The 57671-nt window shown below is 71.4% G+C and carries 45 protein-coding genes and 1 pseudogene (1 of these 46 only partly in view); 27 read left to right on the top strand and 19 right to left on the bottom strand.

The annotated features are described in order from the left end of the window. The 7 genes from ptsP to ACFVYA_RS08785 all read right to left on the bottom strand — a co-directional run. A protein-coding gene (gene ptsP, locus ACFVYA_RS08815; RefSeq protein ID WP_387043815.1) for a phosphoenolpyruvate--protein phosphotransferase crosses the window boundary here: on the bottom strand, positions 1-888 show its 5' portion. The gene continues 774 nt to the left of window position 1, outside the view; 888 of the gene's 1662 nt are visible here — the first part of the coding sequence; its start codon is at positions 886-888; its stop codon lies off the left edge, out of view. A gap of 175 nt (positions 889-1063) precedes the next feature. Continuing rightward, complete coding sequence (locus tag ACFVYA_RS08810; RefSeq protein WP_387043814.1) at positions 1064-1801, bottom strand: hypothetical protein; 738 nt, start codon at positions 1799-1801, stop codon at positions 1064-1066. A 28-nt stretch (positions 1802-1829) separates the two neighbouring features. After that, positions 1830-2699: a ribokinase gene (locus tag ACFVYA_RS08805; RefSeq protein ID WP_387043812.1), complete on the bottom strand. Its 870-nt coding sequence runs from the start codon at positions 2697-2699 to the stop codon at positions 1830-1832. 299 nt (positions 2700-2998) lie between these two features. Further along, on the bottom strand, positions 2999-4093 hold the full coding sequence (locus ACFVYA_RS08800) for a hypothetical protein (protein WP_387043811.1): 1095 nt from the start codon (positions 4091-4093) through the stop codon (positions 2999-3001). Continuing rightward, positions 4090-5244: a WXG100 family type VII secretion target gene (locus tag ACFVYA_RS08795; protein WP_387043809.1), complete on the bottom strand. Its 1155-nt coding sequence runs from the start codon at positions 5242-5244 to the stop codon at positions 4090-4092. Before ACFVYA_RS08795 ends, ACFVYA_RS08800 begins: the two co-directional genes overlap by 4 nt. Before the next feature lie 3 nt (positions 5245-5247). Then, positions 5248-5562 (bottom strand): hypothetical protein, encoded by a 315-nt coding sequence (locus ACFVYA_RS08790; RefSeq protein ID WP_387043807.1) that lies wholly within the window; start codon positions 5560-5562, stop codon positions 5248-5250. A gap of 22 nt (positions 5563-5584) precedes the next feature. Further along, complete coding sequence (locus tag ACFVYA_RS08785; RefSeq protein WP_387043805.1) at positions 5585-6097, bottom strand: YbaB/EbfC family nucleoid-associated protein; 513 nt, start codon at positions 6095-6097, stop codon at positions 5585-5587. A 149-nt stretch (positions 6098-6246) separates the two neighbouring features. Between ACFVYA_RS08785 and ACFVYA_RS08780 the strand changes: the two genes are divergently transcribed. The 6 genes from ACFVYA_RS08780 to ACFVYA_RS08755 all read left to right on the top strand — a co-directional run bounded on the left by ACFVYA_RS08780 (position 6247) and on the right by ACFVYA_RS08755 (position 10659). After that, complete coding sequence (locus tag ACFVYA_RS08780; RefSeq protein ID WP_285987466.1) at positions 6247-6627, top strand: hypothetical protein; 381 nt, start codon at positions 6247-6249, stop codon at positions 6625-6627. A gap of 60 nt (positions 6628-6687) precedes the next feature. Next, a complete protein-coding gene (locus ACFVYA_RS08775; RefSeq protein WP_387043803.1) occupies positions 6688-8094 on the top strand; it encodes a hypothetical protein in 1407 nt (468 codons plus the stop codon). Continuing rightward, on the top strand, positions 8091-8834 hold the full coding sequence (locus ACFVYA_RS08770; RefSeq protein ID WP_387043801.1) for an ESX secretion-associated protein EspG: 744 nt from the start codon (positions 8091-8093) through the stop codon (positions 8832-8834). The genes ACFVYA_RS08775 and ACFVYA_RS08770 overlap by 4 nt, the downstream gene beginning before the upstream one ends. Then, positions 8831-9232 carry a hypothetical protein gene (locus ACFVYA_RS08765; protein WP_387043799.1) on the top strand — a complete coding sequence of 134 codons (402 nt, stop codon included), beginning with the start codon at positions 8831-8833 and terminating at the stop codon, positions 9230-9232. Before ACFVYA_RS08770 ends, ACFVYA_RS08765 begins: the two co-directional genes overlap by 4 nt. A gap of 50 nt (positions 9233-9282) precedes the next feature. Continuing rightward, the gene (locus tag ACFVYA_RS08760) at positions 9283-9849 is read left to right on the top strand and encodes a DUF3558 domain-containing protein (protein ID WP_387043797.1); all 567 of its coding nucleotides are present in this window, start codon (positions 9283-9285) and stop codon (positions 9847-9849) included. Between the two features lie 72 nt (positions 9850-9921). Further along, positions 9922-10659 (top strand): TetR/AcrR family transcriptional regulator, encoded by a 738-nt coding sequence (locus ACFVYA_RS08755; protein WP_387043795.1) that lies wholly within the window; start codon positions 9922-9924, stop codon positions 10657-10659. Here ACFVYA_RS08755 and ACFVYA_RS08750 read toward each other — a convergent pair. From ACFVYA_RS08750 to ACFVYA_RS08740, 3 genes are all read right to left on the bottom strand, one after another. Then, complete coding sequence (locus ACFVYA_RS08750; protein WP_387043793.1) at positions 10656-11393, bottom strand: SDR family oxidoreductase; 738 nt, start codon at positions 11391-11393, stop codon at positions 10656-10658. The two genes, ACFVYA_RS08755 and ACFVYA_RS08750, sit on opposite strands and share 4 nt — an antisense overlap. Before the next feature lie 90 nt (positions 11394-11483). Then, a complete protein-coding gene (leuS, locus tag ACFVYA_RS08745) occupies positions 11484-14324 on the bottom strand; it encodes a leucine--tRNA ligase (protein WP_387043791.1) in 2841 nt (946 codons plus the stop codon). 153 nt (positions 14325-14477) lie between these two features. After that, complete coding sequence (locus ACFVYA_RS08740) at positions 14478-15638, bottom strand: esterase-like activity of phytase family protein (protein ID WP_387043789.1); 1161 nt, start codon at positions 15636-15638, stop codon at positions 14478-14480. A gap of 66 nt (positions 15639-15704) precedes the next feature. On the opposite strand from ACFVYA_RS08740, the gene ACFVYA_RS08735 reads away from it, so the two are divergent. Beyond that, positions 15705-16124, top strand: coding sequence for an SdpI family protein (locus ACFVYA_RS08735; protein ID WP_364578571.1), 420 nt, complete (start codon positions 15705-15707; stop codon positions 16122-16124). Here the strand turns inward: ACFVYA_RS08735 and ACFVYA_RS08730 are convergent. Continuing rightward, on the bottom strand, positions 16121-16702 hold the full coding sequence (locus tag ACFVYA_RS08730) for a YqgE/AlgH family protein (protein WP_387043786.1): 582 nt from the start codon (positions 16700-16702) through the stop codon (positions 16121-16123). The genes ACFVYA_RS08735 and ACFVYA_RS08730 overlap by 4 nt on opposite strands. 230 nt (positions 16703-16932) lie before the next feature. On the opposite strand from ACFVYA_RS08730, the gene ACFVYA_RS08725 reads away from it, so the two are divergent. The 9 genes from ACFVYA_RS08725 (at position 16933) to ACFVYA_RS08685 (ending at position 35949) form a co-directional block, all read left to right on the top strand. Further along, entirely contained in the window at positions 16933-18198 is a 1266-nt protein-coding gene (locus ACFVYA_RS08725; protein ID WP_387043851.1) for an MFS transporter, read from the top strand. Between the two features lie 142 nt (positions 18199-18340). Continuing rightward, positions 18341-18874 (top strand): YbaB/EbfC family nucleoid-associated protein, encoded by a 534-nt coding sequence (locus ACFVYA_RS08720; protein ID WP_387043784.1) that lies wholly within the window; start codon positions 18341-18343, stop codon positions 18872-18874. After that, positions 18874-19197: a WXG100 family type VII secretion target gene (locus ACFVYA_RS08715; protein ID WP_387043783.1), complete on the top strand. Its 324-nt coding sequence runs from the start codon at positions 18874-18876 to the stop codon at positions 19195-19197. Before ACFVYA_RS08720 ends, ACFVYA_RS08715 begins: the two co-directional genes overlap by 1 nt. 9 nt (positions 19198-19206) lie before the next feature. Next, the gene (locus ACFVYA_RS08710; protein WP_387043781.1) at positions 19207-26823 is read left to right on the top strand and encodes a toxin glutamine deamidase domain-containing protein; all 7617 of its coding nucleotides are present in this window, start codon (positions 19207-19209) and stop codon (positions 26821-26823) included. Further along, positions 26823-27272 carry a hypothetical protein gene (locus tag ACFVYA_RS08705; RefSeq protein WP_387043779.1) on the top strand — a complete coding sequence of 150 codons (450 nt, stop codon included), beginning with the start codon at positions 26823-26825 and terminating at the stop codon, positions 27270-27272. Before ACFVYA_RS08710 ends, ACFVYA_RS08705 begins: the two co-directional genes overlap by 1 nt. Then, positions 27269-28684, top strand: a complete 1416-nt coding sequence (locus ACFVYA_RS08700; protein ID WP_387043777.1) for a TNT domain-containing protein — start codon at positions 27269-27271, stop codon at positions 28682-28684. The genes ACFVYA_RS08705 and ACFVYA_RS08700 overlap by 4 nt, the downstream gene beginning before the upstream one ends. Further along, positions 28685-30928 carry an ADP-ribosylglycohydrolase family protein gene (locus tag ACFVYA_RS08695; RefSeq protein WP_285987483.1) on the top strand — a complete coding sequence of 748 codons (2244 nt, stop codon included), beginning with the start codon at positions 28685-28687 and terminating at the stop codon, positions 30926-30928. It abuts the gene before it with no gap. A 16-nt stretch (positions 30929-30944) separates the two neighbouring features. Beyond that, entirely contained in the window at positions 30945-34007 is a 3063-nt protein-coding gene (locus ACFVYA_RS08690) for an ADP-ribosylglycohydrolase family protein (RefSeq protein ID WP_387043775.1), read from the top strand. 34 nt (positions 34008-34041) lie between these two features. Further along, positions 34042-35949, top strand: a complete 1908-nt coding sequence (locus ACFVYA_RS08685; protein WP_387043773.1) for a TNT domain-containing protein — start codon at positions 34042-34044, stop codon at positions 35947-35949. On the opposite strand, the gene ACFVYA_RS08680 is transcribed toward ACFVYA_RS08685, so the two are convergent. Genes ACFVYA_RS08680 through ACFVYA_RS08670 form a run of 3 tightly spaced genes read right to left on the bottom strand, consistent with a single transcriptional unit; the run spans position 35936 to position 39547 of the window. Continuing rightward, a complete protein-coding gene (locus ACFVYA_RS08680; RefSeq protein ID WP_387043771.1) occupies positions 35936-36787 on the bottom strand; it encodes a class I SAM-dependent methyltransferase in 852 nt (283 codons plus the stop codon). The two genes, ACFVYA_RS08685 and ACFVYA_RS08680, sit on opposite strands and share 14 nt — an antisense overlap. 12 nt (positions 36788-36799) lie before the next feature. Further along, complete coding sequence (locus tag ACFVYA_RS08675; protein WP_387043769.1) at positions 36800-38107, bottom strand: sensor histidine kinase; 1308 nt, start codon at positions 38105-38107, stop codon at positions 36800-36802. 3 nt (positions 38108-38110) lie between these two features. Beyond that, a complete protein-coding gene (locus ACFVYA_RS08670; RefSeq protein WP_387043767.1) occupies positions 38111-39547 on the bottom strand; it encodes a CCA tRNA nucleotidyltransferase in 1437 nt (478 codons plus the stop codon). Positions 39548-39648: 101 nt separating this feature from the next. Between ACFVYA_RS08670 and ACFVYA_RS08665 the strand changes: the two genes are divergently transcribed. From ACFVYA_RS08665 to ACFVYA_RS08625, 9 genes are all read left to right on the top strand, one after another. Beyond that, a complete protein-coding gene (locus ACFVYA_RS08665; RefSeq protein WP_387043765.1) occupies positions 39649-40191 on the top strand; it encodes an NUDIX hydrolase in 543 nt (180 codons plus the stop codon). After that, positions 40188-42344 (top strand): DUF6049 family protein, encoded by a 2157-nt coding sequence (locus ACFVYA_RS08660; protein ID WP_387043763.1) that lies wholly within the window; start codon positions 40188-40190, stop codon positions 42342-42344. The genes ACFVYA_RS08665 and ACFVYA_RS08660 overlap by 4 nt, the downstream gene beginning before the upstream one ends. A gap of 889 nt (positions 42345-43233) precedes the next feature. Continuing rightward, positions 43234-45120 carry a murein biosynthesis integral membrane protein MurJ gene (murJ, locus tag ACFVYA_RS08655; RefSeq protein WP_387043849.1) on the top strand — a complete coding sequence of 629 codons (1887 nt, stop codon included), beginning with the start codon at positions 43234-43236 and terminating at the stop codon, positions 45118-45120. A 79-nt stretch (positions 45121-45199) separates the two neighbouring features. Beyond that, positions 45200-46792 (top strand): protein kinase family protein, encoded by a 1593-nt coding sequence (locus ACFVYA_RS08650; RefSeq protein WP_387043761.1) that lies wholly within the window; start codon positions 45200-45202, stop codon positions 46790-46792. Between the two features lie 31 nt (positions 46793-46823). Then, positions 46824-47447, top strand: a complete 624-nt coding sequence (sigM, locus tag ACFVYA_RS08645) for an RNA polymerase sigma factor SigM (protein ID WP_034284380.1) — start codon at positions 46824-46826, stop codon at positions 47445-47447. Then, positions 47444-48268 (top strand): hypothetical protein, encoded by an 825-nt coding sequence (locus ACFVYA_RS08640; RefSeq protein ID WP_387043759.1) that lies wholly within the window; start codon positions 47444-47446, stop codon positions 48266-48268. Before sigM ends, ACFVYA_RS08640 begins: the two co-directional genes overlap by 4 nt. A 79-nt stretch (positions 48269-48347) precedes the next feature. Beyond that, positions 48348-49340: a thioredoxin-disulfide reductase gene (trxB, locus tag ACFVYA_RS08635; RefSeq protein ID WP_285987494.1), complete on the top strand. Its 993-nt coding sequence runs from the start codon at positions 48348-48350 to the stop codon at positions 49338-49340. 35 nt (positions 49341-49375) lie between these two features. Beyond that, positions 49376-49699, top strand: a complete 324-nt coding sequence (gene trxA, locus ACFVYA_RS08630; protein WP_003082899.1) for a thioredoxin — start codon at positions 49376-49378, stop codon at positions 49697-49699. 281 nt (positions 49700-49980) lie between these two features. Continuing rightward, on the top strand, positions 49981-51129 hold the full coding sequence (locus ACFVYA_RS08625; protein ID WP_387043756.1) for an N-acetylmuramoyl-L-alanine amidase: 1149 nt from the start codon (positions 49981-49983) through the stop codon (positions 51127-51129). Between the two features lie 210 nt (positions 51130-51339). Here ACFVYA_RS08625 and ACFVYA_RS08620 read toward each other — a convergent pair whose 3' ends face one another. Further along, on the bottom strand, positions 51340-51984 hold the full coding sequence (locus ACFVYA_RS08620) for a GNAT family N-acetyltransferase (RefSeq protein ID WP_285987496.1): 645 nt from the start codon (positions 51982-51984) through the stop codon (positions 51340-51342). 212 nt (positions 51985-52196) lie between these two features. On the opposite strand from ACFVYA_RS08620, the gene ACFVYA_RS08615 reads away from it, so the two are divergent. Next, a complete protein-coding gene (locus tag ACFVYA_RS08615; RefSeq protein ID WP_387043754.1) occupies positions 52197-53516 on the top strand; it encodes a PLP-dependent aminotransferase family protein in 1320 nt (439 codons plus the stop codon). 26 nt (positions 53517-53542) lie between these two features. Next, on the top strand, positions 53543-54487 hold the full coding sequence (locus ACFVYA_RS08610; protein ID WP_285987498.1) for a D-alanine--D-alanine ligase: 945 nt from the start codon (positions 53543-53545) through the stop codon (positions 54485-54487). Positions 54488-54620: 133 nt separating this feature from the next. Here the strand turns inward: ACFVYA_RS08610 and ACFVYA_RS08605 are convergent, their stop codons facing one another. From ACFVYA_RS08605 to ACFVYA_RS08590, 4 genes and pseudogenes are all read right to left on the bottom strand, one after another. Continuing rightward, positions 54621-55619 (bottom strand): ParB/RepB/Spo0J family partition protein, encoded by a 999-nt coding sequence (locus tag ACFVYA_RS08605; RefSeq protein ID WP_285987499.1) that lies wholly within the window; start codon positions 55617-55619, stop codon positions 54621-54623. Then, a complete protein-coding gene (locus tag ACFVYA_RS08600) occupies positions 55616-56539 on the bottom strand; it encodes a ParA family protein (RefSeq protein ID WP_387043847.1) in 924 nt (307 codons plus the stop codon). The genes ACFVYA_RS08605 and ACFVYA_RS08600 overlap by 4 nt, the downstream gene beginning before the upstream one ends. A gap of 77 nt (positions 56540-56616) precedes the next feature. After that, positions 56617-57300, bottom strand: coding sequence for a 16S rRNA (guanine(527)-N(7))-methyltransferase RsmG (gene rsmG / locus ACFVYA_RS08595; protein WP_387043845.1), 684 nt, complete (start codon positions 57298-57300; stop codon positions 56617-56619). 168 nt (positions 57301-57468) lie between these two features. Beyond that, positions 57469-57558 (bottom strand): annotated as a pseudogene (locus ACFVYA_RS08590) (DUF6886 family protein); the annotation flags it as partial. Positions 57559-57671: the final 113 nt, after the last annotated feature.

Here is a 57671-nt window from a genome sequence, read left to right as displayed (position 1 = left end):
GCAGAACTCCGTGCGGAACAGGCCGACTCCTTCGGCGCCCGCGTCGGCCGCGGCCTGGGCGTCGGCCGGGGAGCCGACGTTGCCGTAGACCTTCACGCGGTGACCGTCGGCCGTTGCGCCCGTGCCGTTCCACTCGGCGAGCTGGGCCACCGTCGCCGTGACGACCGGGGCCGACGGGTCCGCGACCTCGACCGTGCCCGTGTCGCCGTCGACCGCAAGCGCTTGCGCGTCCAGTGCGAGCAGCCCGCGCACCGCGACGACGGCCGGGATGCCCAGTGCCCGCGCGAGGATCGCGGTGTGGCTGGTGGGGCCGCCTTCTTCGGTCACGAGGGCGAGGACCTTCGCCGGGTCGAGGCCGGCGGTGTCGGCCGGGGCGAGGTCACGGGCGACCAGGACGCTCGGCGACGCCAACTCAGGCACCCCCGGCGGCGCGATGCCGAGCAGCTCGGCGATCAGCCGGTCGCGCACGTCGCGGACGTCGCGGACGCGCTCAGTCATGTACCCACCGGCCGCGGCCAGGGCCTCGGCGAAGCCTTCGGCGGCCTGGTAGACGGCGCGGGCGGCGGGCAGGCCCTGCGTCTTGACCAGCGTTTCGGCCTGGGCCGTGAGCGCCGGGTCGGCCGCCATCGCCGCGGTGGTGATGAGGATGGTCGCGGCCTCGCCGGTGGCGGTCTCGGCCTGTTTCTCCAGCCGGCCGGCGACGGTCGCGGCCGCGGGAGCGATCCGGGCGGCCTCGGCCGCCGGGTCGGCCGACGCGGGAGTCGCGGCGGGCTCGCCGAGCGGCTCCGCGACACGGACAACGGGACCACTCGCGCGTCCGGGGCTGACGGCGACCCCGGTGAGGGCACCCGCCGACGCACTCTTTACCGCGGAGGCGGCGTCAGGCACTGCCGATGCACTCTTCTCCGCAGAGGCGGCATCGGGCACAGCCGACGCACTCTTCACCCCGGAGGCGGCATCGAACACGGCCGATGCGCTCTTCCCCGTAGAGGCGGCATCGGGCACAGCCGACGCACTCCTCCCCGCAGAGGCGGCATCGGGCTCGGCGGAGGCGGCATCAAACTCAGGCATGGTCTAGACCATAGCTCAGGTACGCCTGGATATCTCGTGGTGGCGGGCACAAACCACGGCGCCGTACCTGGTCGAGCACCGGCCGGACCTCCTCGCGCCACCAGGAGTCGGCCAATTCGTAGCGGCTGCGCACGGGCCGTCCGGCCAGCATACGGCGGAAACCCCAGGCCTCGGCCGAGTCGGCGAGCCGGAACCAGTCGGCCGGGTCGTCGAGCCACAGCCCGAGGCGGACGTCGTTCGGCAGCGGCACGCGCTCGAGGAACATGCGCTCGGCGGTCTTCGACGGCAGGTCCGCGAGCGTCAGGCAGCGCAGCGCACACGCGACCGTGCTGATCCAGCGGACCCGCGCGCGGATGGTCCGGACGCCGCGCGCCCGGGCGATGCCGACGCGGTGGTGGCCGTCTTCGACGAAGAACATGTCGGACAGCCGCACGAGCCGCACCGGGGGCAGGTCCGCCGACGTCCGCGTCAGGTGCTCCCAGCGGTCGCGCAGCGCGCGGTTGCGGGGGCGGAACTCGCGGTCGAAATCCCCGGCGCGGGCGACCGTGCCGACGACCCCCTCCAGCGGCACGTCATAGACGCCTTCGTCGAGTTCGGTCTGCTTGCCGAGCGCCTTGAGGGTTTCGTCGAGCGGCATGATCGCGAGCCGGTCGGGACGGCGCGCGTCCGCGATCGCCCGCAGCTGAGCCGCGTAGCCGCGCCACCAGGCCGAGTGGAACGAGTCACCCATGTGACCTGCAACACGGCGACGCGGGTGATCATTCCCCCAGGTCGGCGGCTGTGGGGTAGGACGGCTGCGCGCCATGCCGCGTCACGCTGAAGGCCGCGACGCGCACGGCTCGCTTCGCCGCGGAGACCAGGTCGGCACCGTCGGCGAGCGACGCGGCGAGCGCGCCGGCGAAGGCGTCCCCGGCTCCGGTGGTGTCCACGGCCTCGACCTTCGGCGAGTCCACCCGGCTCACCGACCCCGCTTCGACGACGACGGCGCCGGCCGCGCCGAGCGTGACGACGGCCGACCGCGGCCCGAGGTCGAGCAGCTTCCGGAAGTCCGCGCCGGGTCCGGCGAGCCAGGCGGCCTCGTGCTCGTTGACCAGCAGGACGTCGAGCCTGGCCAGCGTCTCCGGGGAGAGCTTCGCCGCCGGCGACAGGTTCAGCAGCACCCGCACGCCCTTTTCGGCGGCTCGCGCGACGGCGTGCTCGACGGTCGGCAGCGGCACCTCCAGCGAGGCGACCATGACCTCCACCCCGTCGAAGACGGCCTGGACGTCGGCGGGCTCCAGGCTCGAGTTGGCGCCGGGGGAGACGAGGATCGAGTTCTCGCCGTCCGGGGTGACGGTGATGTAGGCGATGCCGGTGGGACGCTCGCTGGTGCGCACGAGCCCGGTGTCGACGCCGGCGGCGCGGAGCGAATCGAGCAGCAGCCTGCCGTAGGGATCGTCGCCGACGGCGCCGAGCAGCGCGACGTCCGCGCCGAGCCGGCCCGCCGCGACCGCCGTGTTGGCGCCCTTGCCGCCCGGTGAGAGCACGGTGTCGCCGCCGAGCACCGTCTCCCCACCACCCGGCCGCCGATCCACCGCGACGACGAGGTCGGCGTTGGCGGATCCCACCACGAGGACGTCGGAGTTCATACCCGCACTGTGCCAGAAACCGGTCCGGACCGGGTCAGCACCGGCAAGCAAGGGGAAAGTGAAGGTTTTTGTAACTTATCCGGGGCTGAGTGCGACAATCATGCGAGCAGCGGAAGCCTGTCACTCGATCGGGGGATGTCCGTCCCCCGGCCGTCACTTCGTGGCCTCGGTCCCGCTCTCTGGTGCGTTATCGCGGAGACGTGATGACGTTGCCCCAACCGGCGCGAGCCGGGCAGGGCATCGGGTCGCCGGCGCCGATCACGTAGCCCCCCGAGTGATCGGCGTCGGCGGCGCCCCTGTCACCCCCGGCCGAGCGCCAGGGGCACGCCCGGCGGCAAGACGCTGCGGATGTGCGTTTCGAACTGCTTCACCGCCGTCTCGCTCAGTGTGCGTGGCATCCGGTACCAGCCGTCGCCCAGCCTCAGGTGGTCGAGGTCCGGCCGGTCGAGCGGGAAGTCGACGGCGGCGGGCCGGAACTCGAGGAGCCCGGACGGCATCCTCAGCTCGGCGATCTCCGGCCAGGAAACCGTTAACTTGCGGTAGTACGTCGTCCACCCGAGGCCGGCGGCCGACAGCTCCAGGAGGACCCGCGACTTCCGGGACCGGCTCTGTTGTTCGAGGACTGTCACCCAGGACATGCCGGCGAAGACGGCGATGAACACGACGAGGCACGCGGTGCGGACCCCGTTCCGCGGACCGAACTCGATGACGGCGCCGAGCCCCACCTCGATCATGAGGGCGAAGAGCCGCACCCAGCGCAACAGCACCCGGTTCCAGCCGTTGACGTGGATCGTCACGGAACCGGACGGCTCGACCGGCGGCGGTACCCACTCCGGCACCGCCGCCCGGACCGGTGGCGGCGGTGGCGCGGGAGCTCGGGTGTCGGGGACCCGTTCGGCCGTGACACCGACGTGCTTCGCCAGCAGCTCCCGCACGCGCGGGACTTCTGTCTCGTACAGCTCGAACCCGGCCACCAGGAAGCCGCCGTCGCCGATGCGGACGAGGCTCCGGCTGCGGCTTTCGAACCGGTCGTCCGCCGGGCTGAGCACGACCTGGTGACGGGCGCCTTTCTGAGTGCCCTTGACGACCGAAGCCGCCCGGAGCTCGTCCCATCGCAACGCCCACGCGACTCCGCCGATCACCCGGGAGATCCCGGCGGGCTCGATGACGAGCTCGTTCCGGACCGGCTTCTTCAGCGACCGGAAGACCACGTTCAGCCCCAGCAGTCCGAAGCTTCCGCCGAAGACCCACCCGGGCACGCGAGGACCCTGTGGCGTGGCCGCCAAAGCCATCCAGAGGAATCCGCCGGCCACGCACAGGAGCACGCCGGCGAGGATCCAGTGCGGCCCGTCGGTCCGCGAAACGACGAATCGATCGCCCTGCGGCCCGGTCACTCGATCGACCCCGAAATCCGCTGCGTGCCCGGCTGTTCGAAGACCGGAGGGCCGGTGGTCTCCTTCTTCGGCCCCTCGTCGTCGTCCCCGCTGGCCCAGTCGTCGAGCCCTTCGGCCTTCTTCTTCCGGGACTCCTTGCGCCATTCCTTCTTGGCGTCGTCCCAGACCTCCTTGCCGAAGTTCTCCCCGAACTTCTCGCCGAACTCCTTCCGGACGTCGCTGCGGAACTCCTTGCCGACGTTCTCGAGGTTCTCGCCGAGCGGCTTGTCCGACGAGACGATGTCCGTCCACTTCTTTCGATCAGGACGTTCGGCACGGACCTTGTCCAGGAACGTCCGGGTGTCGCGCGGTTCGTCCTTGATCAGCCCGCCGACCTTCTTGAGCGGGCCGGGCAGGCTTTCCGCGCCGCGCTTCAGAGCGCCCTTGACCCGCCGGAAGATGTCGCTGATGCGGTGGAACAGCTCCTGTGCCTTCTTGAAGGCCTTCAGCAGCTTCTTGATCCACTCCATGCACTTGCCGCCGGTCTTGACCGCCTCCGCGGTGCCCTCGGTGGCCATCCCCACCGGCAGCGCCGGCCCCGGGTACCGGCAGGCGATGCTGATCAGCTTGCCGACGCAATCGGAGATCAGGTCGCGCACGATCGAGCGCACGACACTCAGGATCGTCTTGCAGATGTCGACCAGCTTGGCGATCGCGTTGGCGCCGGTCGCGACGCCCGCGTACGTCGCCGCGCGATCTTCGGCGAACGCACGGTAGGTGTCCGCCGAGGCGCCTTCCCAGGCAGCGCTGTCCTTCTTGACGGTGTCCTGGAGGTCGGTGCTGATCTTCTCCAGTTCCTTGCCGACGTTCTCCCAGGTCCCGACCATGTTCTCCAGGGCGGTCTGGTCACCCGTGAGCCAGTCGAGCGGCTCGCGCAGCCAGGGGAAGAACTCCATCGCCCAGCCGACGGCCGCCGAAGCGAGTGTCCCGATCGGATCCGCCACGAGTTCCGCGATGTCACCGGCACCGAACGCGGCGTTCACCAGGCCTTCGGTCCAGTTGCCGTCGGCAACGGCGGCGCCCGCGTCCAGGAAGTCCTGGACGAGGCCGGCCCCTTCCCAAACCTTGCGGTCGTCCGCCGCGTCCGTCTTGATCAACGGGTTTTCGGCCACGGCTCAGTCCTCCACCTTGAAGACGTCCTTGAACTCCGCCTCGTCGGCTTCCTTCATCTGCTGCCACAGCTGGATGCGGGCCGAATGGTCGTAGGACGACGTCGACGCCGATTCGATCGCGATCTCCGCCACCTGCTGGGCGAGTGCGCAGATCGCCGCGAGCGGGATGCCGAGCAGGCCGAACGCCTCGGGGTGCTCGGTCGCGCGGGCGGCTTCCTTGCACTTGTCGAGCCGGTCGGTGATCGCCTCGATGTTCTCGCGGTGTTTCTTCAGCTCCTGCGGGTCGACCGCGAAGCCCGGGCCGCCTGGTCCGGCCATGGTTCCCCTCCCTCGCCGCGCTTCAGCGCAGGTAGTCGCCGTCGCTGAAGTAGTCGTCGTCGCGGCCGTCGTCGGACGACGGGCGCGGCGCGCGCGGCGGCTCCGGCGGTTTCGGCTCTGCGGGCAGCTGTCGCTCCTCTTCCGGCACGAACCGGTCACCTTCGTCGCGCGGCGGAGCGAACCCGTCCGGTTCGGGCGCCGGAAACGCCTGCTCGAGCCGGCTGACCAGCTGGTTCATCACTTCGGGCCCGACCGGGTCGGTGACCCCGGCCTGCATCGCTCCGGCGAGCTTGCTCTGGGCGGACTTGACGGTGCGGAGGATCTCTTCGGCGAGGTCCGGCTTGTCCCGCACGCTCAGGCCGATCTCCAGGCCGACGAGGTTGCCGGCGTGGTCGACCTTCACCCGGATCTGGCCGTCTTTGCTGCGCTCGGAAACCGAGACCACCTCGATCTCGCTGACCATCAGCTCAGCTTTCCGCTGGGACTCCGCCATCCGGGTTTCGAAGTCCGCGATCAGCTGCTCAGGGTTCGACACGCGAACCTCCCCTGTTCACGTCAGTAACCGTACGGCGACCGAGTGTGGCATACCGCCCCGACAGTTTCGGCGGAGTTCCGGTTTTCCCCACCCCTTCCGGGCGGTAAACCCCGTGTTCGCCCTGGTCAACGGCTCGTAGTGTGCTTTTCATGAGCATCTCCGACTGGAAACGGACGATCTACGCGGCCCTCGCGCTGCCCGCGTACCTGGCCGGCCCGAAAGCGCGGCGGCGGCTCGCGCGGCGGTGGCTCGGCGCCGAGCCGAAGCGAGGTGGCTTCGGCGCCGCCGTCGTGGCTTTTCCGGTCGCCCTGCTGGTCTGGTACCTCGTCGGGCGGATCGGGACCTTCGGGTTCTTCTGGACCGAGGCCGGGGCCGCCGGATCGTGGGGTGGGCCCTCGCTGATCGGGGCGTGGGTCGTGCACTTCTTCGCCGCGCTCGGCATGGCCGTCGTGTGCATGTGGGCGTTGCGGCCCCTGACGCGGTGGCAGGTGCGATCGCCTGACCTGGTCGATTCTTCGCACAGCCGGTAACCGGTGGGGTATCGTCCGTGACGCAAGAGGGGAGATCGAACGCGAGGGGAGCGCTGTTCGGTGGGGTTGTTCGGCGACATGCTCGACGCTGCCAAGCACGTCGGGTCGGAGATCGCGCACGCCGTCCAGTCGGGTGGCGAGCGGCTCGGCAACGTCTTGACCGGCGCGGGCGTCGGCCTGCTCGCGGGTGGGCTGCCCGGCGCGGTCGCGGGGGCGTACGTCGGCTCGCAGACCGGCACCGGGGCTGCGAACCCGCAGGCTTCCGGGCTGTCACCCGGCCAGCTGGTGCAGGCCGTGCTGACCGGTCCCGGCACCGAGTCGCTGCAGAAGGTGCACCAGGCGGGCGTCGACCAGTCGGCTTACCAGCGCCAGCTCGAGCAGGGCACGCGTGAACTGACCGCCGGTCTCGAATCCGCGTGGACCGGCGGCGCGTCGGACGCGGCCCGGGAGCGGCTCCAGCCGTTGACGGCCTCGGCGACGTCGGCGTCCACCACCCTGGACCGCAACTCGACGCTGGCCCAGGCGCAGATCGACCAGTTCCACCAGCTGAGGAACTCGCTGCACCCGGACGTCACCGACCAGCCGCCGACACGCAGCGCCTGGGACGTCGCGACACCGTGGGACACCGACACCGAAGACAAGATCAACCAGTACAACCAGAAGGCCCAGGAGAACGTCGAGCGGTACAACGCGTACTCGCAGCAGTCCAGCTCGAACACCGCGGCCCGCACGATCGACTACGGCCAGCTCCGCGAGTACACCGGCGGCGACTTCACGGTGCAGGACCCGAAGAAGCCGGTCGAGCCGCCGGCCCGCAAGCGCACGCAGACCGGTGGTGACGACGACCGGTCGATCGGAACCCAGGTGCAGCCGCCGCCGGCCGTTCACCCGCCGGCCGTTCACCCGCCGGTCGTCGAGCCACCGCCGCCGGGGCAGGTCACGCCGCCAGGGCACGTCACGCCGCCGGGATCGCACACCTCCGGCGTGGACGACAGCGTTCGCGCGCAGAGTTACGTGCCGCCGTCGACGCAGTACCCGCCGGGCTACCAGCCACCGGGCACGGGACCAGGCGGGTTCGGCCCCGGCTCGGGTCCCGGAGGCGGCTTCGGCCCCGGTTTCGGGCCGGGCTTCGGCCCGGGTGGCGGCTTCGGGCCGGGCTCGTCGTCCGGTGCGGGCAGCGGCAGCGGCGCAGGCAACGGTCCCGGATCGGGTGCCCGCGGCCCGGGCTCGGCGAGCGGAGCCGGCGTCCCCGGCGAAGGACGTCCCGGGGCCGCCGGCGGGATTCGCGGCGGCGCGACGGGCAAACCGGGCTCGCCCGGGATGGGCGGCATGGGCCCCGGCGCCAAGGGCGGTAAGGGTGAGGAGGACGCGGAGCACCAGCGCGCGTCGTACCTGGTGGAGGCGGATCCGGAGAGCATCTTCGGTGGCTCCGACGAGCGGACGGTGCCCCCGGTGATCGGGCTGTGATCTTCCTGCCCAAGGCCGCCCTGCTCACCGCGTGGGAGTGGGAACGGCACGGCACGCCGCCCGCGGTCCTGGGCGCCGACAACCTCTGGCTCGGCGGCGAGACCCGCAAGCGGCTCGACGAGCAGGTCCTCGACGTCCTGGCATCGCTCCGGCTCGCCACGGGCGGCACGTTGACGCGCGAATTCCGCGATGTCCTGCGCGTCCTGGCGAAGGGCGCCCACCAGTTCACGGCGTGGCTGGGCGACATCGAAGCGGACGAGTCGGGCGCGGTACTCGTGTCGGCAGCCGGCCCCGACGCGCTCCGGCTCATCCGGAAGGAAGACACGGTCCGGATCGACGCCGTGGAACCGTCGCGGCTCGCGGAGTCGCTGGTGGACGTGCTGCCGCCGGTCCCGCCCGCACGGATTTCGGCGGTCTCGATCCCGGAAGCGCGGTTCTCGGGCCGTGCGGTCGAGGATTCGTACGACCTCGACGACCCGACCGCCGACCGGGGACGGGACCCGTTGCCGTGGGCGCGCCGGCTGATGGCGGCACGGCGGACAGGGCTGCACCAGTGCTACGCCGTGAATCGGGGGACTCGCAGCGCCCCGATCACCGCGGTGGACGTCGCCGGGACCGGGCGGGTGTTGACGTACGTGTACCCGGAGCGCGAGCGGATGGTCAGCTTCCAGCCGGGGACCCGGGGTGCGCTGACCGATGTCCTGTACGCGACCCTGAACGGGTTAGGGGGAGGACGATGACGGGTTCGATGTTCAGCGGAATCAGCTTCTGGGCGACGGACATGCCGAGCGGCGGATCGCAGCCGGCCGGTGGGCAGGGCTTCGCGATGAGCTCGGCCGAAATGCGCGCGACGCTCGAGAAAGCCAAGACTCAACGTGAGGTACTCGCCGAGCAGTTGCGAAAGGCGCGGTACTTGATGCAGGCGAGACCGCCGGCAGAAGAACCTGTCAGCCAAGCGGCGGTGAACGGGCCGAACGGGATCAACGAGGCGGCCGCGTACTACGAAGGCCACCTGCACTACCAGTTCAACTACCTCACGGAGTTGATCCAGAAGTTGCAGCAAGCACTCGGCATCACCGAGGCCGCGGATCAGCAAGCAGCAGACTCGACCAAGACGATCAAGGGGTCGCTCGAATGAGGCGTCATGTTCTCCTGGCCGCCACAGCAGTCACTTTGGGAGCTGCTCTGTTGACGTCGTGCACCGGCAAGACCCCGACGAACGGCACGGCCAGCCCCGCGTCGACCACCGGCGCGGAACTGCCGAACAGCGGGGCACCGAAGGTGGGCAACCCGCTTCCCGCTGCCGCACTGGACGGCAGCCCCTGCGACTCGGCTCTGACGGCCGGACAACTCACGGGGTACCTGGGGCAACCGACCGCGCCGAAGGCGAGCGACACCGAACTGGGCCCCACGTGCGACTGGGCCAGCGCCGCGGGAACGGCAGCCGGAATCCTGGTCGGATACGACACCAAGTCCGGACAAGGACTGAGCCTCACCTACAAGAATGCGAAGCCGAAGGCGAAACGCTGGGTGGACGACCTGGAGCCGATCCAGGGGTATCCGGCGGTGGGTTACGTGGACGCCGGAACGACGGACAACCGTGCCTGCGTGATCGTCGTCGGCGTCGCGGACAACCTCGCGTACTCCGTCTCGCTGAGCATCGGTGACTCGGCGGTCCAGGCCGGCAAGGACGCCTGCCAGCTCGGGCGGGGGGTCGCCGACACCGTGCTGACGAACCTCAAGGCGCGGGCCTGAGCTGCACCTTTTCGTTACGGCGGACATCGCGTTAATGCAAAATCTGTCGTACCAACCACCTAGACTGTTCGGATGAGCCACCCCACCCGCAGGGGTCGCGCGCGTGCGGCTACCGAACAGGACATCCGGCGGACCGCCCGGAAACTGCTCGTCGAGCAGGGGCCGGAGGCGGTCACCCTGCGTGCCATCGCGCGGGAGCTGGGGATCACCGCGCCCGCGCTCTACCGGTACTACGAGTCGCGGGACGACCTCGTGGAAAACCTGCGGCTGGACGTGTGCGCCGACCTGGCCCACGACCTCGCCGAGGAGATCGCCGAACTGCCGGACGACGGGATGCTGCAGCTGTTCGCCATCTGCAAGGGCTTCCGGCGGTGGGCGCTCACCCACACGAAGGAGTTCACGCTGGTTTTCGCGTCGCCGACCGGCGGTGTCGGGTCGACGTCGGGGAGTGCGCTGAGCCGGGTCGACGAGCCGTTCGGGCGGATCTTCCTCGCCGCCGCCGGGCGGGTGCTCGCCCGGCACGACATCGTGCTGCCGTCGGCCAGTGGCGTGCCGGACGAGCTGCGGGACGACCTGAAGACCTTCCAGGAGTCGCTGGTCACCGTGCTCGTGGAGTCCGATCAGGGTGTGCCGGTGGAGAAGATCGACCTCGGCGTGACGTACCTGATGATCCAGTTCTGGGCCCGGCTCTACGGGCACGTCACGCTCGAGGTCTTCGGCAACTACCCGATCCCGATGTCCAAACCGGACGTCCTGTTCGAGGCGATGCTCGCCGACCTCGCGCGGGAGATCGGGCTCTACTCCGGTTAGGCCGCGTGGCCGCCGTCCACGGACAACACCGCCGCCGTCACGTACTCGGCGCCGGGTGAAGCGAGGTAAGCCACCGCCGCAGCCACCTCGGACGGCCTTCCATAGCGGTCGAACGCCGTCAGGGCGCGCTGGTCGGCCGCGAAAGGCCCGTCGGCCGGGTTCATGTCCGTGTCCGTCGGGCCCGGGTGGACCAGGTTGACCGTGATTCCGCGCGGGCCCAGCTCGCGGGCCAACGCCTTGGTCAGGCCGACCATCGCTGCTTTGCTCGTGGCGTACAGCGCCATGCCCGGGCCGGGCACGCGGTCGGTGACGCAGCTGCCGATCGTGATCACGCGGCCGCCGTCGGCCAGGACACCGACCGCCGCCTGGGTGGCCGCGAACACGCCGCGGACGTTCACCGCCAGCACGCGGTCGACGTCCTCCAAAGAAGTTTCGCCGAACGCGCCCACGAACCCGACGCCCGCGTTGTTCACCAGCACGTCCAGCCGGCCGAACTCCGCGACGGTCGCCGAAACCGCCGCCGACACCGCGGCGGCGTCGGCCGAATCCGCCTGGATCGCCAGCGCGCGGCGGCCGAGGTGCTTGATCTGCTCGACCACCTCGGCCGCCCGCGCGGCGTTGTGCACGTATGTCAGCGCGACGTCCGCGCCGTCCTCGGCGAGCCGCAGTGCGGTGGCCGCTCCGATGCCCCGGCTGCCGCCCGTCACCAGTGCCACCTTGCCGTCGAGGGTCATCCCCGGTTCTCCTTCGATCGAACGGTTTTCCTTGACCGTTCAATCAAATCGGGGATGACCGCCGACTACTGGCGTCTTTCCGCCCTCGCGTTAGAGGACGATGTTGACCAGCCGGCCGGGCACCACGATCACCTTGCGCGGCGAGCCGTCGCCGACCATCGCCGCGACCTTCTCGTCCGCCAGCGCCGCCGCCTGGACCTCGTCGGACGACGCGGAAGCCGGGACCGTCACCCGGGAGCGGACCTTGCCGTTGACCTGGATCGGGTACTCGACCGAGTCCTCGACCAGGTACTTCTCGTCCACCACCGGGAAGGGGCCCTGCACCAGCGAATCCACGTGCCCCAGCCGGCGCCACAGCTCCTCGGCCAGGTGCGGGGCCAGCGGCGCCAGCATCAGCACCAGCGGCTCGGCCAGCTCACGCGGCGTCGAAGCGGCCCCGCCGTACACCTTGGTGACGTGGTTGTTCAGCTCGATCAGCTTCGCGCCGGCGGTGTTGAACCGCATCTCCGCGTAGTCCTCGCGGACGCCCGCGATGGTCTTGTGCAGCACCTTGCGGTCCGCCTCCGAAGCGTCCTCAGTGGACACCCGCAGCTCGCCGGTCGTCTCGTCGACGACCAGGCGCCACAGCCGCTGCAGGAACCGGTGCGCGCCGACGACGTCCTTGGTCGCCCAGGGGCGGGACATGGCCAGCGGGCCCATCGCCATCTCGTAGAACCGGAACGTGTCGGCGCCGTAGTTCTCGGCCATCTCGTCCGGCGTGACGACGTTCTTCAGGCTCTTGCCCATCTTGCCGTACTCCTGGGTGACCTCTTCGCCGTCGAAGAAGTACTTCCCGTCGCGCTCCTCGACCTGCTCGGCCGGGACGTACACGCCGCGCGCGTCCGTGTATGCGTACGCCTCGATGTAGCCCTGGTTGAACAGCTTCCGGTACGGCTCCTTGGACGTCACGTGGCCCAGGTCGAACAGCACCTTGTGCCAGAACCGCGAGTACAGCAGGTGCAGCACCGCGTGCTCGACGCCGCCGACGTACAGGTCGACGCCGCCGGTGTCGTCCGCGCCGTACTCGCCCGGGCGCGGGCCCATCCAGTACTGCTCGTTCTCCGGTGCGCAGAACGTCTCCGAGTTCGTCGGGTCCACGTAGCGCAGCTGGTACCAGCACGAACCCGCCCAGTTCGGCATCGTGTTGATGTCGCGGCGGTAGGTCTTCGGGCCGTCGCCCAGGTCCAGCTCGACCTCGACCCAGTCGGTGGCGCGGGCCAGCGGCGACGACGGCATCGAGTCGCGGTCCTCGGGGTCGAACGTCACCGGCGAGTAGTCGGCGACCTCGGGCAGCTCGATCGGCAGCATCGACTCCGGAATGGCGTGGACTTCGCCGTCCTCGTCGTAGACCACCGGGAACGGCTCGCCCCAGTAGCGCTGGCGCGAGAACAGCCAGTCGCGCAGCTTGTACTGCACGGTCCCGGTGCCGGCGCCCTTCTCGGTCAGCCAGTCGATGATCGTCTTCTTGGCCTCGGCGACGTCCATGCCGTCCAGGAAGCTCGAGTTGATCGCCGGGCCGTCACCCGTGTACGCCTTGCCGTCGAAGCCTTCCGACGGCTGGACCGTCCGGATGATCTCCAGGCCGAACTTCTCGGCGAACTCCCAGTCGCGGACGTCCTGGCCGGGCACGGCCATGATCGCGCCGGTGCCGTAGCCCATCAGCACGTAGTCGGCGACGAAGATCGGGATCTGCTTGTCGTTGACCGGGTTCGTCGCGTACGCGCCGGTGAAGACGCCGGTCTTCTCCTTGTTCTCCTGCCGGTCCAGCTCGGACTTCCGCGACGCGGCGACGCGGTACTCCTTGATCGCCTCGGCGGGCGTCGCCGCACCACCGGTCCACCGGGAGTCGACGTCGGCGGGCCACTCGGCCGCGGTCAGCTTGTCGACCAGCGGGTGCTCCGGCGCCAGCACCATGTAGGTGGCGCCGAACAGGGTGTCCGGCCGGGTCGTGAAGACCTCGATGCCGTCGTCACCGGAGGAGAACGTGACGCGGGCGCCGTGCGAACGGCCGATCCAGTTCCGCTGCATGGACTTGACCTTCTCCGGCCAGTCCAGCAGGTCCAGGTCGTCGACCAGGCGATCGGCGTACGCGGTGATCCGCATCATCCACTGCCGCAGGTTGCGGCGGAAGACGGGGAAGTTGCCGCGCTCGCTGCGGCCGTCGGCGGTGACCTCTTCGTTCGACAGAACGGTGCCCAGGCCCGGGCACCAGTTGACCGGCGCTTCGGAGATGTACACCAGGCGGTGGTCGTCGATGATCGTCTTGCGCTCGGCCGCGCTCAGCGACGCCCAGTCCTGGCCGCCCGGGACCGGCCGCGATCCGTCGGCGAACGCGGCCTCCAGCTCGGCGATCGGGCGCGCCTTGCCCGCGTCGGTGTCGTACCAGCTGTTGAAGATCTGCAGGAAGATCCACTGAGTCCAGCGGTAGTACTCGGGGTCGATCGTGGAGATGCGACGGCGTTCGTCGTGGCCCAGGCCCAGGCGCCGGATCTGGCGCAGGTAGGTCCGGATGTTCTCCTCGGTCGTCTTGCGCGGGTGCTGCCCGGTCTGGACCGCGTACTGCTCGGCCGGCAGGCCGAACGCGTCGAAGCCCATCGTGTGCAGCACGTTCCGCCCGATCATCCGGTGGTACCGGGCGAAGACGTCGGTGCTGATGAAGCCCAGCGGGTGCCCGACGTGCAGGCCGGAGCCCGACGGGTACGGGAACATGTCCTGGACGAACAGCTTGTCGCTGGGCACCGGCTGCCCCTCGACGGCGAGCGGCCCGACGGGGTTGGGCGCGTGGAAGGTGCCCTGGTCGGCCCAGTGGTCCTGCCAGCGCTGCTCGATCTGACCCGCCAGCGCGGCCGTGTAGCGGTGCGCCGGGACGTCAGTCCCTGTCGCCTCAGTCATGCCGTCTTCCTTCGTCGGAGCTGGTCCAGAAACAACTCGACCCCTCAGCCACCAGGGCATGAGGGGTCGCCACGCCGGCCAGGCCGGGCCTGGTCAGCGCGGCAGGCTAAGGAGCAGCCGAGCCGCGTTCATACGTTCATCTTAACTTGCTGGTCAAAGCCGTTCCGCGGGGACCGCCAGTGCAACGAACTGGGTGACCTGGGTCGCGGAGAAGTTGTTGTCGCTGACCAAGATCAAGCTGCGCTCGCCGTTCGGCAGCTTCGGCCCCCAGGTCATGCCCTCGAGGTTGTCTACTGTGGACAGCCCGAGGGCGGCCGCGTCGAAGAGGAACCGCTTCTTCACCGGCTTGACGTGCTTCGCGTCGGCGAGGGATTTCACGTTCAGGACGTTCGTCGCGCCCGTCGTGTCGATCTCGTAGACGCGCACCTTGTTGCCGACGCCGGTGCTGAACGAACGCTCCATCATCAGGAACTTCGCCGGGTCGGCCTGGTCGACGGCCAGCATCGAGGAGACGCCGGTCGTGGCGAACGCCGTCGACGGCACGGGCGCGGCGAACAGCGGCTCCTGCGGGTAGGCGTACTGGGCGAGGACCGGCCCGAAGCGCGACTGCAGGGTGATCCGCGACAGCGCGCCGGTGGTCGTGGTCGGTTCGGGGCCGTCCTGCAGCAGCGGGCCCTCGACCTCGCTGGCCAGCAGCGAACCGAAACCGGTGAACGTGATGCCCTCGAGCACCAGATTCTGCCGCGGGCCCGCCGTCGGCGTCATCTTTTCGTTGGCGGGGATCGGCAGGTCGCGGACGTATTCGCCGTCACGGCGCGCCTCGCGGATCGACGGGTCGATCAGCGTCGTCGCCGTCCGCTCACCCTCCTGCGACCAGTAATAGTCGCCGGTCCACGGGTCGACGCGCAGTTCTTCGGGGTCGATCGTCTGCTCGTTCTGCGGCTTCGACGGGTCGTTCTGCGCGAGCGGCGGGTACGGCGTGCCATCCGGGCGCAGCAGCGGCTTCGTGCCGGTGAAGGTGACCGGGCCGACACCGTTCGCCGACACCGGGAACGTCGCCGTGTAGAACCGGGCGGGGTTGATTGCCGACCGGTCGTCGCAGATCAGCGCGTAGCCGCCGGTCCGCGGGTCGTAGTCGATGCTGGACAGGCCGCCGACCGTCGTGCCCTGGAACTGCAGGGCGTTGGGGACGATCTGTTCGCCGAGCAGCCGAATCGGCCGCTGGTGACTCTCGGTCGCCTCGGCCGGCGCCGCGGCGAGGATTCCCCCGATCAGGGCGGCGGTCAGGACGGTGGGCAGTACACGCGGTGACATGGCCTGTAGCACAGTCGATCAGGGTATCCGGCAGGTTGCCGGGACGTCACGCTTATCCTTGACCCCGTGTTCGCTATCGCGCTGGTTCCGGTCGTGCTGGGTCTGCTCGTCGGTTTTGGTGGGTTTCTCGGGTTCCGCGAGCGCTTGACGCGCGAGGGCGGCACCGGGGTGCGCACGGAAGCGGCGTTGCGCAGCGAAGAAGCCTTCAAGCTGGCCAACCGCGTCGCGGGCCTGCCGACCATGGCCGGAGGCGCGATCGCCGTGCTCACCGGGCTGGCCGGGCTGGCCATGCCGACGACCGGCGGCCTGATCTCCGCCGCGCTCGCGGGAGTGCTCGCGATGCTGGTGCTGGTCATGGGTGGTGGCGTGCTCGGCAACCGGGCCGCGCTGACCGTGCCCGCCCCGGCTCCGGCGGCGCCGGCCGGCTGCAGCGGCTGCGCGTGCGGCGCCGGCGGCTGCGGCGTCTTCAAGAAGGAAGAGGCCTAGTTCCGCTGGAGGTCGCCCGGATGGGTGGCCAGCAGCGCGAGCGGGATGCCCTGCCGACGCAGGACCTGGCTCCACAGGTCGCCGTCCGGTGAGGCCAGGATGTCGCTCGGCAACGCGGGCACGATGACCCAGTCGTCGCGCTCGATCTCGCCGGCCAGCTGCCCGGAGTCCCAGCCCGCGTAGCCGGCGAACACGCGCACACCGCGGACCTTCGGCACCAGCGCCTCGGGATCGGTGTCCAGGTCGACCAGCGCGACCGGCCCGCGGACCGCGATCACCCCCGGCACGCTCGCCGCCGTCTCGCCGGTACGCAGCGCGGCCAGGCACAACGCGGTCTTCTTCTCGACCGGGCCGCCGACGAACACCGCCTGCGGCTCGGCGACGTGCCCGCCCCAGTTCGGCAGCACGTCGTGCACGGCGACATCACTCGGCCGGTTCAGGACCACGCCGAGCGTGCCCTCGTCGCGATGATCGATGACGAACACCACGGTCCGCCGGAAGTTGGGGTCGACCATCGTGGGGGCGGCGACCAGGAGCGTTCCCGGTTCAACCTCGGCGTCCGCTGGCACGCGACCCATGATCCCACCCTTGGCCCGGCGAATGACTTCGGCTCGGGAACAATCGCCCCAACAGCCTCGTTTGAAACATGTGGCCGGCGCACTCCGTGTCCCCCGGGCTCACTGAAGAACCGCCTTTGTGGAATACCGTCCGGCTGGAGCCACACTGCGCATAGCCGCCGAGAGGCGACCTCAGTGCGTCGGCCACCCTCTACTCTTGCCTCGTGACGATCAGCGCTCGGACGGCGACAGTGCGAAGAGGCCCTCGGGAGCTGCTCAAGGATCCCGACTTCCGGCGGCTGCTGTTCACCCGCTTCGCCGCCAGCTGGGGCGATGGCGTCTTCCGCGCGGGTCTTGCCGGAGCCGTTCTGTTCAACCCCGAGCGCGCCGCCGACCCCCTGGCCATCGCGGGCGGGTTCGCCGCGCTGCTGCTGCCGTATTCGGTCGTCGGCCCCTTCGCCGGTGCCCTGCTGGACCGCTGGGACCGCCGTCGCGTCCTGATCTTCGCGAACCTTCTGCGGGGCCTCGCGATCGTCTGCGCGTCCGCCGCAGTCGGATTCGGATTCGGCGGAGTCGGCCTGTTTTCGCTGGCCCTGGCCGCGGAAGGCATCTCCCGCTTCATCGGCTCGGGGCTCTCGGCGTCACTGCCGCACGTCGTGGAGGAAGAGAGCGTCGTGACGGCGAACGCCTTCGCCACGACGCTCGGCTCGGTGGTCGCCGTCATCGGCGGTGGTTGCGCGATCGGGTTGCGGGCGCTGTTCGGCAGCAACGACATCGGATCGGCCGAGACGACCGTGTTCGCCGTCCTCGGCACCTTGGTCTCGGCGTTCATCGCGCGCGGCTTCGCCCGGGGCGTGCTCGGGCCGACGGTGGTGGACGAGCCGCCGAACGCGGTGCTGGCCGTTGCCCGGGGGCTGGCGGACGGTGCCCGGCACGCGTGGCGCGCGCCCAGCGTCACCGCCGGGTTCATCGCGCTGTTCGCGCACCGGGCGTCGTTCGGGGTATCGCTTCTGGTCACCGTGCTGCTGATGCGCAACTACTTTGCCGACCACGGCGTCTTGCGCGCCGGCCTGCCCGGGCTGGGGCAGATGGCGGTGCTCGCCGGAGCCGGGCTGCTGCTCGCCGGCCTGCTGACCGCGCGGCTGATCCGCCGGTTCGGCCGGCTGCGCGCGGTGCTCGGTTCGCTGCTGCTCGCCGCGATCGCGCAGTCCGCGCTGGGCCTGCCGATGGTGCTGCCGCTCGCGCTGGCCGCGTCGTTCGTGATCACCGGCGCGGGGCAGGTGCTCAAGCTCTGCGTCGACTCGTCGATCCAGCTCGACGTCGCCGACGAAGCCCGCGGCCGGGTGTTCGCGCTGTACGACACGCTGTTCAACATCACGCAGGTGGCGGCGGTTTCGCTGGGCGCGCTGGTCGTGCCGGACGACGGCCGGTCGCCGGGCCTGCTCATCGCCGCGACGGCCTGCTACCTCGTCGGCGGAGCGGGGTACGTGCTCGCCCGGCGGCGTGCGATTCGCTGACGCAAACACCCGAACCGGTCACGGTCACTGCTCCATTGGCATTAGGGTGACGGCAAGTCATTAGTAGGTTCGAGGGACACCGGGGGCACCTGTGACCACCGCGGGCGACGACCGTGCACGGCTCGAAGCACGGAATGCCGCGATGAAGGACCAGATGGACACCCTCCTGGAGAACTTCGAGCGGCAGACAGCGCAGCTGCGTGACGCCCAGACCGCGGCCGCCGAAACCACCGCCCAGGTCAGTTCCCCCGACGGGCTGGTCCGCGCCACCATCGACGCCGGCGGCAGCCTCGCGAAACTCGAATTCGCCCCGAACACCTTCGAGCGCACAACACCCGCGCAGCTCGCGAACACCGTCCAGTCGCTGGTGCGCCAGGGATCGATGCAGGTCAAGCAGAAGATCGCGGACCTGATGGCGCCGATCACCGAGGGCCTGCCCGACCTCGCCGACCTGGTCGAGGGGGCGCCGTCGCTGGCCGGCCTGGTGCCGCCGATCCCGGAGTTCGTCGCGGAAGAAGCGCCGGCCCCGCGACCGGAGTCGTTCGAGGACGGCGGGTCGATCCTGCGCAACGAGCAGCCGCCGGTCCCCGCGCCCAAGCCGGCCCCCAAGCGCGTCCGCCCGCCGCGTGACGAGGAGGACGAGCCACCGTCGTCCTGGATGACGAGGGGCGACTGATGCCGGATGGGGGTTCCGGGTTCACCGCGGAGCCGGACGCGGTCCTGCGCGCGTCGAACGGCCTGGTGACGGCGGCCGACGCGCTCGACAACGCGGCGAAGGCACTGCAGTCCGCCCTCGCGGCGCAGGGTGAGTGCTGGGGCGGCGATGACTCCGGCAAGGAGTTCGCCAAGGATTACGTGCCGGGCGCGCAGGGCGCCGTCGAAGGCTTCACCAACCTCGTGGCGGGGTTGCGGGGGATGCAGCAGAACGTCGCCAAGTCGATGAAGGCCCTTTCGGGCGCCGACGAAGACGTGACGTCGCAGCTCGGCAAGGGGCAATGACGCGTGGGTATGGAGATGCCCGACGCGGTCAAGTGGCTGCTGCCGATCGTCGTCGGGGAGAGCTGGCCCGAGGGCGACGAGACCAAGCTGCGCGCGCTGCGCGACGCGTGGCACACGGCGTCGTCGGCGATCGGCCCGGTGTCGGAGACGGGCAGCCAAGCGGCGTCCGGCGTCCGCGACAACTGGACGGGTGACGGCGCCGACGCGTTCGCGGAGCAGTGGAAGAAGTTCGTCGAAGGCGACGAGGCGTACTTCAAGCAGCTGGCCGACGCGGCGAAGGCCCTCGGGGATTCGTGCGACCAGACGGCGCTGGACGTCGAGTACACGAAGTACATGATCATCATCTCGCTGATCGTCCTGGCGGCCCAGATCGCGGCGATGATCGCGGCGGCGGCGGTGACGTTCGGCGGCTCCACGGCGGGTATCGCGCCGGCCCAGATCGCGACCCGGATGACCGTGCAGATGCTGTTCCGGCAGCTGCTCGAGAAGCTGGCGCAGCAGGGGTTCAAGCAGGTCGCGAAGGAGCTGCTGGAGAAGCTGCTCAAGCAGGGCCTCAAGAAGATCGGCATGGAGGTCCTCAAGAACGAGGCGATCAACCTCGGCATGGACGCGGGCATCCAGGGCCTGCAGATGGCGAAGGGCGACCGCAAGGACTGGGACTGGTCGAAGACCTCGGACGCGGCGATCTCGGGCGCGGTCGGCGGAGTCGTGGGGGCGGCTTCGGGCTCCATCGGACGCGGGGCGACCGAGGGACTTTCGCACAGCGCGGGCGGGCAGATCGCGGACGCGGCCATGCGGGCGGGAACGCGGGGCGCGGTCGAGGGAGTGGCCCAGACGGTCGGCCAGGCGGCGGTGACCGGCGATTTGGGATCGTTGACGCCGGAGCAGCTGCTGATGGGCGCTTCCAGCGGAGCCGTCGGCGGTGCGGTCGGGGGCGCGAAGGAGCAGATGCACTCGGTCCACGAGGCGAACATCCCGCGGGCCGACTCGGACGGTGACTCTGGTGGCTCTGGTGACTCCCGTGGCTCTGGTGACTCCGGTGGGGAGTCGCGGCGGGGGGCGGAGGAGTCGGGTTCGGAACCGGAGTCCCGGGGTGAGTCCTCTTCCGAGCCGGAGTCCCGCCGTGAGTCTTCCGAGCCAGAGTCGCGGGCTGAATCTTCGTCGGAGCCCGAGTCTCGCCGCGAAGCCGCCTCGGAGCCGGAATCGCGCGGTGAGGAACCACGCCGCGAGGCGGCCTCGGCACCTGAATCACGAGGCGAGGAACCGCGTCACGAAGCCTCCTCCGCCCCGGAGTCGCGAGGCGAGGAGTCTCGCCGTGAGGCCGCTCCGGAACCCGAGCAACCACGCCGCGAAGCCCCGTCCGAGCCGGAATCGCGTGGTGAGGAACCTCGCCGCGAGGCGTCGCCTCCGGTGGAAGCACGGACGGCGTCGGAGCCGGACGTCCGGCGAGAGAGCGAACCGCAGCAGCGTGCGGACAGCGGGCCGCAGCCGGTTTCCGAGCATCGCGCGCCCGAGGGGTCGCGGACCAGCGCCGACCAGGTCCAGCAGCCGGCGGCGGCTTCGAGCCACCAGTCGACGGGCGGCGCCTCACCGCAGGGCGGCTACGGCATGGCCCCGCCACCCCCGGGCTCCGGCCCGGAACCGGGACGCCAGAGCGGCGGCCGCCCCCAGGACAACGTCGGAGCGGCCGGATTCACGGGCGGCCCGAGCCAGCCGTTCGCGGCGGAGGGAGGGACGGCACCGTTCCAGAACGGACCGTCACCGCAGCAGGCACCACCACCGGGCGGCTTCGCGCCACCACCGCCACCGGGCGGCAGCGGCCTGCCGAACGCCGGCGGCCCGGGTCCGCGCCCGGGCGGCCAGCCGACGCCGCAGGGCGGAGGCGACCAGCCGCGACGGGTCCCCCCGCAGGATCCCCGACGGATGCTGCAGGGTGGTCAGCCGCCGATGCCGCAGGGTGGGTATCGGCCGGGAGGCCAGCGCCCACACGGCGCCCAGCCTGGTGGGCAGCCGCTCCATGGTGGGCAGCCGGGCGGTCAGCCACCACACGGGGCACCACCGAGGCAACCGGGCAGCCAGCCGACGCATAACGGACAGCCCACTCAACCCGGCGGCCAGCCGACACACGGGGCGCAACCGGGCGGTCAACCGCCGCACCGGGGGCAACCGCTTCAGGCCGGTGGTCAGCCGCCGCTCGGGGGGCAGGCGATTCAGCCCGGAACGATGCCGCCGCACGGTGCGCCGGGGGTGCCTGGTGCGCAGCCGCCGCGGGGGGCGCAGCCGCAAGGTGCCCAACCGGGGGTGCCCGGTTCGCAGCTGCCGCAGGGCGGGCAGCCGCCGCAGGGTGCGCAGCCGCAGGGCGGGCAGCTGCCGCAGGGTACGCAGCCGGGGGTGCACGGTGCGCAGCCACCGCACGGTGTGCAGCCGCAGGGTGCGCAACAGCCGGGCGCTCGGCCGCCGCAGGGTGAGCAGCCGCCGCGGAGCGTGCAGCCACCGCAGGGGGCGCAGCCACCGCAGGGGGCGCACGCGCCGCAAGGTGGGCACGCGCCGCAGGGTGGGCAGCCGCCGGGGGTGCGGCCGCCTCAGGGTGGGGTGCCGCCGGTGGGGGCGAACGGGCAGTTGCCTCAGGGTGGGTTGGCTCCGCAGGATCCGCGGCGGATGCCGCCGCATTCGGGGGTTCCGCCGCAGGGTGGGCAGCGTCCGCCGATGGCTGGTGGGCAGCTTCCCGCCGGGTATCCGAACCAGCCTCGGGGTCCCCAGGGCCCCGGGCCGCACCCCGGTGGACGGTCGCCGATGCCGCCTCCGCCGGGTGGACGGCCGCCGCACGATCCTCGGCTGGGGCCGCCGCGCCCGGCCGGTCCGGCGCCGATTCCGCCGCCGCGGTTCGGGCCGCCACAGGAGCACTTGCCGCCGCGGGGACCGTTCGAGCAGCCGCGGCCGGCGGACCGCGCGCCGGAACAGCCGCGGACGCAGCGACCGTTCGAGCAGCCGGCACAGGACCGCCCGATCCCGGCGGCCGAGCCCACACAGCAGCCGGTGGCCGAGCAGTCGGCGGTGCACGAAAGGCCGGTCGAGCAGCCCGGCGCCCAACGAGCCGACCAGCAGGCTCCGATGCCGGAGCGCCCGGCGCCTGGCAACGAGCGAACACGCGCCGACGAACGTCCGGCGGACGAAAGCTCGCCCACGGCCGAGCACGAGCGCGCCAAAGAGCGCCGAGCCGAACAGCCCGGTGCTGAGCGACCGGACCAGCCCACGCCCGCGCGGCAGCCGGTGGCTGAGCAGTCGCCGGTGCACGAAAAGCCGATCGAGCAGCCCGGCGCCGAACGACCGGACCAACCCACGCCCGGCCACGCAAGCGAACAGCCCGCCGAGCACCAAACGGCCACGGCCGAACACCCGCCGGTCCAGGAGCGCTCCGCTGAACCCGGCGCCGAACGACCCGACCAGCACACCCCCGACCAAGACCACCCCGGGGAACAGCACGAACGCCCGGGCCAAGAGCGGCCTTCCGAAGGAACGCCCGCCGACGAACACCCGGTGGACCGAAGCCCCTCGGCCGAGGCACCCGCCGACCCTCACCCGGCCGGGCACGAGTCGCTCGCCGGTGAGCAGGCGGCCGCCGATTCGCCTCGGGCGCACGACTATGGGCAGCCCGGTCATGATGAGCCCTACCTCACCGATCCTCGCTTCCACACCGATGATCCCGCCGGGATCAGGCGGATCGAGGACACCTTCATGGACTCCGGGCACCACAGCCAGGTCGACGGCGAATGGCGGCACGAACAGGTCCGGCGTGAGGCGCTCGCCAAGCGCGACCAGTGGCACCCCGGCATGTCCGACGCCGGTGCGGTCGCCGTGCACGCTTACACGCGGTACGAGATGGTCGGGCCGCTCAACCACGCCCTTCGGATGGGTGGCCCCGAGCTGCCTCATCTCGCTCCGCAAGCCGCGGCGCTCGTCTCCGGGCTGAACGAACTGCCGCCCCACGAGGGCGTTGTTTCGCGGCGGGTCGACTTCAAGGGTGATCTCTCGCGGCTGCAGGCCTTCCTCGCGCGGTTCCACGATGGTGCGCACATCACCGAACCGTCGTTCCTGAGCTCGTCGAAGGTCGACGCCCAGCACCCGCGGAGCAAGTTCCCCGGGGAAGTCGAGATGCGGATCCAGTCCAAGACCGGGCGGGACGTCGAGGATCTGGCCAGCATCCCGGACGAGCACGAAGTCCTCTTCAAGCCCGGGACGCAGTTCAAGATCACCGGCATCGAAGAAGGCCCCGGCCACCCCGACGCCAACCCGCGCCGGCCTGGCGAACCGCACTACATCGTGCACGCCGAAGAAATCGCTCCCGGGGAGCCCGGGCACCTCGGTGAGGCCGATGCCCGCGACGCCATCGAGCAACGCCGGGCCGAAGAACGTGCCGACGAAGCACGCCGCCAGCGTGAAGCCGACGAAGAGCTCGAGCAGTTCTACGCCGAGCACCCCGAATACAAGCCGAGCGGCGACCTGGCAAGCAAGATCAACGCCTTCGACCCGCCGGGTGCCGAGCCGCTGCCCGAACGGCGGCCGCCGGCCACCGGGGAGCCGGATGGGGGCTGGGCGCAGCTCGCCGAGCCGCTCACCCCCGGGGGGCAGCCTGTGTTGCACGCCGGGTCCGTCGAGACGCCGCAGCAGCACGCGCGCCTGGTGCGGGACGCCGTTCCCGAGCTCGGTGCGGTCAACACGCGTAACCACTACAGCCCGGACGGCCTCGAAAACGGCTACCGGACCAACGCCGCCGAGTCGATGGTCGCCTTCGAGCGGCGGATGAACGGCGAGGACGTCGTCGCCGGGCCGGCGCGGCAGCAGAGCGTCAGCGAACAGCTCGGCGGCCGGTGGAGCAGCCGGGACAGCTTCGACGGCGTGGCCCGTGAGCTCGGGGAACGTCCCGTCGGCGCGCGGTCCGCCGTTGCCTTCGAGACGCCCGGCGGGGAGTCGCGGCTGGTAGCCGCCGTGCACACCGAGCACGGGGTCCTGTTCGCCGATCCCGTCACCGGGCGGCTTGCCGAACTGCCGCACGACGCCACCGGGATCCACGCCATGCCGCTCGGCGGCGGGGACGCGCCCGCGCACCACGTCGTCGAAAACGCGCCGATCAGCGACCGGCTCAACCCGACCCCCGAACGGCTCCCGCACGACGAGGGCTACCTCTTCGACGGCGAGCACCGCGGCACCCCGGCCGACCACGAGAGCATCCGCCGGGCCGTCGGGGACGAGGACATCTACCAGCAGATCCACGACCGCGCGCTCGCCCGCCGGGACGCCGCCGGGCTGCCGGTCACCGACGAGGGCGCCGTCGCGCTGCACGGCTACACCCGCGGCGAGTACGCCTACGACGTCAACGAGGCCCTGCGCCGCGGCCCCGGTCACCCCGGGTTCGACCTCGCGCAGCAGAACACCCGCGCGATCATGGACGGCCTCCACCAGATCGCGCCCGAGTCCGGCGAGACGATCCGCGCCTACGACGTCGGCGGCGACCCGCGGCTGGCCGAGCTGGTCGCCGGGCCGTACGAGCCGGGCTCGGTGGTCGTCGAGCCCGCGTTCTCCAGTGCGTCCATCAAGACCAGCGAGTTCTCGACGTCGAAGTTCGGTGACGACGTCGAGCTGCACGTCCGGTCGGACAACCTGCGCGACATCTCCAAGCTCGCCGAGAACCCGGGAGAGCGCGAATCGCTGTCGCCGCCCGGCACTCAGCTGCTGGTGCACGAGAAGCGCCTCGAACTCACGCCCGACGGCCGCCGCAAGTGGGTCATCGTGGCCGAGGAGATCGGCCCCGGCCACCCGCGCTACCTCGAGCCCGAGGCCGCGCAGCAGAAGATGGCCGAGCGCCGTGCCGAGAACGAGCACAACACGGCCGAGTTCGAACGGCGCAAGCAGGCCGCGATCATGGAGCGGCTCGGCGGTCTCGGCGAGCCGGAGCACGTCACCCCGCACCAGCCGTCGGTCCACGAGCTGCCCGGGACGCCGGCGGAAGTGCCGCCGGCCCCGGTGTCGGTGCACGACTACTCGCGGCTGGCGCGGGCGACGAACCCGCCCGCCGAACCCGCCATCCACGCAGGCGGGACGACGCCGTCCGAGCGCGCGGCTTACGTGCACGACCGGCACCCGCACCTGCGCGACGTCAACCCGGGCTTCCACCGACCGGGCGCGCTCGAAAACGGGTACATGACCAACTGCACGCGCGGCCCCGAGGCCTACATGGACCGGCAGCGCGGCGGTGACATGACGGCCGAGCCGATCCTGCCTCACGAGATGGGCAGCCGCGGCACGCTCGAACACCTCGAGGGCCGGTTCGGCGAGACGTTCTCCGCGCGCGACAGCTACGACGACGTCATCCGCGAGATGCGCGAGAAGCCGCTGGACCACCACGCCGTGGTCGCGGTGAAGTACTCGGGCCCGAACGGGGTCGAGTACGGGCACGTCGCGATGGTCGTGCACACCCGCGAAGGCGTCGCGTTCATCGACCCGCAGTCCGGCGACCTCATGCACCTGCCACAGCCGCCGAAGAGCATCAAACTGATGCACATCGGCACGCCGGACGAGGTGCACGTCCAGCCCGAGCACGGCGCCAACGAAAGCCACGGCGGCTACGGCTCGGCGGCACCGCACGACGCCTTCCTGGCCAGGGACGACGTCGCCGCGGCACTCGACGGGCACGCGGACGCCGACTACATCCGCGCGCACCTGGGAGAACACCCCGGCTTGGTGCGGCTGCTGTCCGACTCGGGCAACGACTACTTGACGCGCTCGCTGCTGGACAACCCGAAGACGCTGGCCAGCCTGCTCAAGCACCCCGAGGCGATCCCGATCCTCGAGGACGCTGTTCACGAGGTGAACGAACGCGGTTACAGCGTCATCGACGATGTCGAGCAGGAGGGGGTCGCGCCGTTTGACCCGACCCCGGAGCAGGCGGAGATTTCCGCGGACGTGGCGCGGATCGCCGACGTGGCGTCGCCTGAATCGCTGCGGCACGGCAGCTTCGACCAGGGCCGGGTCGGCGATCCGGAGTACTGCAAGCAATGGGTCGCCGAGGAGCGCGAACGCTGGCCCGAGACGCAGGGCACGCTGAACCGCATCACGGAGCGGATCGCCGGCGAGACCGATGGCCAGCCGGGGTTTCGGCCGGAGCCGAAGGACAGCGTACGAGCGCTGGCGAAGATCGCGAAGTACGGCTGGGATGGTTCACTCCTGCGCGACCTGGTCGGCACCAAGATCCAGTTCGAGCAAGTTGCGGACATGTACCGGGCACTCGACGCGGTGCGCACCGATCCCGAGCTGACGATCGTCAAGTTCTCGGATCGGCTCGCCAACCCCCAGGACAGCGGCTACCGGGATCTGCAAATGAACGTCCGGCTGCCGAACGGGCACGTGGCCGAGCTGCGACTGCACCTGACGCACATCGACGACGTCGCGTCGTACGAGCACGCGCTCTACGAGGTGCGACGGGACTTCGAGACCTTCAGCAAGAAGGAAGGCCGCGAGGGCTTCCTCTCGCCGGAAGAAGCAGCCCTCGACGCGGCGTTGACCGAACAGGTCCGAGACCGTTTCGAGGAAGCCTTCCGGCGGGGACTGACATCCGAGGAGAGCACCTGATGGCCGTTCGGACCCCCAGGTTCTACAAGTACTACGCCCAGGCCTACCGGATCGACTCGGCGCCGAACGGTGGCTTGGTGGGCACCCTCCTCGATCTGACGACCGGTTTCTTCGTCCAGGACAGCAGCCACATTCGCGAGGTCATGCGAGCCACGACCGAGTCGCACATCGACGGTCCCCTCAGCGAAGAGAAGTTCATCTACGAGACAGAGGTCGAGCGGAACCACTTCCTGTCCGGCGACGGCCCGATCTTCGCGCTTTACGAGACGATCAATGGAATTGATGGCACAGCCACCCGGGAGGGACGCAGCCGGACCACGCAGGAGACCGCGCTGGTCCACGCGCTCCAGAAGCGCACCTTCAAGATGTGGGAAGACGAGGCCGCTCGGATCGCCGCCGGTGAGCCGCCGTCGTTCACGGTGACCAGCCGGTTCAACGCGAGGCAATGATTCACGTGGAACATCGACTTTCGCCCGACGAGCAGCGCACCCTCCTGGTGCGCCTGGGAAAGCTCGTGCGCGAGCACCGCGTCAACGCCGACGTGCCCGCCGTCGCCGACTTCCGGCAGGTCGGGAAGCACACCGAGACCGCGGGCCACAACACGGCCGTGCCGGACGAGCTGGCCGACCTCTTCACCGAGCTGCGGGCCGGCATGTACACCGAAGGCCGCGGCACCTGGCTGCAGGCGCGGTTCGCCCTGAACGCCGACGGCAGCTTCGACTTCGACTTCGCGCTCGACGACGATCCGGTGTGGACCCACGCACCCGAGCCGGCCGCCTGGCCGGAGGAGCTCGCCGCGTTCCCGCGCGCCGACGAGCACGTCCCGGACTGGTGGCGGCTGCGCGCGCAGCTGCCGCTGGGTGTGGTGTTCCGGCACGCCGACGTCGGCGGCCCGGACGTCGAGCGGCCGCCGCTGACCGACACCGAGGTGCCGCTCGTGCTGCAGTACCTCGAGCGGGAAGCCGTCGTGCACGAAGACGGCGACGAGCGTTTCCACACCGACGGCACGTGGATCTGGTCCGAAGCCGTCCCGCTCCTGCTCGCGAAGCACGGCGTGCCGCCGGAGCCGGACCTGGTCGCGCACATCCGCCGGCACCACTTCCAGCCGCCGTACGTCGAGCCGCTGGTCCGGCGGACCGCCGAAGCGGACCTGCTGGGCAAGCCGCGGCCGAAGCCGGGCCGCGCCGACGTGAAGAAGACCGCCGGGGACGTCGCCGCCGAGCTGGAGACCACGCCGGACCCGCAGCTCGGTGACGAAGAGCTGCTGATCGTGCTGGTGCAGCGGCTCGGCGAGCACGGGGTGTGGCCCGAGGCGTACCGGGTCGGCGAGCGCGCGGACGGCGCGTGGTGCCTCAACTACACCTCCGACGGCTGGGAAGTCGCTGCCCACGCCGGCGGGAAACCTCGCGCGCCGAAGTACTTCTCCCGGCTCGAGGACGCCGCGCAGCAGCTGCTGGGGGCGTTGCTGCTGCACCCCGCGCGGATGACCGCCGGGCACGAAACCCCGCTGGAGACCGCGAAAGAGCTCGACGACTGGCCGGTGCACCCGGCGCCGGGTGAGCCTCCCCTCACCCTGCTCCGCAACAAGCGCATCACCCGGCTGGTGGCGGGTACGGTCGTCCTGCGCTTCGGCGAGGAACCCGGCAATCTCGTTCACCACGGCGAGGTACGGTTCGCCACGACGTCGCTGCCGCTCGAACGGGAGCGGGTGCGGCGGAGCTACCGGCTCAGACGCCCTCTGCACGTGATCACCGGCATCACGGTTCCGTGGGCGAACCTGCCGGGTGGCGCGGTGGCCTTCGTGCTGCCGAAGACGATCGCCGAGCACGAGTCCGACGGAAGCCTGGAGAGGATCGAGTAGGTGGAAGCGGCGGAAGCGATTGCCAAGGTCGGCCAGTGGCTGCGCGCGGTGCACGGTCCGGACGTCTCCGGCCCCGCCGGGCTCCGGGTGGACACCGAAAAGGTGCTGCGCATCCCCGAGGGCTGGTCGGTGCCCTACAACACCATCGCGTTTCTCGACGAGGGCCGGCCGGAGAAGGAGATCTTCCCGCCGCCGTCGGTCGTCGTCCGCGAGCCGGACGGCGAACTGCGCCAGGCGCACCCGCACCCCGGTGGGCTGTCGGTGCCGGTGGCGTTCCCCGGCCAGGAGAACTGGCGCGAGGTCGTCGACCCCGAGTACGTCAAGGCCGGGCTCGGCGAGCTGGGCGTGCCGCTGCAGGCCGTCGCCGGCTGGGTGAAGGTCGACGCCGAGGGCAACCAGACCGGCGAAGAGCGCGAAAACCCCGAGTACAAGGCCGGGCCGATCCGCCGCGGCTACCCGAAGCCGGACAACACCCTGGAGACGCTGCTGTCGTTCGGCAGCGTCGGCTGGCTGACCCGGGAACTGCTGCTCATCGGGCTGATCCGGTGCGAGGTGTTCGTCCCGCTCGACCTGGAGACCGGCAAGACCGACCGGTTCTACTTCGCCGAGGAGCGCAACGAGCTCAAGGTGTTCAGCTCGACCCGGCAGCTGCCCTCGCGCGAGCACGGCTGGTGGAAGGTCGACGTCGCGACGCTGGCCGAGTTCGAGCACCCGCCGAACCTGGTGATCAACGGCGGTCCGACGACCATCGAGGACGTCTCCAGCGGCGAGCTCGCGGAGATCGTCAAGCGGTTCCCGCGCCACGAACCACGCATCGACGTGCACGGCCGCTGCCCGGAGGCGGAGGAGGACCTGATCCGGGTCGCCACCGAGACCGCGGCCCGGATGGGCCTGCCGGATCCGGTGAAGCCGCCGCTCATGGCGGCCGAGAAGGCCCGGCGGCGCGGCTTCGAGCTGACGGCCGAGGAATGCGCGAAGACCGTGCTCGGCGAGTCCTGGCTGAAGCGGCTGAACATGCCGGAGCCGCCGCGCAGCAAGCCCAACGACCTGCGCGCGAACGGCCTGGCCCCGGCGTACGACAACGCCGGCCGCACGGTGCCGCGGCTCGACACGTTCGGCAAGTACTTCGAGCGGAACCTCGACGGCTTCCGCTACGGCTGGCAGCGCGTCACGGGCGCGTACGTCGGCTTCGCGCTCGGCGAGGCCCTCGGCGCGGCCGTCGACCGGATGATGCTGCACGACATCCACGCGAAGTTCGGCATCGAAGGCGTCACCGACCTGATCCCGGCGTTCGACCAGCCCGGCCGGATCGGCTCGCTGACGCAGCGGCTGCTCTTCTACACCGAGGCCGTCATCCGCAGCCCGCACCGCGAGCAGCCCGAATCCCGCGACGCCGAGGAGCTGTTCCCCGGCGTCGTCCGTGGGGCGCTGCAGCGCTGGCTGCGCACCCAGGGCGCGCCGATGGACGCCCCGGACGGCTGGCTCGTGCAGGTCCCGGACCTGCACGCCCGGCGGGACATCGACGACGCCGAGCTCAACGCCTACCACCAGCTCGCGACCGGGGCCGCCGGCGCACCGCCGATGACCGGGCCGGCCGCGCTGATCCCCGCCTTGCCCGCCGCGCTGACCATGGCCGGCCCCGGCAGCGGGCTCAGCGGCGGGGCGCGGCAGGCGGTGCGCGAACTGGCCGGCGTCACCCACCCCGACGAGCCCGACCTGGCCGCCGCGACCTACCTGACCTGGCTGTTCGAGCACGCGCTGACCAAAGACGCGTTCAGCTTCCCGATCTGGAACACCAGCCGCGAGGTGCTCAACCCGGACAACCAATTCCAGCAGGGCCCGGAGTGGACGGCGATCGGGGACATGGTCGCCGAGTCGGTGCCGTTCTTCGGCGAGCACGGCCTGCCCGACCTGCGGATGCCCGAGCTGATCGGCGACGGCAAGACGACGCTGTCGGTGCTCGGACGCGCCTTCGCCGCGTTGTCGGGTTTCGAGAACTACCCGGAGCAGGCGCTGCTTCGCGCCGTCAACCACTCTGGCCGCAGCGCGCTCACCGGGGCGATCGCCGGTGCCCTGCTCGGGGCGCGCACCGGGATCCCCGGGCTGCCGCAGAAGTGGGTCGACCAGCTGGAGCTGCGGTACCTGGTCGAGAACGTCGCTTCGGACGCGTACTGGCACTTCGACCGGCACTCGGCGCTGAGCGCGCTCGGCGACGCCTGGATCGAGCGGTACCCGCGGCATTAGCGCGAGGATGGGGAGAATGGACGAAGAGGAAGCCGCCGCTCGCGCGCGAGAGTGGCTGCGCACGCGGCCCGGCGGCGACCGGCTGCGGATCCGGCCGGAGTTCACCGCGCGCCGCCCGGACGGCTGGAGCTTCACGGTCAACGCGGCCGCCTACCTGGACGGCACCGACATCGGCGCCGGCCTGTTCCCCGGCCCGGTGGTCCTCGTGCCGGACGACGGCGGCGAGATCGGGTTCGACCAGCCGGCGATGGCGAGCGCGCCCGCCGAGGCCGAGTGGCGCCCGGACGTCGACCCCGAGTTCGACGAGAAGGCGTTCCCCGAGCTCGACCTCCCGGTGCGGGCCGTGCGCGGCTGGACCCGGGCGAACGGCGAGTACCGGGTCAACGAGCAGTACACCCCCGGCCCGGTCTGGCGCGGCTTCCCGGTGCCGGCCACCGACGCCGAGAAGCTGCTGAACTACCTGGCCGCCAACTGGATCAGCCGCGGCGAGTTCGTCCGCGCCCTGCTGGACTGCGAAGTCCTCGTGCCGTTGCTCGGCACCGGCGAGCCGCTGCTGCGGCCGGTCCCCGGCACGGGCGGGCGTGAAGTCATCGCCTACAGCTCGTCGGCGAAGGTGCCCGGACGGTACCCGCGCCGGTGGCGGGTACCGGTCCGGGAGCTGCCGCCGTCTTCGGGACTGACGCTCGACCCCGGCAGCGGCTTGGTCCGCAGCCTGACCGCCGCCGAGCTCGCCGCGGCCGGCGGTGCCGCGACCGCACCCCGGCCCCCGGTCGAGGAGCCCGCGCCGGAAGCCGGGCCCGAGGTCGCCGCGGCACTGCCCGCACTGGTCGCGGAGTTCGGCGTCGAGCCGCCCGACCTGCTGGAACGGCACCTGCGGTACGCCCTGGACCACGCCCGCGACCACCACTTCGAACTGACGCCCGAGGAGTGCGTCCGGTACCTGCGCGGGTTCGCCTGGCAGTACCGCAACGGCGTCCGCCGCCGGGCCGGCCAGGAGCCGGAATGGCCTGCCGACCTGGGCGCGAACGGCCTGATCGCACACGTGGACGAAGACGCGCGCCCACGGCCGGTGCCGTGGACGTTCGGGAAGTTCTCCGCCTTCGGGACGCCGGCCGACCGCTTCGCGTGGCACCGGATCCTCGGCGCATACGTCGGCTTCGCGATCGGTGACGCCCTGGGCGGCGGCGCGGACCCGGCGAGCCCCCTGCCCCTGGGCGGCCTGACACGGCACCTGCTCTTCCACACCGACATCGTGCTGCGCGGCCTGCCGCCGGTGCCGACCGGCGAAGTGCCGGCGACCCTGCCCGAGCCGGACCCGGTCGGCTGGCTCGCCGTCGCGACCCGGCACGCGGGTCCGGCGCCCGCCGAGTTCTCCGCCCTGCTGGCCACGGCGTTGGCCGCGACCCCGGCCGGCGCGGTGGCCCTCGCGGACGTCGACGGCGAGCGGTACGCGAAGGACGTCGCCCGCGAGCTGACCGGCAGCGCCGCCGGCGCCGAGGTCACCGAAGGCGTCGAGCTGCTGATTTCTCTGTTCCAGGCGCTGCTGACGCGGGAGCCGTTCGCGCTGCCGGTGCACGTCCGCCTGCACGAGGTCGGTGGCGACCTGGCGGCGTCGACGCTGGCGCTGCGCGCGGACCGCGACGCCGACGACGTCACCCAGCTGGAGTCCATCGGCGACGGCCGGAGCGTCCGGTCGGTGCTCGGCCGCGCGCTGTTCGCCGCGGCCAAGCGCGGCTACGACCCGGAAGCCGCGATCAGGCTCGCCGCGCGGTCCGGGCCGGTGGCGGGCGCGATCGCCGGCGCGCTGGTCGGCGCCCGGGTCGGGGTGCCCGGCCTGCCCTTGGCCACCGGGCTGCCCGACCTCGGCCTGCTCGACGACGTCGCCGGCGACGTCTTCTGGTACTTCAACCGCAACGGCCTCCGGACGGAGACCGCCGAACACGCACGCTGGGAGCGCCGGTACCCGAGCGGCCGGTTCACCCCGGAACCGAAGGGGACGGGTCCCGACTTGCGATCGCGACTGCGGGGCAGCCTGCTGGCCGGGGCGATCGGTGACGCGCTGGGCGCGAAGACCGAGTTCGACTCGATCGACCGGATCCGGGAGATCGCCGGGCCGGACGGCATCACCGACTTCATCCCCGCGTACGGCGGCGTCGGCCGGATCACCGACGACACGCAGATGACGCTCTTCACGCTCGAAGCGCTGATCCGGGCCCACGCTCAGGAGCGCCGGACCGGGTCCGCGGACGTCGTCCACTCGCTGCAGATGGCCTACCAGCGCTGGCTGCACACCCAGGGCGTCACGTGGGACCGGGCTCGTGGACCGCAGTCGGCGGTCGAAGCGGCCGACGGCTGGCTGATCGGCCACCAGGAGCTGTTCAGCCGGCGCGCACCGGGGCTGACCTGCTTCGGCGAACTCGAGGCGTACGGCCGCTCGGGCGTCCGGGGCACCATCGACCGGCCGGTGAACAATTCGAAGGGCTGCGGCGGCGTGATGCGCGCGGCGCCGATCGCGCTGTGGTCGGACGACCTCGCCGAGGTGTTCCGGCTCGGGGCCGAGAGCGCGGCGCTGACCCACGGTCACCCCAGCGGGTATTTGTCGTCGGGGTGCTTCGCGGTGATCGTGCACGAGCTGCTGCACGGAAAGCCGCTGCTCGACGCGGTCGCGACCGCACGGGCCGAGCTCGTCAAGCATCCCGGGCACGCAGAGCAGAGCGCGGCGCTCGACGCGGCACTGGCGGAGCAGGGACCGCCGACGCCGGAGAAGCTGGAGCGGCTCGGACAGGGCAACGTCGGCGAGACGGCGTTGTCGATGTCGGTGTACGTCGCACTGACCACCACGGACGCCGACTCGGCGTTGCTCGCGGCGGTCAACCACAGCGGTGACAGCGACTCGACCGGTTCCGTCTGCGGCAACCTCGTCGGCGCGATGTACGGCGAGGAAGCGCTGCGGCCAAGCTGGCTCGACCGGCTGGAACTCCGCGAAGTCATCGTCGGCCTGGCGGACGACGCGCTCACCGAGTTCGGCCCGGGTGCGCCGGGCGACGACCGGTGGTTCGCTCGGTACCCGGTCGACTAGGTTCTTGGTTCACGGGGGACGGGGAGGGACAAACGTGCGTAACCGGGTTGAAGTGGCCGAACGCCCGGACGGCCTGTATGCGACGTGGGGCGAGGGGACTTTCCGCGCGCAGCGGTCGACCACGGACGGCACGGTGCTGCTGTCCGTGCTGCCGGAGGAAGAGGCGCCGGAGGGGTTCGACAAGGAGTTCGACGGGCGTCCGGCGCGGGTGGTGCCCGCGAGCGAGGTGCCGTCGACGTTCACGCTGCGGACCTTCGCCGAGTACGACGGCGAGGTCTTCGAGGTCGCGCCGGGCGACCGGCCGGAGCTGACCCTGCGCTGGGTCCGCGATGACGCCGCCCGCGCGGCGCAGCTGGGCCTGACCGACTTCTCGGTCACCGTGCCGGCCAAGCAGGTCACGGCGCTGTGGCAGACGCGGCTGGACTTCACCGAGACGCCGGAGGCGCGGCCGCAGCCGGGGACCGGTGACCAGAACGCGTTGCTGCGCGCCATCGGCCGGACGCTGCTGCACACCGTGCCCGGCGGCTGGACGCGGGTCGGCGCGCAGTTCCGGCAGGTGGGTGACTACGCCGAAATCGAGGTCCGCGCGGTCGGCGACGAGGACGGCCCGGTGTCGGTGTCGCTGCCCGCGGTGCCCCGGCTCGGCGGGCTCTTCGCACGGCTGCGGGCGGCGATGTTCCAGGCCGAGGCCGGCACCTGGTTCCAGGGCACGTTCACCCTCGACGCCGAGTCGAAGTTCGACTTCGACTTCGACGCCGACCGCGAGCCGGACTGGCGGGTGCCGCCCAACGACGGCGGCCGTCCGTCGACCGCCGCCTACGAGCTGGAGCTGGCCACCTTCCCGCGGACGCCGAAGCACCTGCCGGCGTGGCTGACGGCGAAGGCGGGCTTGCCGCTGGACGTCGTGTTCCGGCACGCGCGGGTCGCCGACGCCCACGTCGAGGGCGAGCGCCCGGTGGTCACCCGGCCGCCGGTGCCGCCGGACCAGGTCCGCGGCCTGCTCGACTACCTGTTCCGGGCGCCGGTGGCGCTGCACCGGCCCGCGCCGCTGCCGGACATCTTCGGCGCGCCGGGGGCCAAGCCGGACGTGCCGAACGCGTTCCACACCGACGGCACCTGGATCTGGCCCGCCGCCGTGCCGCACTACCTGCGCAAGTACGGGGTGCCGCCGGAGCCGGAGCTGGTCGAGCACGCACGTGCGGCGGGCTTCCGGCCGCCGTTCGTCCGGGAGCTCGTCCGCGCGACGGCCGAGGCGGAGATCCTCGGCCAGCCGCGGCCGCCGCAGACGGCGGCGGATCTGCCGGACGAGCGCGCGCTCACCCGCGTCGCCCGCGGTGAGCCGGTCCGGAACCTGCGCGGCGCGGAGACCCTGGAGCTGCTCCAGCAGCGGCTCGCCGAGCACGGCGTGCCGGCGGCGGCCTACCGGATCGGCGCCAACGAAATACCGGCCGAGGACGTCTGGACGCTGCGCCGGGCCGAGAACGGCTGGGAGGTTTCGCGGCCGCCGTCCGACGAGCCGGTGGCGTTCGGCTCGCTCGGCGACGCGGCCCGGTTCCTGCTGGGCGTGCTGCTGATGCTCCCGCCGCGGCCGGCGGAGGAGTCCGACCTGCCGGCCGACTGGCCGATCCTGCCGATGCGCGGGGAACCGCCGTTGAACTTCTACCGCGGCAAGCGCCTGATCACGCTGCCGCCGGGCACCACGGTCGTCCGGTTCGGCAACGAGACCGGCAACCTGGTGCACGCCGACGGCTCACGGTTCGTCGAGACAGCGCTGGCGTTCGAGCGCGAACGCGAGAAGCGGCTGTACCGGGTGCAGCGCGCGATCCGCGTGCTGACCGGCGTGGCGGCGCCGTGGGGCGGGATGCCGGGTGGCGCGGTCGCCCACCTGCTGCCCCGGCCGCTCGCCCAGCACGTGGAGACCGGCTCGCTCAGCAGGCAGTGATCAGGACGGCGGGCGACCACCAGTAGTCGGCGAGCGGGGTGACGTCGACTTCCGCGAAGCCCGCCGTCGTCAGCTGCTCCGCCCAGACCGCGGCCGGGTGCTCCCAGTTCGTCCGCTGCTGCCCGGAGACGATCCCGAGCAGCACCGGCAGCAGGAAGCCCTGGGCGACCAGCGTGGCGTCTTCGCCGTACTCGGCCACCCCGCGCTCGTAGCGCTCGACGAGCGACCGGAGGTGCTCCGGCGAGCCTTCCTCGAACTCGGGGACGTCGAACTCGGCGAGCACCAGCGTCCCGGTGCGCGGCTGCAGCGCGCGCAGCACCTCCGCGCGCTGCTCCGGCTCGATGGACTGCAGCGCGAACGTCGACTGGACGAAGTCCCAGCCGAGGTCGTCGCGGGCCAGGAAGTCCTGCGCGGTCGACTGCCAGCACTGGGCTGAGGGCACCCGCTCGTGCACGCCTTCGAGCAGCGCGGCCGACGGTTCGACCAGGTCGATCCGCGGCGGGAGGTGCGACGCCTGCTCCAGCGCGGGCACCACGGCGAGGCCGTCACCGCAGCCGAGGTCGAGCAGCGACTCCGGCTTCGCGCTGTCGTACCGCGCGGCCAGCTCGGCGCTCAGCGCCCGGTACAGCCCGACGTTGCCGCCGCCGCGGATGAACGCCGTGAACGCGCTCGGCTGGTCGTACACCGGCGCCGAGCCGTCGCCGGCCAGGTAGGTCCGCAGTTCGTCGGCCAGGGTGGAGCCGGCCCGCCCGGCTTGGGCGGCGAGTTCGGCGGCCCGGTCGCGGTCACCGGAGCGGTAGGCGGCGAGGGCGTCGGCCAGCAGGTCGATCGAGGTCATGGTCAGGGAATATCAGAACGGGACCCACAACGTCACCCGCGTGCCACCCCCGGCGAGTCCCGACTCGACCAGCGACGTCCCGCCGACCTCGGCCAGCCGCGCGGTGATCGACTCGCTGATGCCGAACCCGGCCGGGTGGTCGGCCGCGCTGAACCCGCTCCCGTGGTCGCGGGTGATCACCGCGATCCCGCCGTCGCGCTCCTCGACGCGGACCACGACCCGGTCGGTGCCGGAGTGCTTCATCGTGTTCCGCATCGCCTCGCGGACGGCGTCCCGGATGGCGATCTGCCGGACCTCCGAGAGCGTGTCGTCGTCGAGCTCGGCCACCACGAGCTGGGCGCGCAGGCCGTCGCGGGCCATCTCGGCGGCGAGCGCGGCGAGCTTCTCGCCCAGCGGCCGGGCGCCGGCCTCGGCCCGCTCGGACGCCGCCGACTCGATCGTGTGGCGGATCTCCATCGCCTGCGCCCGTGCCAGCCGCTGGATCTCCACCAGCCGTTCTTCGGCGTCGCCGGGGCCGGACAGCGCCATCGCCTCCAGCGTCTGCAGCACGGTGTCGTGCAGCATCCGGTGCTGCTGGGCACGCTCGGCGAGCCGCCCGTTGCGGGTGCCGTAGGCCAGCGCCAGGCGCGTGCCGAGACCGGTCAGCACCAGCGCGGCGGTGGCCAGGAAGAGCTCCGCGAGCAGGACGGAGTACGTCGAGAACGCGGCCCCGGCCAGGAAGCCGCCGGTGTTCAGCCAGTTCGCCAGCATCCGGAGCGGGAAGCTGAGCAGCCCGAACACCACACCGATGGGGAGACCCAGCGCGAGCGTCAGCAGCCCGATCTCGCCGAACAGGTGGACGCTGGTGACCGCGAGCGCGTCGAAGTACGCCTGCGTGGGCACGGTCAGCGCGATGACCAGCGGCGAAAGCACGGTGAAGGCCAGGTCGACGGCCAGGAGCTTCCCGGCGTTCCGGCCGCGGAACGGCGCCGACCGGAACATCCAGCGGAGGCCGATGACGTTCAGCGCCACCGACAGGAGGGTGAACACCCCGACCGGCAGCAGCCCGGTCGTGCCGCGCTGGAAGACGTAGACGCCGAACTGGCCGGGCACCGCGAGCAGCCGGTACGCCAGCGGGATGAGCACGACGTACCGGGTCGCGCGCAGCAGCAGGCCGTCGCGCTCGGTGGGGTCGATCGGACCCGACATCCGCGAGATGCGCCGCAGCGCGTGCATCGGGGCCGGATCGGCGATCTCGTCGGGCAGCTCACTCGTGGCGGTGGCGATCGCGGGGGCACCGCGCCGCAGCAGCGCCACCAGGAAGCTGCCCCCGCCCGCCACCGGTCAGACGCCCCCGATGCCGTTTTCCGCGGCCCACTTCTTCAGCTCGGCGACCGCCTCGTCGTGGTCCAGCGGCCCGCGGTCCAGGCGCAGCTCCTTGAGGAACTTCCACGCCTTCCCGACGTCCGGCCCCGGCTTGAGGCCGAGCAGCTCCATGATCTGCTCGCCGTTGAGGTCCGGCCGCACGCGGTCGAGGTCCTCCTTGGCCTTGAGCGCGGCGATCCGGGCCTCGAGGTCGTCGTAGGTCGCCTGCAGCGCGGCCGCCTTCCGGCGGTTGCGGGTGGTGCAGTCGGCGCGGACCAGCTTGTGCAGCCGGGTCAGCAGCGGCCCGGCGTCGGTGACGTACCGGCGGACCGCCGAGTCCGTCCACTCGCCCTTGCCGTAGCCGTGGAACCGGAGGTGGAGGAACACGAGCTGGGAGACGTCGTCGACGATCTCCTTCGAGAACTTCAGCGCCCGCAAACGTTTGCGGGCCATCCGCGCGCCGACCACCTCGTGGTGGTGGAAGCTGACACCGCCGCCCGGCTGGAACTCCCGCGTCGCCGGCTTGCCGACGTCGTGCAGCAGCGCCGCCAGCCGGAGGATCAGGTCCGGCTCGGACGTCGGCTCGTGCGTCTTCTCCAGGTCGATCGCCTGGGCGAGCACGGTCAGCGAGTGCTGGTAGACGTCCTTGTGCTGGTGGTGCTCGTCGATCGCCAGCCGCATCCCGGGCACCTCGGGCAGCACCCGGTCGGCCAGCCCGGAGTCGACCAGCAGCTCCAGGCCCGGCTGCGGGTCGGCCGCCAGCATCAGCTTCGACAGCTCGGCCTGCACCCGCTCGGCGGTGATCCGGTCGATCTCCTCCGCCATCGACGTCATCGCGTCGACCACCCGCGGCGCGGCGGTGAAGCCCAGCTGCGCGGCGAAGCGGGCCGCGCGCAGCATCCGCAGCGGGTCGTCGGCGAACGACTCCTGCGGCGTCGCCGGGGTGTCCAGGACCCGCTCCCGCAGGGCGCCCAGCCCGTCGTGCGGGTCGATGAACGTCTTGGACGCCAGCTCCACGGCCATCGCGTTGACCGTGAAGTCGCGGCGCAGCAGGTCGCCCTCGATGCTGTCGCCGAAGGTGACCTCGGGGTTGCGGCCGACACGGTCGTAGCTGTCGGCGCGGAACGTCGTGATCTCGAGCTGCATGCCCTTCTTCGTCACGCCGACCGTGCCGAAGGCGATGCCGACGTCCCAGACCGCGTCGCCCCAGCCGCTGACGATCTTCAGCACCCGGTCGGGCCGCGCGTCGGTGGTGAAGTCGAGGTCGCCGGACTCCCGGCCGAGCAGCGCGTCGCGCACGCTGCCGCCCACGAGGTACAGGCGGTGCCCCGCCCTGGCGAACCGCTCCGCCAGCTCCTCCGCCAGTGGGGAGACCTGCATCAGCTCCACCACCTGCTTGTCGACCACGTCGTTCACGAAAATCCCACTACGTTCCAGGTGCGATTGCTCCAGGCACCGCCGGACACGGACACGGAGAGCCAGCCTACCGGGGCAACCGTTTGCTCTAGCATCGCAGCATGTCTGGATCAGCCGGCCGCCCCGGCGCCTCGAAGCCGCGCAGGCGGCGGAGGCGTCAACGCGGCAGGCGCCTGACCACGGTCGACGAGACGTCGTGCGGTGGCCTCGTGGTCGATGCGGATCGCGAACAGGCGGTGCTGATCGGCCGGCTCGACCGGCACGGCAGACTGCTGTGGTCGCTGCCCAAGGGCCACATCGAGGACGGTGAGACGGTGGAACAGACGGCTGTGCGCGAGGTGAAGGAGGAAACCGGCATCTCCGCGCGCGTCATGCGGCCACTGGGCACCATCGACTACTGGTTCGTGGCCGAGAAGCGGCGCATCCACAAGACCGTGCACCACTTCCTGCTCGAAGCGCTCGGCGGTGAGCTCTCCGACGAAGACGTCGAGGTCACCGAGGTGGCCTGGGTCCCGCTGGCCGAGCTGGAGACCAAACTCGCCTACTCCGACGAGCGCAAGCTCGTCCGGAAGGCCAAGGAACTTTTCGCGCGCCCGGACGTCCTCGGACGAGACGAGCACGCCCCTGAGGGAGCCCCCGAGTGAAGCGGTTCGCCGCAACCTTCCTTTCCGTCCTCTTCCTGGCCGTCCCCGCCCTCGCCGGCGCCTCGGTGGCCCAGGCGGCCGACGGCGCGCGCCTGCGCGTCGACCTGGCCGGGCTCAGCCCGCGGGTGATCACGACTTCGACGACGGCGCTGACGGTCACCGGCACGGTGACCAACACCGGCGACCGCCGGGTCGTCAAGCCGCAGGTGCGGCTGCAGGTCGGGGACCGGGCGACGACCGAACGCGGGGTCGGCGACGTGCTGTCCGGCGCGGTCGTCAGGGACACCCCGCTGACCGAATTCACTTCCGTCGCCGACGTGCTGGAACCGGGCCAGAGCGCCCCGCTGGACATCACCGTCCCGCTGACCGGGACACGGGCGGGCCGGTTCGCCCTCCCCGGCGTCTACCCGCTGCTGGTCAACGTCAACGGCACCCCGGAGTTCGGCGGGCCCGCGCGGCTCGGCGCGGTCAGCATGCTGATGCCGGTGCTGGCCGGGCCGGGCCGGCAGGCGGGCGGCCGGACCGGGACGCCGCCGAGCATGACCCTGCTCTGGCCGCTGACCGGCAACGTCCCGCACGTCTACGCGGCGCCGTACGGCAACCCGGTGGTGCTGGCCGACGACCGGCTGGCCGCCGAGCTCGGCGGGGACGGCCGGCTGAACGCACTGGTCACCTCGGCGGCGTCGGCCGTGCGGGACAACTCCAGCCTCGCCAAGTCGATGTGCTTCGCGCTCGACCCGGACCTGCTCGCCACCGTCGACGCGATGACCCGCGGCTACCTCGTCCACACCGACGCGGGCAACGTCGACGGCAAGGGCGCCGAGGCGGCGAAGACGTGGCTGTCCGAGCTCCGCACCCTGGTCGGCGGCCGCTGCGTGGTCGCGCTGCCGTTCGCCGACGCCGACCTCGACGCGCTCACCCGGATCCGGCCCGGCGACACCGGCCTGGTCACCCGGGCGGCCACCGGCGCGGCGACCATCCAGGAGCTGACCGACGTCACCCCGCAGACCGGCGTGCTCTGGCCGGACGGCACGCCCAGCGCGTCGGTGCTCACCGCGCTCACCGAGGCCGGCGTGCGGACCCTGCTCACCGACGCGGGCAAGCTCGCGCCCGCCGCGGCCGGCGGCGGCGTCACCGTGCAGGGCAGCACCGTCCGCGTGCAGCCGACCGACTCGCTGATCTCCGCCGCGATGACCGGCGTTCCGACCGTGCCCGGTTCGGTCACGGTCCCCGCGACGACCGAGCGGGCGATCGCCGCCCAGAACGGCCTCGGCGCCCTCGCCTACCGCGCCGGGCTGGGCCTGGCCGCGGGGCAGCAGCGGCCGGACCACGTGCTGGTCGCGCCGCCGCGGCGCTGGGACGCCTCGCCCGAGGAGTTCGCCACCTACCTGCAGCAGGTCGGCGACTTCCTGAACGCCGGCCTGGTCACCGCGACCGGGCTGCCGGCGTTGCTCGCCGCCGCCCCGGCGACCTCCGGCTCGGTCGGCGACGGTGAGCCGGTCCCGGTCACGGGCGTCGACGCCGACGTCGTCTCGACGCTGGCCGGGCTCGACGTCAAGGCCACCGGGCTGGCGTCCGCGATGCAGCTCGACCCGACCAAACGGGTGAAACCGGACGACGTCGTCGAGCCGGTCCGGCTGGCCGAGCTGCGTGGTGCCTCCACGGCGTGGCGGGGACTGCCCGCGGACGCCGCGACCACGAACGCCCAGGCCGAGCTGACGGCGATCAGCGGCCGGGTGACCGTCTCGCAGCCGAAGCAGACCATCGCGCTGGCGTCCGGCAACTCGCCGCTGCCGGTGTACGTCAGCAACGACCTGCCGGTGGGGATCAACGCCCGGTTCGCCCTCGACAACAACACCGGCCTGCGCCCGGAGGAGGCCGGTGACCGGTTCTTCCCCGCCAGCGGCGGTAAGAACTACTTCCTCCCGGTGGAGGCGCTGCGGGCCGGCCGGTTCAGCGTCGATGTGTCGTTGCGCACGCCGACCGGTACCCCGCTCGGGTCATCCGCGCGGTTCGAACTGACGTCCACCGAATACGGCGCGATCACCATCATCGCGACCGTCGCCGCAGGTGTGGCCCTGCTTCTGCTCGCTTCCCGGCGGATCTACCGGCGGGTGAAGGACGCCCGCGCGGGCCGCGACGTCGTGAGCTGATCGCTCGGCCTTTGAGTGTTCCGGGCGGTTCGCGATTACCCTTGGTCCGCACGTGCGCGGCACCGGGCCGCGGCACCGGAGTAGAGCACCGAGGATTGGGCACGCGTTGGAGAGAGAGCCGGGCTTACCACCCGAGCGTGCGGGTCGTCCTCGGCGCGAAGGCCCCCCGCCCCCGCAACGGGGCGACGGGCCCCCGAAGGCAGCACAGCCGGCACAGCCGGCACAGCCGTCCCAGCCGGTCCGCCGCCAGCAGCCGCCGCCTCCGCCCCCGGAGCGCGGCCGCCGCCAGCCGCCCCGCAACGGCCACACCCGCCAGATGCCACCCCCGGACGACGCGACGGTCCGCAACCAGCGCCCGGTCCGCGACGACGTCCCGCCCCGCCGCCCGGCCCGCGACCAGCGTCGCGGGCGCGAAGACGCCCCGGCCCGTGGCCGGCGGCCCGCCCGCGACGACGTCCCCCCGCGCGACGGCTGGCCCGTCCACGACGAGGCTCCGGTCCGGGAACGCCCGGCAGGCGACGACGCACCTCCTCGAGACGGCCGTCCGGTCCGCGAGCCACGTCCGGTGGGCGACGACGGCCCCGGACGTGACGGGCGCCCCGTCCGGCGCGTCCCGCCCCCGCAGGGCCCGCCTCAGCCGCCGCGCGGCGGCCAGCCCCCGCGCGGCGCGGGGCCGGCGCCCACCCGCGTCCAGCCGGTGCCGCCGCCGAATCTGCCGAACCCGGCGGGGCCGCCCGGTCCGCCGCCGCAACCGAGCGCGCCACAACCGGGCGGGCCGCAGCAGAGCGCGTCGCTCCAAGGCCGGCTGCCGCAGCCGTCCGCGCCGCCGCTGCCACCGCCCCCGCCCCCGACCCCGCCTCCCGGCACCCCGCCGCCCGGCAATCCGGCGCTGGGCCCCGGCACCCCGCCGCCGGGCACGCCCGTCCCGCCCCGCGGCCGCGGCTCCCGCCGCCCGGCGCCCGTCCGGCCGTGGCAGGAGGAGGCGCAGCAGGTCCCGCGCCCACCCGACCCGGAGGCGACGCGGTTCATCCCGCGCACCGCCGGCGTTCCGCTGAACTCGCGCTGGCCGGTCGCCGACCCCGACGTCATGCGGCCGTACGACGCGCTGGCCACCCAGGTCATGCCGGCGCTCAAGGGGCCGCTGGTCAAGCCCCGGCCGGGCGAGGACGTGCCGGAGGCCCCGGCCAAGGCGCCGTCGCTGGCGAAGGCGTCCGGCCGGATGGCCATCGCTTCGCTGATCAGCCGGATCACCGGCTTCCTGTGGAAGCTGCTGCTGGTCGGCGCGATCGGCCAGGGCATCGCGAACGACTCGTTCAACGTCGCCAACACGATGCCGAACATCATCTTCGAGCTGCTGATGGGTGGCGTGCTCGCCAGCGTCGTGGTGCCGCTGCTGGTGCGTTCGCAGGACGACCCCGACGGCGGCACGGCCTACACCCAGCGCCTGATCACGGTGGCGTTCTCGCTGCTGCTGGTCGGCACGGTGGTGGCGGTGATCGCGGCGCCGGCGTTCACGAGTCTCTATGTCGACTCCTCCGGCGGGGCGAGTGCGGACCTCACCACGGCGTTCGCCTACCTGCTACTGCCGGAGATCTTCTTCTACGGCATGTTCGCGTTGCTCTCGGCCGTGCTCAACGCCAAGCAGATCTTCGGCCCGACGGCGTGGGCGCCGGTGATCAACAACCTGGTGGTCATCTTCACGATCCTGGTCGTCTGGATCATGCCGGGCGACATCGACACCGGCCACGTCTCGATCACCGACCCCAAGGTGCTGACGCTGGGCATCGGCGTCACCGGCGGCATCGTCGCCCAGGCACTGCTGCTGATCCCGCCGCTGCTGCGGTCCGGCTTCCGGTTCAAGTGGCGCTGGGGCATCGACAAGCAGATGAAGGAGTTCGGCGGCCTCGCGCTGTGGATCCTCGGCTACGTCGCGGTGAGCCAGATCGGCTACACGATCAACACGCGCGTGCTGACCAGCGGTTCGCCCGGTGGTGTGACGGCCTACAGCAACGCCTGGCTGCTCTTCCAGCTGCCGTACGGCGTCATCGGCGTCTCCCTGCTGACCGCGATCATGCCGCGGATGAGCCGCGCGGCGGCCGACGGCGACCACAAGAAGCTGATCGGCGACCTGTCGTACGCGTCCCGGATCTCGACGGTGATGCTCGTGCCGATCTCCGCGGTGATGACCGTGGTCGGCGGCTCGATCGGCATCGCGCTGTTCACCTTCGGCAAGGGCACGCTCGACACGGCCGAGCGGCTCGGCGACGCGCTGGCGATCTCGGCGTTCGCCCTGCTGCCGTACGCGCTGGTGATGCTGCAGATGCGGGTGTTCTACGCCATGAAGGACGCCCGCACGCCGACGCTGATCATGATCGTGATGACGCTGGTCAAGGTGCCGCTGCTGTACCTGTGCCCGGTGCTGCTGGCGCCGGACAACGTCGTGCTCGGCGTGATGATGGTCAACGCGCTGACGTTCGTGGTCGGCGCGATCCTCGGCCAGGTTTGGCTCTGGGTGACGCTGGGCAACTTGCGCAGCAAGCGGGTGATTGGCGTGATTCTGTTCACGGTCGTGGCGAGCGTCCTCGGCGTCGCCGCGGCGTGGTTGGCGGGGAAGCTCGTGCCGGACGCGTTCGGGCCTCGCCTGGGGGCCTGGGCGAAACTGTTGCTGCAGAGCATCGTGGGCATCGTCGTCTCGTTCGGCGTGCTGATGGCCCTGAAGGTCGAGGAGCTCCAGCCGGCCACTTCGAGGTTCACCCGGTTGATCAAGCGCCGGTAACGATTGCGGTACGGAAGGCGACGACTCCCGCGTCGTATTCTGGGTAACCTTGGAGCGGGGAGCTAGCGGGAGAGTGCGGGTGGACACGAGGCGGAGCGAACAGGCGGGGGGTGCGAACCACGTGGGCAAGGCCCAGGTCGGATCGCTGGCCCCCGGGCGTGTGGTCGGCGACGGCCGCTACCGCCTCCTCGCGCAGTTCGGCGTGGACGAGCGGGGAGACGCGCACCTTTGGCGCGCCCGGGACGGGCAGCTGAAGCGGGACGTGGCGCTGACCCTGCTGGTCGGCGACCCGGCGGATCCCGAAGCCGCCCGGCTGGCCCGGCGGACGCTGGAACGTGCGACGCACGCGTCGAAGTTCGGCCACGGCGGTGTCGCCCGCGTGCTGGACGTGCTCGCCCTCGGCAGCGGCATCACCTCGAGCGAAGGCCTGCTCGGTGTCGTCGTCGCGGAGTGGACCAAGGGCAGCGACCTGGTCGACCTCGTCGCGCAGCGGCCGGTGGCGCCCGCCGCGGCCGCGCGGATGGTGCAGGCGCTGGCCGAAGCCGTCGAGCAGGCGCACCAGAACGGGCTCGTCCTCGGTCTCGACCACCCCCAGCGCCTGCGGCTGACGCCGAGCGGGGCGCTGAAGCTCGCGTTCCCCGGCCCGCTGCCGGAGGCGACGCTGCGCGACGACGTCAAGGCCCTCGGCGCGGTCCTGTACCTGCTGCTGACCGGCCGCTGGGCGCTGCCCGGCGGCCCGCCCGCGATCCCGGCGGCCCCGATGACGCCGCAGAACCGGATCGTCCCGCCGCGTCAGCTGGTGCCGACGGTCCCGGCCGATCTGTCGTCGCTGGCCGTCCGCACGATCGAGGACGGCGGCAACGGCGGCATCCGCACCAGCGCGGCCATCCTGCGCGTCCTCGACCAGGTCGCCGAGGAAGAGGAGCGCACCCAGCTGATCAAGGCCGTCGGCGGGGACGCCGTCGAGCCGGACGGCACGATCTGGACCACGAAGAAGCCGGTCAAGGACGTCGCCCGGCGGCGCAAGCTCGCCCTCGGCGTCACGGTGCTGGTGGTCGCGACCGTCATCATCCTCGCCTGGGGCGGCCTGATGCTGATCAACGTCTTCCAGGGCGATTCGAAGGCGAGCGGGCCGTCGATCAACGTCGCCGCCCCGCCGGCGTCGAGCCAGCAGAACGGGACGCAGCCGCCGCCGTCGTCGAACCCGGCCCCGCCGCCGTCGCCGTCCGTGGGCGCCGCGGTGCCCCCGCAGTCGGTGGCGGTCTACAACCCCGAGGGCAAGGGCGACAACACCGGCCGGGCGAAGTACGCGACCGACGGCAAGCCCGAGACGGAGTGGCGGACCGAGAAGTACAAGCAGCAGTTCCCCACCATCAAGCCGGGTGTCGGGCTGCTCGTCGCGTTCGAAAACCCGATCAACCTCAGCCAGGTGAAGGTCATCGGGGGCACCCCGGCCACCAAGGTCGAGATCCGGTCGGCCACCGGGAAGAACCCCGACCTGGCCGACACGAAGGTGGTCGGCAACGGCGACCTGAAGAACGGCGAGACGACGATCGCGCTGGCCCAGCCGACGCAGGGCCAGTACTTCATCGTCTGGATCACCCAGCTGGGCGACGCGGACGGGCAGTTCATGACCGAAATAGGCGACCTGTCCTTCCTGCCTGCGGGGTGACGCACCCGACAGGGTCAGTAGGCTCTCCCGGGTGACAGCTGCAGCTCCCACGGATGCGGATCTGATAGCGGCTCACGCCGCCGGGGACCCTCATGCGTTCAGCGAACTCGTCCAGCGACATCGCGACCGCATGTGGGCGGTCGCGCTGCGCACGGTCCGCGACCCGGAAGAGGCCGCCGACGCGTTGCAGGACGCGTTCATCTCCGCGTTCCGCGCGGCCGGGAACTTCCGGGCGGAGTCGCAGGTCACGACGTGGCTGCACCGGATCGTGGTCAACGCCTGCCTCGACCGGATCCGCCGCCGCCAGGCACGCCCGACCGTGCCGCTGCCGGAGACCGGTTTCAACGAACCCGCCACGCCCCGTGACTCGATGGCCGAGCGGGAGACCAGCCTGCTCGTGCGCGAGGCGCTCGACCAGCTGCCCGAAGACCAGCGTGCCCCGATCGTGCTGGTCGACGTCGAGGGATACTCCGTCGCCGAGACGGCCAAGATGCTCGGCATCGCCGAGGGCACGGTGAAGAGCCGCTGCGCGCGGGGCCGCGGGAAACTCGCGAAGGTTCTCGGGCACCTGCGGAACCCCGATGCGATTGCGAACGTCCCAACTCACGAAAGCAAACGGGCCGGGCGTCAGCCGGGTAGCGGGGAGGGACGATGACGGACGAAAGCCGGGGGATCGGGGGGACCGTCGGTCCGCCCTGGTCTGTCGACGTGCTCGCCGACCTCCACGCCGGTGTCCTGGAGGACCCGCAGGCGGCCGAGCTGTGGGCGCTGGTCGACGCCGACCCGGAGGCCCGGGCGATCCTGGACGCCCTCGACGCCACGCAGGCCGACCTCGCCTCACTGGCGGACGCGCCGGCCCCGCGGATGCCCGCGGAGTTCGCCGCGCGGCTGGACGCGGCACTGGCCGCCGAAGCAGCCGCCGCCTTTCCCGAGCGAGCACAGTCTGGACGAGCCCAGCACCAGCCTCAGGGCGCCGCGCAGGCACCGCAGCAGGCCGGGCCCGGGGACGCCCCGGTGGTGGACCTCGCGGCGGCCCGGCGGCGCCGGAACAAGCGGCTCGGCTGGGCCGCCGGCGTCCTGACCGCGGCCGCGGCCGCGATCGTCGCCGTGACCATCGCGATCCCGGGCACCTCGCAGCAGACCGGCACCCCGAACGTCGCGGCTCCAGCTCCGACGGGCCCTTCGGTCGGCAACGACGGCGCCGGCGCGCAGGCCCTGGTCGGCAAGGCGATCGGCGTCCGCGACTTCGGCCCGCTGCAGAACGAGGACCGCCTCGACGCCTGCATCGCGGCCGCCGGACTGGACCCGAAGGTGCGCCCGGAGGGCATCCGCCCGGTGAACGTCGGTGGCAAGGCCGGCGTGATGATCATCCTGACCACCGGCAAGCTGGCCCAGTTCCGGCTCGTGGCCTTCGGCGCGGACTGCGGACCGGGAAATCCGGCCGTCCTGTTCGACAAGGTCGTCGGGGAGAAGTAGCGGCTGTCACGACTGGGAACATGGCCACATACGATCGTGTTGAGCCTGGTACACGGGTCACTACGAGCGGAGGTCACGGGTGGCTGCCGAGGAAATCAGGAACCTGATCATCGTCGGGTCGGGTCCTGCCGGATACACCGCTGCCGTTTACGCGGCGCGGGCCCAGCTTGAACCGCTGGTGTTCGAGGGCACGCAGTTCGGCGGCGCGCTGATGACGACGACCGAGGTCGAGAACTTCCCCGGGTTCCGCGACGGCATCATGGGTCCGGACCTGATGGAGGAGATGCGCAAGCAGGCCGAGCGCTTCGGCGCCGAGCTGCGCGCGGAGGACGTCGAGTCGCTGGAGCTGACCGGGGACGTCAAGTACGTCCACGCGAACGGCAAGCGGTACGCCGCTCGCGCCGTCATCCTCGCCATGGGTGCCGCGGCGCGGTACCTGAACGTGCCGGGCGAGCAGGAACTGCTCGGCCGCGGTGTGTCGGCCTGTGCGACCTGTGACGGCTTCTTCTTCCGCGACCACGACATCGTGGTCGCCGGCGGCGGCGACTCGGCGATGGAGGAAGCGACCTTCCTGACGAAGTTCGCGAAGTCCGTCACGATCGTCCACCGCCGCGACGAGTTCCGCGCGTCCAAGATCATGCTCGAGCGCGCCCGCGCGAACGAGAAGATCAAGTGGCAGCTGAACACGCAGATCACCGGGGTGCTCGGCGACGGCAAGGTCGAGGGCCTGCAGCTGAAGGACACCCAGGACGGCAGCGAGTCGACGCTGGACGTGTCGGGCTTCTTCGTCGCGATCGGCCACGACCCGCGCAGCCAGCTCGTGAAGGGGCAGGTCGAGCTGGACGAGGACGGCTACGTCATCACCCAGGGCCGCAGCTCGTACACGAACCTGGACGGCGTCTTCGCGGCCGGCGACCTGGTCGACCGCACCTACCGGCAGGCGATCACCGCCTCGGGCTCCGGGTGCAGCGCGGCGATCGACGCGGAACGATGGCTCGCGGAGCACGGCGAATCGGACGCGCACGAGGCGGCCGAGCTCGTCGGCGGCGGCTACGGCCCGGGCACCAACTGACTTTCCGGCGTTCAACCATCCCTGAAGGAGAAACCATGGCCAACACCGTCAAGGTGACCGACGCGACGTTCGTCGACGAGGTCCTGACCAGCGAGAAGCCGGTCCTCGTCGATTTCTGGGCCACCTGGTGCGGCCCGTGCAAGATGGTCGCCCCGGTGCTCGAGGAGATCGCGGCCGAGAACGGCGAGAAGCTGACCATCGCCAAGATCGACATCGACGAGAACCCGAACACGCCGCGTGACTACCAGGTGATGTCCATCCCGACGCTGATCCTGTTCCAGGGCGGCAAGCCGGTGAAGCAGATCGTGGGCGCGAAGCCGAAGGCCGCGCTGCTGTCGGACCTCGCCGACGTGCTCTGAACCGAACCAGCCCGGCGAACCCGGGGCCTGCGGGAATCCTCCTGCTGGCCCCGGGTTCGTTCGTCATTCGGGCTAATTTCAACGATGTTGCTTAATCGAGCGTGACAGCGGCCACCGTGGGTACTCCACGAACGGGTCCTTGACCTACCTACCGGGCCTGCGCTGTCACCCAGAGTTGGCAAGGCACAATAGAGGACCTGGGCTCGTCCCAGCGAAGGTTTTTGAAATCCTGCCACGCACCGAGCCCCCGAATTCGGTGCCTGAGGAAGAGCGAGGAGTGCATGCGGGTACTCCGCCGCGGTGACGCCGGTCCGGACGTCGCCGAGATCAGGTCCATCCTGGCCGGGATGGACCTGCTCCCGCCGGTCACCGGTACCGACGACTACGACACCTTCGACGTCGCCGCGGAGCACGCCGTCCGTGCCTTCCAGCAGCGTCGTGGGCTGATGACCGACGGCATCGTGGGTCCGGCTACGTTCCAGGCGCTCAAGGGCGCCAGCTACCACCTGGGCAGCCGCCCGCTGTCGTACATGATCGCCTCGCCCGTGCACGGCGACGACGTCTTCACCCTGCAGGAGCGGCTCACCGAGCTCGGCTTCGACGCCGGCCGCCCCGACGGCTACTTCGGGCCGGCGACCGAGCGCGCGCTCAAGACGTTCCAGCGCGACATGCGCCTGACGCCGGACGGCATGTGCGGTCCGGCCACCATCCGCGAGCTGCACCGCCTGTCCTCGCCGCGGGCCCGGGGCGGTCGCCCCGTGTTTCTGCGCGAGCAGGAGCAGGTGCGCCAGGCCGGGCCGCGGCTGCGCGGCAAGCGCATCGTGATCGACCCGGGCCACGGCGGCGACGACCTCGGCGTGGTCGCCGGCGGCCTGCGCGAGGCCGACATCGCGTGGGACCTCGCCCGTCGGCTCGAAGGCCGGATGAAGGCCGCCGGCATGGAGGCGCTGATCTCCCGCGGCCCGAACCAGAGCCCCACCGAGCTCGAGCGCGCCAAGTTCGCGAACGACGCGGGTGCCGACCTGTTCCTCTCGCTGCACAGCGACAAGAACGCCTCGCCGCGTGCGCAGGGTGTCGCGAGCTTCCACTTCGGCACCGGCAACGGCACGACGTCCACGGTGGGCGAGCTGCTGGCCGGCTTCATCCAGCGCGAGGTCGCGGCCCGCACGGGCATGCTCGACTGCCGCACGCACTACAAGTCGTGGGACATCTTCACCCGCACCCGCTGCCCGGCGGTCCGGGTCGAGATCGGCTACCTGACGAACCCGGACGACGCCCGCAACCTCGGCGACCCGGCGTTCCGCGACATCGTCGCGGAGGGCATCCTGATCGCGGTCAAGCGGCTGTACCTGCTCGGCGAGGGCGACCAGCCGACGGGCACCTTCACCTTCGCCGACGTCCTGGCGCACGAGCTCGCCAAGGCCGAATAGGGCCGACCACAACCCCCTAGCGGCTCTCCTTCACCTGCCCCACCACCCCTGGGGACGCCACGCGCGCGTCCCCAGGTTTCGGGGCAGTTCTCCACAGCTTTTCCACCGCTCCTATCAGCGCTCTGTGGATAACTCGGCACTTCTTCCACAGTTGTGCACACTGGGTTGCGGGCATGCCGAAACACAAGCGCAAACGTTTGCGGATGGGAATCAGGCGCGGCCGAGGCTCGGCTCGGCGGTGGTGATCGTCACCTGGCCGAGCAGCCGCTCCAGGGCCGCCTCGACGTCTTCCTTCCAGGTGATCGCCGACCGCAGCTCGAGGCGCAGGCGGGGCCACTTCTGGTGCGGGCGGACCGTCTTGAAGCCCACGCTCTGCAGGAAGGCCGCCGGCAGCACACAGCTGTGGCCGCCGTCGGGGTCCGATTCCTCGGGCTTCGCGTCGCCGAACGCCTCGATGGCACGGACGCCGCGTTTGGTCAGGTCCTTGGCGACCGCCTGGACGAGCATCCGGCCCAGCCCGCCGCCGCGGAACTCCGGCAGCACCTGGAACGCGGTCAGCAGGACGGCGTCGGCACTCGGCGGCGACGTCGGGAAGGCCAGCGCGCGCGGGACGGCGTTCGGCGGGGCGTACAGCACGAACCCGACCGGCAGCGTGTCGCTGTAGACGATGCGGCCGCAGGAACCCCACTCGAGCAGCACGCTCGAGACCCAGGCTTCCTTCTCGACCTCGGTCGCGCCGAACTCCTCGGCCTGGTGCTTGAGGTGGGGGGCGAGCTCCCAGTACACGCACCGGCGACAGCTCTTCGGCAGGTGCTCCAGGTTGTCCAGTGTGACGCCCACGACGCGACGCGACACCCGCGACCTCCCTGACCTGCGCTCCCGACCGGCTGCCCGCTCGTCCAGCCGCGCAGGATCCACGGCACGAACACGAGAGCCACGGTCGAGGATAGGCCGATGTGACGAGCACCGGAAGGCCAGGGGGTCCTGATGGGTGCCCGGTTACACTCGATGGGATCTACCAGCTCCCGCAGGAGTGACCGTGTCCGCCTAGCCCCGGGTGAACGTCGATGACCGAGAACCGCCCCAGCAAGCCGCACAGCGGCCGCCAGAACCTCGACCCGCACCTGGAGCGGTACGCCGCGCGCACCGCCGGGATGACCGCCTCCGAGATCCGGGCACTGTTCGCGGTGGCCAGCCGGCCCGAGGTGGTTTCGCTGGCCGGCGGCATGCCGAACCTGGCGGCGCTCCCGCTCGACACGCTGTCGGCGCAGGTGGCCGAGATCATCGCCGAAGACGGCTTGGTGGCGCTGCAGTACGGCTCGGCGCACGGCGTCCCGGCGCTGCGCGAGCAGATCTGCGAGATCATGGCCCTGGAGGGCATCAAGGCGCACCCGGACGACGTCGTGGTGACCGTCGGCTCGCAGATGGGCCTGGACATGGTCACGCGGCTGTTCTGCGACCCGGGTGACGTCGTGATCGCCGAAGGACCCTCGTACGTCGGTGCGCTGGGCTCGTTCGCCGCCTACCAGGCGCAGGTCGTGCACGTGGCGATGGACGACCACGGCCTGGTGCCGGAGCTGCTCCGCGAGGCGCTCGACCGGACGGAGAAGGCCGGCCGCCGGGTCAAGTTCCTCTACACGATCCCGAACTTCCACAACCCCGCCGGCGTCACACTGGCCGTCGAGCGCCGTGCGGAGATCCTGGAGATCTGCCGCACCCACGGCGTCCTGGTCGTCGAAGACAACCCGTACGGGTTGCTCGGTTTCGACGGGCAGACGTACCCGGCGCTGCGGTCGGCCGATCCCGACAACGTCGTGTACCTCGGCTCGTTCTCGAAGACGTTCGCCTCCGGCCTGCGCGTCGGCTGGGTGCTGGCGCCGCACGCCGTGCGCGAGAAGCTCGTGCTCGCCGCGGAGTCGGCGACGCTGTGCCCGCCGACGTTCAACCAGATGATCGTCTCGCGCTACCTGGCCACGCACGACTGGAAGGGCCAGATCAAGAAGTTCCGCGAGAACTACCGCGAGCGGCGTGACGCGATCCTGTCCGCGCTCGACCAGTACCTGCCGCCGGGCTGTTCGTGGACCAAGCCGGACGGCGGCTTCTACGTCTGGGTGACGGTGCCGGAGGGCGTCGACACGAAGGCGATGCTGCCGCGCGCGGTGACCGCACGGGTCGCGTACGCGTCCGGAACCGGCTTCTACGCCGACGGGTTCGGCAGCCGCCAGATGCGGCTCTCGTACTGTTACCCGACGCCGGAGCGGATCCGCGAAGGCGTGCGGCGGCTGGCGGCCGTGCTGGAGTCCGAAATGGACCTCGCTCGCACCTTCGGTAGCGTGGTTTCGCGCCAGATCCAGGGACCGCAGAACCCGTCCCCGGACACGGTCTAATTCTTTTCAGCTAAGGAGTTTCCACGGTGGTCGACCGTACCGTTGCCGTGCTCGCCGGCGGGCTCTCGCACGAACGCGACGTCTCCCTGAGGTCCGGGCGACGGCTGTCCGCGGCGTTGAAGTCCGAGAGCTTCGGCATCGAGGAGTGGGACACCGACGCGGGATTGCTGGAGCGCCTGCGCACGCAGCGCCCGGACGCCGTAGTCGTCGCGCTGCACGGCGGCGAGGGCGAGAACGGCTCGGTGCAGACGGTGCTGGAGATGCTGGAGGTGCCGTTCGTCGGCACCGGCTCCCAGGGCTGCCGCCGCGCGTGGGACAAGCCGACCGCGAAGGCGCTGATCGAGAACGCCGGGTTCACGACGCCGGACTGGGTGGTGCTGCCGCACAGCACGTTCCGCGAGCTCGGCGCCCAGGCGGTGCTCGACGCGATGGTGGAGCGCCTCGGCCTGCCGCTGATCCTCAAGCCCGACCAGGGTGGTTCGGCGCTCGGCACGCAGGTGGTCCGCGAGGCCGCGGAACTGCCGGCGGCGATGGTCGGCTGCTTCGCCTACGGCGACACCGTGCTCGCCGAGCGGTTCGTGGACGGCGTCGAGGTGGCCGTGACGGTCATCGAGGGCGAGGACGGGCCCGAGGCCCTCCCGGCGGTCGAGATCGTGCCGGAGAGCGGCGTGTACGACTACACGGCCCGCTACACGGCCGGCCTGACCGACTTCTTCACCCCCGCCCGGCTCGACGACGCCGCGGCCAAGGCGGCGGCCGAACTCGCCGTCGCCGCCCACCGCGTGCTCGGGCTGCGGGACATCTCGCGGACCGACGCGATCGTCGCCGCGGACGGCACGGTGCACTTCCTCGAAGTGAACCCGTCGCCGGGCCTCACCGAGACGTCGACGGTGCCGATGGCGATCGAGGCGGCGGGCAAGTCGCTCGGCGCGGTGTTCGGTGAACTCATCGGGCGCGCGATTTCTCGCTGACCCTTCACCCACGAAAGGCCACTACCGAAGTTCGGTGGTGGCCTTTTTCGTGTCGCGAGCGATGATCACCAACCGTGCCCGCGATGGCTCCGGTGAGCAATCATCACCGTGACGAAACACCCTGGGGTGATCCCTAATCGGTTTTCGGTGTCTGATTTGCCCCATTCGCATCGATGATCGCGACGATGCGCTCGAGGTCGTCGACCGAGCCGAACTCGAGCGTGATCCGGCCCTTGCGGCGGCCGAGGTCGACCTTCACGCGGGTGTCGAAGCGGTCCGAGAGGCGGTTCGCGAGCTCCTGCAACCCCGGCGCCTGGATCGGCTTGCGCGGTGCGGGCTTCGGCTTCGCCGGCTTCTCGCTCTTCTTGAGCGTGACGGCTTCCTCGGTCGCCCGCACCGACATGCCCTCCGCGACGATGCGCGTGGCGAGCTCTTCTTGGCTTTCGGCGTCGTCCAGCGACAGCAACGCGCGCGCGTGCCCGGCGGAGAGCACGCCCGCGGCGACGCGCCGCTGCACCGGCAAGGGGAGTTTGAGGAGCCGGATCGTGTTGGTGATGACCGGCCGGCTGCGGCCGATCCGGCTCGCCAGCTCCTCGTGGGTGACCGCGAACTCGTCGAGCAGCTGCTGGTACGCGGCCGCCTCTTCGAGTGGGTTCAGCTGGACGCGGTGGATGTTCTCCAGGAGCGCGTCGCGCAGCATCGACTCGTCGGCGGTCTGCCGGACGATCGCCGGGATCGCTTCGAGCTCGGCCTGCTGCGAAGCACGCAGCCGCCGCTCGCCCATGACGAGCTCGTACTCGTCGTTCCCGAGCTCGCGGACGACGATGGGCTGCATGAGCCCGAACGCACGGATCGAGTGCTCGAGTTCGGCGAGCGCCTCTTCGTCGAAGACCTGGCGCGGCTGCTTCGGGTTCGGCTTGATCGAGCCGACGGGGATCTCGCGGTAGACCGCGCCGGCGACCTCGCCGGCGTGCTGCTGCGCTTGACCGTTCGCCGCGAACCAGCCCTTTTCCTCGGCCGCCTTCTTCTCCGCCGCCGTGTCGCCGGGTGCGGGCAGGGGACCACCGCCGGTGGGTCCGGTCGGGATCAGGGCGGCGAGGCCCCGCCCCAGCCCTCCTCGACGCTCGGTCATGTCGAACTACCCTTCTCCATCTGTGCGCCGCGCTCGGCGATCTCCTTGGCCGCGTCGACGTAGCTCATCGCCCCGCGCGAACCGGGATCGTAGGCGAGCACGGTCTGGCCGTACCCGGGCGCCTCCGACACCTTCACGCTGCGGGGGATGACGGTCTTCAGCACGGTGTCCCCGAAGTGGTTCCGCACCTCGTTCGTCACCTGGTCGGCCAGCTTGGTCCGGCCGTCGTACATGGTGAGGAGGATCGTCGAGACGCGGAGCTCGCGGTTGAGGTGCTGCTGCACGAGCTCGATGTTGCTCAGCAGCTGCCCGAGACCTTCCAGCGCGTAGTACTCGCACTGGATCGGGATGAGCACCTCCTGCGCGGCGACCATCGCGTTGACCGTCAGCAGGCCCAGCGACGGCGGGCAGTCGATGAGGACGTAGTCGACGCCGATCTGGTCGAGGATCTCCGAGGAGATGGCCTCCTTGAGCCGGGACTCGCGAGACGCCATCGAGACGAGCTCGATCTCGGCGCCGGCGAGGTCGATCGTCGCCGGGACGCAGAAGAGGTTGGGGGACTGCTCGGTCGGCTGGGCCGCCTCCGCGAGCGTCACCTCGCCGATGAGCACCTCGTAGATGGAGGGCGTCCCGGACCGGTGGTCGACGTCGAGCGCGGTGCTCGCGTTGCCCTGCGGGTCGAGATCGACGACGAGCGTCTTGAGCCCGTGGACCGCGAGCGCGGCGGCGAGGTTGACCGTGCTGGTGGTCTTGCCGACGCCGCCCTTCTGGTTGGCGACGGTCAGCACGCGACGGCGGCCGGGACGGGGAAGCGTCCTCTCGGGATTCAGCAGACGAGCGGCGCGGGCGGCTTCTTCGGCGATCGGGGTCCAGCCCACGTCGGGGGTGGTCTCCGTGGAGTCGGACGGCGGGGGATTCACCGGTCTCGACACCTCCTCCATGTTGACATCTGGTCGATGGTCGAGTCGCGTCGTTTCACGTGGAACATCGCGGCCCGTTAACGCTTCCTGCTCCGCGCCTTCGGCTTGCTTGCTGCTGGAAGGCGACGGATCTTCACGACCGTGCTGGGGACCTCTAGTACTGCGGCACCGCATTCGACGATCAGCGGGTCAGCCCCGCCGGCCTTGCGGATGGCGGCGCCGTCCCGCGCGATCTCGTCCGCCGCGCTGGCGCCCTTGAGGGCGACCAGGAAGCCGTCGGGACGGACCAGCGGCAGGCACCAGTCCGCGAGACGAGCGAGCGGGGCGACCGCGCGAGCGGTGACGATGTCGGCGCCACCGAGCTGCTCACGCACAGGCGGCTCCTCCGCGCGTCCACGGACGATGGTGATCGGGAGTTCCAGCTTCTCGGCCACCTCGGCCAGCCAGTCCACCCGGCGGGCCATCGGTTCGAGCAAGACGATATCGAGGTCCGGTCGCGCGATCGCCAGCGGTACACCCGGAAGCCCGGCTCCCGACCCGACGTCGACCACGCGAGCGCCCGGGGGCATCTGCTCGCCGATCACCGCCGAGTTGAGCACGTGCCGCTCCCACAGCCGCTCGACTTCCCGCGGACCGATCAGCCCGCGCTCGACCCCGTGCCGCTCCAGGAGTTCGACGTACCCGGCCGCTTGGTCGACGCGTTCACCGAACACTCGTCCCGCCGCGGCCCGCACCGTCTCCGCGGCCTCCTCCAAGCTCACTCCGTCTACTCCTCGTCCGCCGGTTTCACGTGAAACCGCGCTCGTTCGATTGTCCCCGATGAGCCGGAGAAAACGAGCCGACAGTCCGCAGATGTGGACAACTCCACTCAGCCGGCTGCGGCGGTGGGCGGTTCCACGTGAAACATCACGCGTGTAATTCGCTCGGCGGGGCCGCTCGGTCGTCTCCGGCGTCGCCCAAGCCATCGCGCGCGGGCACTGCCGCGGGAACCAGTAGTCGGCCGGGCGCATGGGCCGCACCCCACACACAAAGAAGCGGGCCCCCCCCGAACCCAAGGGTGGGGGCGCAAGCCGTACCCCGGGGTGAGGAGACCCCGGAGATAACCAACCGGCGCGTACGGTGCCAGCGCACG

It is taken from the genome of Amycolatopsis sp. NPDC058278, from assembly GCF_042881395.1.
In the GTDB taxonomy this organism is placed as follows: domain Bacteria; phylum Actinomycetota; class Actinomycetes; order Mycobacteriales; family Pseudonocardiaceae; genus Amycolatopsis.
The sequence above is the reverse complement of the archived record's forward strand: the minus strand, read 5'-3'. Positions and strand labels throughout refer to the sequence as shown.

What these genes read in the sequence shown, in the direction of transcription:
- ACFVYA_RS08810 (WP_387043814.1), bottom strand. Translation starts at nt 1,801, where the DNA reads ATGGGTGACTCGTTCCACTCGGCCTGGTGGCGCGGCTACGCGGCTCAG.
- ACFVYA_RS08750 (WP_387043793.1), bottom strand. Translation starts at nt 11,393, where the DNA reads ATGACCCTCGACGGCAAGGTGGCACTGGTGACGGGCGGCAGCCGGGGC.
- ACFVYA_RS08710 (WP_387043781.1), top strand. Translation starts at nt 19,207, where the DNA reads ATGGAGATGCCCGACGCGGTCAAGTGGCTGCTGCCGATCGTCGTCGGG.
- ACFVYA_RS08625 (WP_387043756.1), top strand. Translation starts at nt 49,981, where the DNA reads ATGCGGGTACTCCGCCGCGGTGACGCCGGTCCGGACGTCGCCGAGATC.
- ACFVYA_RS08805 (WP_387043812.1), bottom strand. Translation starts at nt 2,699, where the DNA reads ATGAACTCCGACGTCCTCGTGGTGGGATCCGCCAACGCCGACCTCGTC.
- ACFVYA_RS08790 (WP_387043807.1), bottom strand. Translation starts at nt 5,562, where the DNA reads ATGGCCGGACCAGGCGGCCCGGGCTTCGCGGTCGACCCGCAGGAGCTG.
- ACFVYA_RS08740 (WP_387043789.1), bottom strand. Translation starts at nt 15,638, where the DNA reads ATGTCACCGCGTGTACTGCCCACCGTCCTGACCGCCGCCCTGATCGGG.
- ACFVYA_RS08715 (WP_387043783.1), top strand. Translation starts at nt 18,874, where the DNA reads ATGCCGGATGGGGGTTCCGGGTTCACCGCGGAGCCGGACGCGGTCCTG.
- ACFVYA_RS08615 (WP_387043754.1), top strand. Translation starts at nt 52,197, where the DNA reads ATGACCGAGAACCGCCCCAGCAAGCCGCACAGCGGCCGCCAGAACCTC.
- ACFVYA_RS08720 (WP_387043784.1), top strand. Translation starts at nt 18,341, where the DNA reads ATGAAGGACCAGATGGACACCCTCCTGGAGAACTTCGAGCGGCAGACA.
- ACFVYA_RS08700 (WP_387043777.1), top strand. Translation starts at nt 27,269, where the DNA reads ATGATTCACGTGGAACATCGACTTTCGCCCGACGAGCAGCGCACCCTC.
- ACFVYA_RS08640 (WP_387043759.1), top strand. Translation starts at nt 47,444, where the DNA reads ATGACGGACGAAAGCCGGGGGATCGGGGGGACCGTCGGTCCGCCCTGG.
- leuS (WP_387043791.1), bottom strand. Translation starts at nt 14,324, where the DNA reads ATGACTGAGGCGACAGGGACTGACGTCCCGGCGCACCGCTACACGGCC.
- trxA (WP_003082899.1), top strand. Translation starts at nt 49,376, where the DNA reads ATGGCCAACACCGTCAAGGTGACCGACGCGACGTTCGTCGACGAGGTC.
- ACFVYA_RS08730 (WP_387043786.1), bottom strand. Translation starts at nt 16,702, where the DNA reads ATGGGTCGCGTGCCAGCGGACGCCGAGGTTGAACCGGGAACGCTCCTG.
- ACFVYA_RS08755 (WP_387043795.1), top strand. Translation starts at nt 9,922, where the DNA reads ATGAGCCACCCCACCCGCAGGGGTCGCGCGCGTGCGGCTACCGAACAG.
- ACFVYA_RS08605 (WP_285987499.1), bottom strand. Translation starts at nt 55,619, where the DNA reads ATGACCGAGCGTCGAGGAGGGCTGGGGCGGGGCCTCGCCGCCCTGATC.
- ACFVYA_RS08705 (WP_387043779.1), top strand. Translation starts at nt 26,823, where the DNA reads ATGGCCGTTCGGACCCCCAGGTTCTACAAGTACTACGCCCAGGCCTAC.
- ACFVYA_RS08780 (WP_285987466.1), top strand. Translation starts at nt 6,247, where the DNA reads ATGAGCATCTCCGACTGGAAACGGACGATCTACGCGGCCCTCGCGCTG.
- ACFVYA_RS08680 (WP_387043771.1), bottom strand. Translation starts at nt 36,787, where the DNA reads ATGACCTCGATCGACCTGCTGGCCGACGCCCTCGCCGCCTACCGCTCC.
- ACFVYA_RS08690 (WP_387043775.1), top strand. Translation starts at nt 30,945, where the DNA reads ATGGACGAAGAGGAAGCCGCCGCTCGCGCGCGAGAGTGGCTGCGCACG.
- ACFVYA_RS08765 (WP_387043799.1), top strand. Translation starts at nt 8,831, where the DNA reads ATGACGGGTTCGATGTTCAGCGGAATCAGCTTCTGGGCGACGGACATG.
- ACFVYA_RS08665 (WP_387043765.1), top strand. Translation starts at nt 39,649, where the DNA reads ATGTCTGGATCAGCCGGCCGCCCCGGCGCCTCGAAGCCGCGCAGGCGG.